Raw genomic sequence first — 56362 nt, 5'->3', positions numbered from 1 at the left:
GGCCTAGCAACGCAAGGCGGCGGACTCCGGCCTTGCAGGTGTTCGGCTTCTGACCCGGGCTCGTTCGTCGCGATAGTGACATAACGCCGTTGTTTATCGTGCCTGCGCTTTTTAGGAGCGAGGAGGAGCCGATCGATGAAAGCTGAAGACGCCGCGGATATGATGGATCAGGAGCAGGTGAACGACCGCTTCAAGCAGCGCGCGGCGGTCGGCATCGCCATTCTGGCGATGCTGCTCGCCATCACCGCGCTTGGCGGAGCCAATGCCGGCAAGGAGGCGACCAACAACAACATCTATGCCGCGAACCACTATGCCTTCTACCAGGCCAAGACCATTCGCCAGACCGACTATAACCTCGCGGCCGACGCGATCGAACTGGCGTTCCTGCAGGACGAAAGCCTCAATGCCGAGGCCAGGACGGCCCTGAAGGCAAAAGCGGAGGCCTATCGCAAGACGGCAGCACGCTACGAGTCCGAGCCCGAGACGCAGGAGGGCAAGAAGGAACTGATGGCGCAGGCCAAGGACTACGAGAGCAAGCGCGACCATGCACTGAAGCAGGATCCCTACTTCGACTATGCCGAAGCTCTCCTGCAGATCGCCATCGTGCTGATCTCGGTCTCGATTGTCGCGACGCTGCCGTGGCTTGCGATCGTCGGCGGCATTGTCGGTGCTGCGGGTGGCCTGCTGATGGTCAACGGCTTCACACTGGCGGTCCAGATACCGTTTCTGGCCGCGTAGAGGTCCGCACGCGGTTGCGGTGCAAGTGCTGCTGGCGCGCTGGATATTCGTGAGGAGCCTACGCGCACGCGGTGATGCCTGATGAGGATGAAGGCAGATGATCGAGCTGGTGTCGCGGCCGAAGAAGCCTGGCTAGGGCGTGTCCTCATACTTCAGATTAGCAACGCAGAGCGGAAGTCTCCGCCTTCAGGTGTTCGGCGGCTTGTGGATCCAAAACGGACGTTCCCATGGATCGGCGCGTACGCTTCGCTAGGCTTTGGCTTTTGGACGTTCGGCGCGCGCCCAGACCTTGAGCTCGAGCGCGTCGGACACCGCCTTGATCAGGAGCGCGCGGCCCTCGCGCACCGCTTGCGAGTGAGTTCGGTCCAAATTCTCGCAGAGTGCCCAGGTTACGAATTGCCCCTTGATCGGTCCCCAACTGATTGCATCCCCCAAGCCATGCTCAAAGACCGAAGAGGCTGGCACGACGGCATATCCGACTCCGCGGCGTGCAAGGTCGAGGCAAAGGCTCAGCGTGTCGGTCTCGACGGCCAATCGAAACTGCATACCTTTGCGTTCCAGGGCGTGCTCGATCTGGATCCGCGCCACATTCGGACGTCCCGGAAGCACCAGCCGCAAGCCGTCAAGCCTAGAAAGTGCGACCGGTTTTTCGGGGTGTAGTGCATCCTCTCTTCGACCGACCAGCACCATCGGTTCGCGCACCAGCGGCGTCTTGCGGTAGCTGGCGGTAGGCGAGGGGTCGTACGGCACGATGGCAATGTCGAGCAGGCGCGCGGACATGTACTCGCGCAAGATATTGCTGATACCTTCGTAGACACGGAGCGTGATACCGGGGTGCCGCCCCGCAAGCTTCTCCACGAAGGGGGATGTCACCACCTGTTGCCATGCGGGCGGCGTGCCGATGGCAAGTTGGCCCGAGGCTTTTTCGCCGACCTGCTCTTTAAGGAGAGTAAGCTGGCGCAACAGAGGACGGGCGCGATCAGAGAGCATCTTGCCAGCCTCCGTGAGGTCGACGCCGCCCGGAGTGCGGATGAACAGCTTGTTGCCCATCTGGTGTTCGAGGAGCGCAATGTGCCGCGACAACGCCGGCTGCGACAGATGCACGCTCGCAGCTGCCTTGTTGATGCTGCCGAGTTCAGCCACGCGCAGGAACAATTCCAGCAGGCGTACTTCAACAGTCATCACGACCTCGAGGGTTATACAGCCAGTGAATAACAATCATAGTCAATTGGCATTATAAGGATAACTCATACTGCTCCTAGAGTCCTGACGTCACGTGCCAACGAAGGGCGGCATTTGAGGAAACTGAAAATCGGCCGTTCGAGCCGAACTTCAGCAAGGGGAGGCGCATAATGCTTACGCGCGCAGGAGCGATTTCAACGGCACTGATGCTCGCAATTGCCATGACGGTGCCGGGCAGGGCGAAGGCGCAGGAATTTCCGTCGCGACCGCTATCCATCCTGGTGATCTATCCTGCCGGTGGCCCCGCCGATCTGATGGCTCGTGCGCTGGCGGAAGTATTGCGAGAGCGCCTCGGCCAGCCAGTAATCGTCGAAAACAAGCCGGGTGCCGGCGGTCAGATCGCGGGCACCGCCCTGATCCGCGCGCCGGCGGACGGACACACGCTTCTCATCGGTGACACCGCTTCGCTCGGAATCAACAAGGCCGTCTATGCGAATTTCAGCTACGACCCGCTGACAGATCTGGAGCCGGTTGCTCCACTGATGTTGATGCCGATGCTGCTTTATGTGCCAAAATCCAGCCCGTTCAATTCAACCGCCGATCTTGTTGCCGCAGCAAAGTCCAAGGCGCTGAATTATGCTTCGCAAGGCAACGGCAGCCTAGGCCACCTGCTCGGGGAAATGCTCAAGGCGGACGCGGCCATCCAGCTGGTTCATGTCCCCTACAGAGGTTCAGCGCCAGCGATGCAAGACCTGATAGGTTCGCAAGTCGACCTGCTGTTCGACGGTTTGGGACCCGGGCTGCCTAACGTCAGTGCGAACAGTATCAAGGCGCTCTTCGTTGCGGGGCCTCAGCGCTTGCGGCAATTACCGAACGTACCCACTGCAGACGAGGTCAGGCTGCCCAATGTCGTGATGTCTTTGTGGCTCGGGGTTGTGGTACGGGCGGGTACACCCGAGCCAGTTGTTCAGCGGCTCAGCGAAGAGGTCGGCTATGCGATGCGGCAGCCGCAGGTCACCAAGCGATTTCTCGATCTCGGCTTTCAGATCCTCAACATGACGCGCGCGGAATTCCGCGAATTCGTCAAGAACGAAGCCGGCAAGTCAACCGCGTTGGTGAAAGCCCGCGGCATCTCCGCCGAGTAAGTCCATGACCCTTAATCTTGCCACCCGCACTGTCACCAGGGCGCGAGAACGAATGACCCTGGACGCGGAAGTCTGCGTCGTCGGAGGCGGTGCCGCAGGAATCATGGCGGCCCTGACGGCAGCCAGCCTAGGCCGCAAGACCGTTCTGCTCGACGCCATGCCGACGATCGGCGGCCAGCTTGTCGGGACGTTGCTCGGCACGATATGCGGCCTCTATTCCAACGGCCCGCGGCCATACCGCGTTACGTTCGGCGCGGTCGACGATATGCTGAACGAACTGCATCGCGCCGGCGCAATCCACGCCCGCCGTGCGCTGGACACGATCGTTCTACAGTACGACGAGATGCTATGCGGTCGCTGGAGCGAACGGGCACTCTCGCGTGCAAATGTGAACCTGGTGCTGGGTGCCGTCCTGCGCTCGGCCCGTGTTGAAAGTCGTCGCATTGTCGAGCTTGATGTGTCGACGCGATGGGGCGATTTGGCCGTCCGCGCGGATGGATTTGTCGACGCCTCGGGCGATGCTGCCATTGCATGGCACGCCGGATTACCTGTGCGCGAACCCCATCAACCCCAATGGGGCACGCAGATGATCTTGCTAGAGGGCTTCGCGGAAGATGCGATCCCCGATTTCGACGGATTCCATGTCGCAGAGGTTCTGAAGAACAAGAAGGCCGAATACGGTCTGAGCCGCGAGGATGGATTCATCTTCGCATTTCCCGGCCGCGGCGTGGCGACCGTCAACATGACGCACATGCCCAATCCGACCGAGCCAATCGCGGCCACGCGCGCTACGCTCGAGGGCAGGGACCAAGCCGACAAGGTGCTGGAATTTTTGCGGCGGGAGTTTCCGAGGTCGATGGGCCAGGTCCGTATCCGGGCCTACGGTTTGCCCGGAATCAGGCAAACCCGCTGGTTCGTCGGCGCGCACCAACTCACCATCGATGAAGTCCGCACCGGCCATCGCCCCGCCGATGCCGTAGCGCGCTGCTCATGGCCGGTCGAGGCGCATGACAGCGCCGAGACAGTGCATTGGGAAACTTTCGAGGATCGCAACCACATGCACTATGTGCCGTTGCGCAGCCTCGTGCATCGGGATAGCGACAACTTGATCGCGGCAGGCCGATGTATAGATGGCGACGTCGCGGCTCTGGCCTCGGTCCGTGTCATGGGACCCTGCTTTGCGATGGGGCAGGCAGCTGCCCACGCTCTGGATATTTCCGGCGGCAAGTCCCTACACGACGTCGATTCGAGCCGGCTCGCAAATCGCCTGCGCGACAATCTCGACGGCGCGAAGATCGATCGGTGGTGCGATGGTGTCTGACCCTGGCATGCGCTTCGCTCCACCCGCGGAGGTTACGAAACATACCCTTGTTGATGCTGCGTCATACGACGTCGACATCTACAGCGATGAGGTGATCGCCGAGCCCTACGGCCATTATCAGGCCATTCGCGATGCAGGCCCGGCGGTATGGCTGCCCAGGAACGGACTGTGGGCAGTCGGCCGCTTTGCCGATGTACGCTCGGTGTTGATGAATCACACGAAGTTCTCCTCAGCCCGCGGGGTCGCCGCCAATGAATTGATCAATTCCTCTTCGATCGGCAACACGATCACCAGTGATCCACCCGAACACACCAAAATGCGACGAATCATACGCGCGCCGTTGACGGCGCCAGCGCTAAAGGATGTTGCCCCGCGGATCGAGGCCGAAGCCGATGCGCTGGTCGCGCGTCTGGTGAAGCGGGGGAGTTTCGATGCGATAGAAGACTGTGCTCGACATTTACCGGTGTCGATCGTGTCCGATCTGGTGGGGCTGCCCGAGGATGGACGTGCGAACATGCTGCGCTGGGCGGCTGCGACGTTCGATGCGCTTGGTGCCATGAATTCGCGCGGCACGGCGGCCTTGCCGCAGATACAGGAGCTTCACGCTTATTGTCGCGATCCTTCCACCATCGCCCGTCTTAGACCCGACGGCTGGGCGGCCGCGATCTGGAAGGCTGCAAAAGGCGGGGAAATTTCGATGGAGAAATGCCCGGCGATGATGCGTGATTATATCAGCCCGAGCCTGGACACCACGATCTTCGCCACGGGCAGCCTGATCTGGTTCTTCGGCGAGAATCCCGACCAGTGGGACTTGGTGCGACGGGATCCGTCGCTGATCTCCGCAGCCATCAACGAAGCCGTAAGGCTGGAGTCTCCGATTCGGGGCTTCACCCGGGTCGTGGCGGAAGACACGGTTTTGGACGGAGTGAGACTCTCCGCCGGATCGCGAATCCTTGTGCTTTACGCGTCAGCAAATCGCGACGAGCGAAAGTGGGAGGAACCAGAGAAATTCAACGTGAGACGGGATGTCCGTGATCACCTCGGTTTCGGAATCGGAGCGCATGTTTGCGCCGGGATGCATCTAGCGCGCCTGGAGATCACTGCGTTGATGACGGCTTTCGCACGCCGGGTATCCCGCTTTGAACTGGGGATGCCAACCAGGGCCGTCAACAACGTGCTGCGGGGGTTCACGAGCCTGCCGGTGACGGTTCGATAAGGCGATGAAGTCCACGCCCTAGCCGGCCAGCATCGCTTGGGACAATTCGATCACCCCATTCATTGCCGGCATCAGCTTCGTAAACCGGCTTTGCATCGGAAATCGGGTGGCACTGTTCGCCCCGTCGCCCTAGGTCAGCGGGCTCGGCCAAGGGATGTAAGACCTCATGCCCCCAAGCGACCACAGGATCGACGCGCGCGACTGGTCGCTCCTCGCGGTGCTCTCGATCCTCTGGGGCGGCTCGTTCTTCTTCAACGGCGCGGCTCTGCGGGAATTGCCGCCGCTAACGCTGGTGTTCCTGCGTGTCGCGCTTGGCGCGGCCATTCTCGTTCTGTTGCTCCGCATGCAGGGGATCGGCTTCCCCAAGGGCGCGGCGGGCTGGGCGCCGTTCATCGCGATCGGGCTGCTCAACAACGTCATCCCGTTCTCGCTCATCGCGATCGGCCAGACTTTCATTCCGAGTGGGCTGGCCTCGATTCTGAACGCGACCACGCCGATGTTCACGGTGGTGGTGATGATTGCGGCGGGCCAGGAGGGCTTCCAGGTTCGCCGCACGGCCGGGGTGGCGCTCGGCCTTGCCGGCGTGATCCTTCTGCGCGGATGGGGTTTTGAGACGAGGCCGGGGCAGGGGCTCGGCATCCTGCTCTGCCTCGGCGGCGCACTGAGCTACGGCTTTGCGGCGCTGGCGGCGCGGCGCTTGCCGAAGGACGCAGTGCCGCTCGGGACCGCCACGTTCCAACTGATGGCATCGACCGTCATGATGGCGGTCGTCGCTGGCGTGGTGGAGCGGCCTTGGCAGCTACCGATGCCGCGCCTCACGACCTGGCTCGCCGTGCTCGGCCTCGCCGCGCTTTCGACGGCGCTCGCCTACATCGTCTTCTTTCAGATCGTGCGGCGCTCGGGTGCGAGCAACGTGATGCTGGTGACGCTGCTCATTCCCGTAACCGCCATCCTGTTGGGATGGCTGCTGCTGGATGAGCCGATCTCCGCGCGCGAGATCGCGGGCGCAATCGTCATCGGCAGCGCGCTGCTGGTGATCGACGGGCGTGCACTCGGCTCACTGCGCAGGCTCTCGGCCGCCGGTCGCTCCTCTGGCTCTCGGGAAACCCGGCGCTGCGAAACTGAAAGGGGCGGGCCTAACCCGCGCTGAGCCGTACGCCGGCGCGCAAGAACTTCTGCGGATCCACCGCTTCGCCTTCGATGCGGGTCTCATAGTGCAGGTGCGGACCGGTGGAGCGGCCGGTCGAGCCGACGAGGCCGATGACCTGGCCGATCTTCACGACTTCGCCGACCCTGACGTTGATCTCGGAGAGATGGCCGTAGCGGGTCGAAAGCCCGTTGCCGTGGTCGACCTCGACCATGCGGCCGTAGCCGCCGGACCAGCCGGCGGAAACCACCTTGCCGTAGGCGGTGACGCGGACGGGATCACCGCTGGCGGCGCGGAAATCGAGGCCGGTGTGCATCGCGGGCCGACCCAGGAAAGGATCGCTGCGCACACCGAAGCCGGACGTGAACTCGACCTCGCCGATGACGGGCTTGCGATACGGCACCAGCGCCAGCGTGCGGTTGAGACGGTCCATCTCGGCGCGCGTGGTGTGGATGCGGTGAAGCTGCTTCTCGAACGGTCCGGCATTCGCCGTCAGCTTGACGGGGACGAACGGTCCGCCCATCGCGCTGCGCGGCACCGCGGCTTCGAGATGGGCAAGGTTCAGGCCGAGATCGCTGACCACGCTGCGCATCCGGCGCATGCGCGAATCCATGCTTTCCTCGGCCGCGTTGAGCGCCGCCATCTGGCGACGCTCAACCTGATCAAGCGAGGCCGTGAGCCGTACCAGCACGTTGTCGAACCCCTGGTTCTTGGCGAACTGTCTGGTCGGCGCCGCCAATACGTTCGGCGCGCGCGATTCGAGGCGCGCTTCGCGATCCGGCGGCGCCACGAAGATCACGGTGTCGCTGATCGGCGACGGTTTTGGCGTGGTCGGGCTTGCATCGCTCCGCTGCGGGGCGGTGCGGGGAATCGAGCCGGTCACGTCGGGCATGGCGCCAAGCGCCGTGGCCCGGGACTCCAGCGCCGTCTGGCGCTTCATGATCTGGTCGAGCTTCTGGTCGAACTGTTCCTGGTCGAGCAATTGACGGCTGGTGGTGCGATCGATCTTGGCGCGCAGCTCGGCGATGCGGTCCTCATAGGCGTATTGCATCTCGGCCTGGCGGGCGATCAGCCGGGTCAGGACGTCGTCACGGAACGCGAAATAGGTGGCGGTGGCGGCCGACCACAGTCCGAGCAGCACTACGGTGCCGACCACGATCCAGAACACCACGGGCCCGAAGCGGACCTGCTTGCCGGCATGCACGATGGTGTAGGCATCGTCGGTGGCGGGCAGGGGAATCGCGGTCACCGCCGCCGGGGCACCCAGGGGGCGCCGGAAAGCCCGTCCGTGGTCGTGAGGATGATGTTGGGGGTACTGCGAGTATTGGGCAGAACTTTTCGACATCGGCACTCCCGCGCCGGTCGGATGGGTTCCTTGCGGCTCAATTGCCGCCGCAATCTGGGCCGCGCATGGTTAATTTTCCGCAAATGGGAGCGCGCGAATTTAAAGGATTGGTTAAAGGCTCCTTGCCGCCTCCAGCACTTCGTCGGCATGGCCATCGACCCGGACATTGCGCCAGATCCGCGCTATCTTACCGTCGGTCCCAACCAGGATCGTGGTGCGAAGAATCCCAAGGAAGCTCTTGCCATACATGGACTTTTCGCCCCAGGCCCCATACGCCTCCAGCATCTCATGCGTCTCGTCCGAGATGAGGGGCACGCCGAGCTTGTGCTTGTCGCGGAACTTCTCCTGGGCCTTTAACGGATCGGCGGAGATGCCGAGCACGGCGGTGCCGGCGGCAACGAAGGCGCCCGCGAGGCGCGTGAAGTCGATCGCCTCCCGCGTGCAGCCGGGGGTGTCGGCGCGGGGGTAGAAGAACAGGACGAGCTTTCGGCCGGCATAGTCGGCCAGCGTGACCACGTCGCCGCCATCGCGCGGCAGGCGGAAGGCCGGGGCCTTTTGGCCCTCGGCCAAGCCGGACTTCAAGCCGGACTTCAAGCCCGACTTGACCGCAGCCGGAGAGGAGGCGGATTTGGAGGATTTTAACTGTTTCGATGGGGCCTTATGTGATCCTGCTTTTGCTATGGTCGCAGCTGATTTGCGTGCCGGTGTCCGCTGCGTTTTCGCGGATCTTGTTTGAGTCGATGCCCGCGTTTTTGCGGACTTCGTTGTAGCGGTCGGACTGCCGGAGGGCGTTTTGGACGATTTCTTTCGGGATTTCTTGGACATACGCCTTCCTTTCGACGCTTTCGACAGGTCAACCGAAGCGGTATTGCAGCTCTTGTCCGGCGAGCCGGAATCGTGCCCTCGGCTGGGCAAGTCTGGCGACGCCGGAGTATGGTTACAAGGAATTCCACGCACCACCCCACTGCTCGTTGAACGCGCTCCCGGGGCGAAATGACGAACAGCAGGAATATTCGAGGTATGGCGGCAGTGCCGGCGCAGGGAGCGTCACTTCCCGCGAACGGCTGCGGTCCCGGCGGCGCTCAATCCTATGACGGGCGCCTGTATCGAGAGGCAATGGCAAGGAATACGTCGCCCCAGGACTACAACCGGGATTTTGATCGGCGCGGCGGCCAATTCGAGCCGCAGGAGTGGGACGACGCCGACTGGGATCCGGATCAGGAAGCGGCTGCACGCAATCGCGCACGCCGGTTGCTGGCGCGTTCCGGCTCGGGCTTTCTTCGCTTCGGTGGTGGATTTGGCGCGCTGCGCCGCTGGACGGGTGGGGGACGCTGGCTGAAGCGCCTTGCGGTGGCCGTCGCCACCGTCATCGTCATTTTCATCGGCTGTTTCGGTGCGCTGTGGTGGCGGCTCGGTGCCGGTCCCATCAGTCTGGACATCGCAACCCCGTGGCTCGCAGCCGCGATCGAGGACAATATCGGCCACGGCAACACCGTTGAGGTCGGCGGCACTCAGATCGAGCGGGCGGGCCGGGTCCGCGTCGCCGTCCGCATCCGAGACATCATCGTTCGCGACCGCGATCACGCCGTCGTCGCCAGCGCGCCGAAGGCCGAGGTGAGGCTGTCGGGTGCGGCCCTCCTGATGGGGCACCTGCGTGCCGAGAGTCTCAACCTGGTCGATGCCGAGCTCGCCATCCGCATTGCGCCCGACGGCACCGTCACCGTGTCCGCCGGCGACACCGCAAAGCCGCTGGCGACCGGTGTCGCGTCCAAGAAGGACGCGGGCCTGCCGCCGACATTCCCGCGCAGCGGTGTCCCCCCGCCGCCCTTCGCGACCGCGCCTGCGAGCCCGGACGCCTCGCAGGCCGCGCCGCAGGCGACCGCGCAGAGCGGCATCCTTCAGGGCCTCGACTGGCTCGACAGCCTGAGCATGACGGGCCTCGACGGTCAGAACCTCAACGAGATCGGTCTGAAGAACGGCGTCCTGATCGTCGACGATCAGCAGCGCGGCAGCAAATGGTCGTTCGAGAACATCACGCTCAGCCTGCGCCGGCCGAGCCGCGGCGGCGTCGCGCTCAGCCTCGGCGAGCAGGGCGCGCGCCCGTGGATGCTGCGCGCCACGATCGGCCCGGCCGAGAACGGCGTGCGCTCGGTCGACATCAAGGCCGACAAGGTCTCGACCTCCAACATCCTGCTGGCGCTGCGGGTGAAGGACCTCACCTACACTGCCGACCTGCCGCTGACGGGCGAGCTCAAGGGCGAGCTCGGCCGCGACGGCGTGCCGACCTTCTTCCGCGGCAAGATCGCGGTCGGCGCCGGCAACATCATCGATACCGACACGCCCGACTACCCGATGGCAATCGACTCGGCCGAGATCAACGTCGAGTGGGATGCGAACCGGCGGGTGCTGGTCGCGCCGTTCAAGGTTCTCTCCGGCGCGAACCGCCTGACGCTGCTGGCCCATGTCGAGCCACCCAACGGCAACATCAACGACTGGCAGCTCGGCTTCAGCGGCGGTTCGATCCTGCTCGGCGGCATCGACAACGAGCCGCCGCTCGTCTTCAACCGCATCGCGATCGGCTTCCGCTTCGACACCGACCACAAGCGCATCCTGCTGACACAGGCCGACGTCTCCAACGGAGAGATCGGCGTCGCCGGCACCGGCGCCATCGACTATTCGGGCGAGCCGCGGCTCACCCTCGGTTTTGCGGGCACGCCGATGTCGGCCTCGGCCTTGAAGCGGATGTGGCCGACGCTGATCGTCCCCGAATTGCGTGAATGGGTGATCGAGCGGATCGAGCGCGGCACGCTCCAGCGCATCGAGATCGGCGTCAACTCGCCGACCAGGAACCTGCCGCGCAAGGGTCCGCCCATTCCGGACGACGGCCTGTCGGTCAACATCGTGGCGAGCGGCGTTGCGGTCCGGCCCGTGGACGGCATGCCGGTGGTGCGCGATGCCGATCTGAAGGCGCGCGTGACCGGTCGTACCGCGACTGTCAACATCGGGCAGGGCATTGCCGATACCCCCGCGGGCCGCAAGGTCACTATCTCCGACTTCGTCTTCGAGGTGCCGGACATGGCGCCCAAGCCGTCGCCGTCGCGGAGCAGGTTCCGTGTGGAGGGGCCGGTGCCCGCGGCCGCTGAAATGCTCGCCAATGATCGGCTGAGCGACCTGTCGGCGACCGTCGTCGATCCCAACACCAGCAAGGGAACGTTCTCGGCGAACATCCAGCTCGGCATGCCGGTCAAGGGCGAGCTGACCAAGTCCGACACCACCTATTCCGTCACCGCCGACCTCAACGGTTTTGCCGCCGACAAGCTGGTGATGAACCAGAGGCTGGAAGCCAACAACCTCAAGATATCCGCCAACAACCACGGCTATCAGGTCAGGGGTGACGTCAAGATCAACGGCCAGGCGGCCTCGCTCGATTATCGCAAGCCGGCCGAGGGCGACGCCGACGTCAGGTTGCAAGCGACGCTGGACGATGCCAGCCGCGCGCGGTTCGGCTTCGATCTCAGCCCCGCCGTCATCGGATCGTTGCCGATCAAGCTGTCGGGCAAGATCGCGAGCGGCGCGGATCAGACGACGAAGCTCGGCGTCGAGGCCGATCTGACCTCGGTCAGGCTCGACAACATCCTGCCTGGCTGGGTCAAGCTGCCGGGCAAGTCCGGCAAGGCCAGCTTCAAGGTGGTGCCGACGGCGCAATCGACGCGTTTCGAGGACATCGTCATCGAAGGCGGCGGCGCCTCGATCAAGGGCTCGCTCGAGCTCGACGCGAACAGCGATCTCGTGAACGCGAACTTCCCGACCTACGCGCCGTCCGACGGCGACAAGGCCTCGCTCAGGGTGGAGCGCAGCCAGGATGGTGTGCTGCGCGGCACCATGCGTGGCGACGTGTTCGACGGCCGCGGCTTCCTGAAGTCGGCGATCTCAGGCAATTCCAAGGACGACAAGAACAAGCTGAAGAACGTCGATTTCGACATTGACGTGAAGCTCGGTGCCGTCGCCGGCTTCAACGGCGAGGCCATGCGCAGCCTCGATGCCAAGATGTCGAAGCGCAATGGGGCCATCAAGGCGTTGACGCTGAGCGGGAAGATCGGCCGCGACACGCCTGTCGCGGCGGATCTGCGCGGCGGCCGCGCCCAGGGCAGCCGCGAGGTGATCTACCTGCAGACCAACGACGCCGGCGCGCTGCTGCGTTTCACCGACACCTACACCAAGGCGGTCGGCGGCCAGATGGTGGTGGCGATGGAGCCGCCGTCTTCCGAGCCGAACGCCGCGCGCGAGGGCCTGATCAATGTCCGCGACTTCACCGTGAAGGGCGAGGCGCAGCTCGAACGCGTTGCCGCCGGCGCGCCGAACGGGACCGGGAATGGCGTCTCCTTCAGCGCACTTCGCGCCGAGTTCACGCGGCAGAACGGGGCGCTCACGGTCCGTGACGGCGTGGTCAAGGGGCCGATGATCGGTGCCACCATCGAGGGCTCGATCGACTATCCCGGCAACCAGGTCTGCATGAGCGGCACCTTCGTGCCGATGTACGGCGTCAACAACATCTTCGGCCAGATCCCGCTGTTCGGCATCTTCCTCGGTGGCGGCAACAATGAGGGGTTGATCGGCGTGACCTACGAGGTCGTCGGCACGCCAGCCGCGCCCGTGATGCGCGTCAATCCGATCTCGGCGATGGCGCCGGGCCTGTTCCGCAAGATCTTCGAGTTCAACACCGGCAAGCAGAACTCGCCGTTCGAGGAATTCCCCTCGCATTCGAACGACGGCTCGACCGGATCGACGCGCCAGCTGTCGAGCGGTTGCACCCTCGCGCGGCGGTAGCGGCGATCTGCTTCTCTCCGACGTCATGGCCGGGCTTGTCCCGCCTGCGCGGCCGAAGCCGCTTCGGCGCGGCTAAGGCCCGGCCATCCACGCCTCACCACACGGCACCAAAAACGTGGATGCCCAGGACAAGCCCGGGCATGACGGTGATCACGTGGGAGTGTTATGTGCCGCTTACGCCGCGCGCACGCCCTTCAGGAACGTTCCGACTTCGCCGGAGAGCTGCTCGGCCTGCTTGGAGAGGTTGCTGGCTGCCGCGAGCACCATGCCGGCAGCGTTGCCGGTCTCGTTGGCTGCGGTGGAGACGCCGCCGATATTGGTGGTGACCTCCTTGGTCGCCTCCGCGGTCTGCGAGACGCTGCGGGCGATCTCGGCGGTGGCGGCGCCTTGCTCCTCGATGGCCGCGCCGATCGAGGTGGCGATGCGGCTGACCTCCTCGATGGTGGCGGTGATGCCGCCGATCGCATCGACAGCTTCCTTGGTGGCGCCCTGAATCTGGGCGATCTTGTCGCCGATCTCGCGGGTGGCTTCCGCGGTCTGGCTCGCCAGCGACTTCACCTCGGAGGCGACCACGGCAAAGCCGCGGCCGGCTTCGCCGGCGCGCGCAGCCTCGATGGTGGCGTTGAGCGCGAGCAGGTTGGTCTGCGCCGCGATGTTGGAGATCAGCTCGGCGACATGCTCGATCTGCTGGGCGCCGTCCGAGAGTGCGCGGACGATGGTGTCGGTGCGGCGGGCGCTGTCCACCGCACGTCCCGTGACCTCGGCGGATTGGGCGACCTGGCGGCTGATCTCGGTGATGGAGGAGGAGAGCTCCTCGGCGGCGGAGGCGACGGTCTGGACACGCTGGCTGGCCTCATTGGCGGCCGAGCCGACCAATGCGGCGCGGCGATTGGTGCCTTCGGCGGTCGACGACATCGACTTGGCCGTGGTCTCCAATTCACCGGAGCCGGAAGCCATCAGGCCGACGAGCTGGCCGACGGAGGCATCGAAGCGGTCGGCAAGGGCGATCAGGGCCTCGCGCTTCTCCTGCTCGCTGCGGGCCTTGGCCGCGACCTGCTCGGCCTCCAGCGTGCGGGCCGTGAGCGCGGTCTGCCTGAGGATTTCGAGCGTCTCGGCCATGCGGCCGATCTCATCGCCGCGGTCGGTCTCCTCGACCGGCTTGTCGATGGCGCCTTCGGAAATCGCCTGCATGCGGCTCTTCTGACGGTCGAGCGCGCCGAGCACGTCGCGCGCGATCAGCCAGGACAGCGCCGCCATCAGCAGCATCAGGCCGATGCCGATGGCGCCAAGCTCCAGCGTCAGGGCGCGCACGTCGGCGTCGATGTCGTCGACATATAGGCCGTAGCTGATGATCACGTTCCAGGGCGCGAACTTGCGCGCGAACACGGTCTTGCGGACCGGTTCGGTCTGGCCGGGACGGGGATAGAGATAGGAGGTGACGCCGCCCTGCGCAGTCTCGCTGCCGGCCTTGATGATGGCGTCGGCGATCAGCACGCCGTTGGAATCCTTGGTGCCGGTGATCTTGCCTTCGAGCTGCTGATTGGCGCCGTTCACGACCAGGGAGCCGTCCGGATTGTAAACCACCGGATAGCCCTGGTTGCCGTTGAAGTTCATGCGGCGGCCGCGCTGGTGGAACAGGCTCTTGGCCTCGGCCACCGTCAGCTTGCCGGCAGTCACTTCGTCTTGGAGCGCTTGGGCGTAGTTGTAGAGGAGCTCGACGGCGGTCCGCATCTGCTGGACGCGGTCCTCCATCATCCGGCTCTTGCTGAGCACGGCCGATACGCCGATGATGGCTGTGACCGTGAGAGCCGCAAGGCAGACCATGCTGGCAAGCTTGGTACGGATCTTCAGATGACTCAGCAGTTTCATCACAGCCCCTACGGAATGGTTGTTATTGCTCGCACCGGTAGCATGAAGTTCTTACCAATCATGAATGGAGGCATGCGGCGGCCTGCTGCGAGGACGGCGCAGGCGCGTGCGCAATCGTGCAGGCCAATCGCCTTGCCGATGGGCTCCAGTCCTTCCGGGAGAAGGGAATCGGTCTTGGGTTTTGGCAGCTAGACCGTCTGGACGGACCTGCAATGAATCGATTCGTTCATCGCATCATCATGTCTCTGCTGCTCGTCGCCGCCCTCGTTCTGATCTGGAACGTGCTGGGGACGCGCTGAGACGGCACCGGAGATCTGCCGGTGCCGTCGTCGTGCTTAGCGGATGAGATGTGCTTCAGCGGGCGCGGATGCGCGGCCGGTCCCGCGGCTATTTCTTGCCCATCGCTGCGTCGACGCTGACCGGGCCTCCGCCCGCCGCCGAGAGATACAGGCAGGCGAAGCAAAACAGGATCGCCAGGGTGCCGTTGTTCAGCAGCGGCAGGAACACCGGCGTCTCGCCCCTGAACATGTGGCCCATGAAATAGGCGAACGCCATTTCACCGGACAGGATGAAGGCCGACAGTCGCGAGAACAGGCCGATCATGAGCAGCCCGCCGAGCACCAGTTCGAGCGCGCCGGCCGCGCCGTAAAGCGACATCAGCTCGACCTTGGCGAACATCGGAACAGCCGGAAACTTGAACAGCTTGGCGACGCCGTACTGGAACAGCAACAGGCCGGTGATGAAGCGAAACAGGCTCAGGAGAACCGGTTGAAAGCGAGTGAGATAAGGAAAGTCCATTGGTTTGCCCTCCATCCAATGCTGGACCCAATGCTGCGACTTGGACCGCATTCGCTTCCGCCTCGCAAGCCACCCCGGATCAATTCAGCACTGACATTTTCGTCATGTCGGACAAAACACCGCAAGGCCCGCCGCCAGCGGCACGCGACCCTCCTTTTGGCGCATGTTCGCCTCGCGCTCGTCCGTAGGATTCCGGTGAAACCAGGGTGTGCAGGTTACGTCGGGGAGACCTACTCCCGCAAAGCAGGGACGACCAGGAACGGAATCATTCCGAGGATCACGCTCCCAAGTGCGAAGGCGAGCAGGAGATCGTAGCCGTGTGTGACATCGTGGATCAAGCCGCCGCTCCATGAGCCGAAGGCCGAGCCGAGGCCGCTGCCGATCGAGATCGTGCCGAAGATGGTGCCGACGCGTTTGCCGCGAAAGATCTTCATCGCGGTGGCGCTGATCAGCGGCCCGCGCGAGCCCATCATGCTGCCGAAGCAGACGACGAAACCGGTGAGCAGAATGACGTTCGGATAGTACTGCAGCAGCCAGAGTAGAACGATGCCGAGAATCGAGATCGCGTAGCTGAGCAGCACCGACGGCCGCCGTCCGATCAGGCCGTCGAGCGCGGAGACGCCGAGCATGCCGAACACCAGCACAATTCCGGAGAAGCCCCAGGCGGTCGCAGCCTGCAGCGGCGGAAAGCCGGCGTCGATCAGATAGGCCACGATCTGCGCCGCGATCGCATACATGCCGACCGCGGTGAAGAAGAAGGTCGAGAACAGCGCCCAGAATGCGTGGTGGCGCATCGCGCTCGCAAGCGTCCAGCCGCTGTCGACGAAGTCAGGATCGCTCTTCTTGGCGACGTGCGGCGAGCCGGCCGCGAACATGCGCCAGGGCAGCAGCAGCAGCGGCGCCAGCAGCCCGAGCGCTGCAAAGCCGAACAGCTGGTAGGTCTCGCGCCAGCCGAGATGATCGATCAGAAGCTGCGAGGCAGGCAGCAAAGCCAGCACGCCGCCGCCCATTGCCGAATAGACCACCGCCATGGCGGTCGGCAGCTTTGGTCCGAACCAGCGGCCGAGCAGGATCGAATTGGGCACATTGCCGATGAAGCCAACGCCGATGCCGACGCAGATTCCGATCGAGAGCTGGAATTGCCAGAGCGCGTGCGCATGGCTCGCGATCAGAAACGCCGAACCGAGCAGGAGCAAGCCGAGCGCATAAACGAGCCGTGGCCCGGAATGATCGAACAGGCGCCCGACCAAGGGTGCGGTCAGCCCGCTGACGAGCCAGGTGAGGGAGTAGATCGAGACGGCCTGGGCGCGGTCCCAGCCCAGGCTTTCCGAGATCGGCTTGAGGAAGACCGTGAAGCTCTCGCTCAAGCCCCGGCCAAGAACAGCCAGCGTGAAGCAGAGGCCGAGCACGACGAGTGCGGTGCGCACCGCGTCCGGCCGGGCGCTACCGATCCGTTCCTTGCCCGTTTCCGCTGTCGTTTCGGCTGTGGTTTCCCTGGGCCTGTCCTGTTTCATTGCCGTCAGGGAGCGCGCATCCGTGCGCCCTGACAAGCAGTGAAAAGCTCATACGCCTATGCAGGCCTGATGAGCACGTGCTTCTTCTTGCCGAAGGACAGCTTGATCACGCCTTCCGGCGTCAGGTGGCCGGCCGACAGCGCCATCTTCTCGTCGGTGACTGATACGTCGTTGACGCGCAGGCCGCCGCCTTTGATCTGGCGCCTGGCTTCGCCGTTGGATCCGACGAGGCCGGCCTTGACGAAGGCGTTGAGCACGCCGAGGCCGGCATCGAGCTCGCCGCGCGGAATTTCTACGGTCGGCAGGCTTTCGGCGAGCGCGCCTTCCTCGAAGGTGCGTCGCGCGGTCTCCGCGGCTTCGTTCGCGGCGTCGCGGCCGTGCAGCAGCGCGGTCGCTTCGGTTGCGAGCACCTTCTTGGCCTCGTTGATCTCCGAGCCGCCGAGCGCCTCGAGCTTCCTGATCTCGGCCACCGGCAGCGTCGTGAACAGTTTCAGGAACTTGCCGACGTCGGCGTCCTCGGTGTTGCGCCAGTATTGCCAGAAGTCGTAAGGGCTGAACTGGTCGGCGTTGAGCCACACCGCGCCTTGCGCGGTCTTGCCCATCTTGGCGCCCGAGGCGGTCGTCAGCAGCGGCGTCGTCAGCGCGAACAGCTGGTGGGTGCCCATGCGGCGGCCGAGATCGACGCCCATGATGATGTTGCCCCACTGGTCCGAGCCGCCCATCTGGAGGCGGCAGCCGGTGCGCTTGGCCAGCTCGACGAAGTCGTAGGCCTGGCAGACCATGTAATTGAACTCGATGAAGCTCATCTCCTGCTCGCGCTCGAGGCGCAGCCGCACGGAATCCATGGTCAGCATGCGGTTGACCGAAAAGTGCCGGCCGACGTCGCGCAGCATCTCGATCCAGTTCAGCTTGGTCAGCCATTCCGCATTGTCGAGCATGACCGCGTCGCTCTTGCCCTCGCCGTAGCGGAGCACCTTGGCGAACACGCCGCGGATCGATTCCTTGTTGGCCTCGATCTCGGCGATGGTGCGCATCGCGCGCGTCTCGTCCTTGCCGGAGGGATCGCCCACCATGGTGGTGCCGCCGCCCATCAGCGTGATCGGCTTGTTGCCGGACTGCTGCAGCCAGTGCAGCATCATCATGGTCAGGTAATTGCCGATGTGCAGCGAGCGGGCGGTGCAATCGTAGCCGACATAGGTGGTGGCCTCGCCCTTGGCGGCGAGCGCGTCCAACCCCTTGAAATCGGAGCACTGATGGATGAATCCACGTTCCTGCAGGGTGTTGAGGAAATCCGATTTAAATGCAGTCATCTGTCGGCGTGCCTGACAATTCTTGGTTTACCGTTTTGAGGGCAATTTAAGGGTCTTCCGCGGGAACCCGGTTGGCCGCCCGCCACTTGGCGCGTTGGCATTATAAGATGTGTCCCCCTGGCACAAGATCGGCATGCCAGGGCGGATTTCTTGAGGACGCTGGTCCATGATGTTGACGGCACTCGGTTTGATGAGCGGCACCTCGCTGGACGGGGTGGATGTCGCGCTGATCGAGACCGACGGAAAGCAGGTGAAGGCGTTCGGGCCGTCCGGTTACCGGCCCTACAGCCCGGCCGAGCGCAACCTGCTGCGCCAGGCCTTGAGCGAAGCCGTGCATCTGCAGCAACGCGACGCCCGCCCGGGCATTCTGGGCGATGCCGAGCGCGCAGTGACGCAGGCCCATGCCGAGGCGGTCGCCGCCTTCCTCGCCCAGAACCGGATGAGGGCGGAGGACGTCGACATTGTCGGCTTCCACGGCCAGACCGTGCTGCACCGGCCCGAGAGACGGCTGACGGTGCAGATCGGCGATGGGCCGGCGCTGGCAAGGACCATCCATATTCCGGTGATGTACGACTTCCGCGCCGCCGACGTCGAGGCCGGCGGGCAGGGCGCGCCGCTCGTGCCGGTCTACCACCGCGCGCTCGCCCATTCGCTGGAGCGCGAAGGGCCGATCGTCGTGGTCAATATCGGCGGCGTCTCCAACATCACCTATATCGACGGCAACGATGCGCTGATCGCCTGCGACACCGGCCCCGGCAACGCGTTGCTGGACGATTTCATGTACCGCACCATGAACCAGGCATTCGATGCCGAAGGCAAATTCGCTGCGCTCGGCAAGGTGGACGAGGCCTGGATCGCGCGGGCGCTGGAGCTGCCATTCTTCGCAAGTCCGCCGCCGAAATCGCTCGACCGCAACGATTTTGCGGCCCTCAGGCTCGGCGACGTGCTGCCTGCCGACGGCGCGGCGACGCTGACCGCCTTCACCGCGGCCGCGATCGCCCGAATCATTCCTCTTCTGCCGCGGCGGCCGCGGAGCTGGATCGTTTGCGGCGGCGGTGCCCGCAACCTCACCATGCTGCGGATGCTGCGGGAGCGGGTGGGCTCGGCCAGTGTCGAGGCGGCCGAAACGCTCGGCTGGGCCTCGGACGCGATCGAGGCGCAGGCCTTCGGCTTTCTCGCCGTCCGCGGCATGAAAGGCCTGCCACTGTCCTATCCGGCGACCACCGGCGTGCCGATGCCGATGACCGGCGGGGTGATCGCCAGGCCCTGAAGATGACTGCCTGAGGATCACGCTCGGTTGATGCGAATGCATTGATCTTGACGAGTGAATGCAGATGCATCTATATGGATGCAATTGCATCTAACAGCCGGGATCGTTGCCATGACATCTTCGCTTAATACGCCCGCTTCACTGAAACTGATCAGCCACAAGCTTTGTCCCTACGTGCAGCGCGCGGTGACCGCGCTGAAGGAGAAGGGCGTGCCGTTCGAGCGGATCGACATCGATCTCGGCAACAAGCCCGACTGGTTCTTGAAGCTCTCGCCGCTCGGCAAGGTGCCGGTGCTGGTGGTGACGACGGAGCAGGGCGAGGTTGCGCTGTTCGAGAGCAACGTGATTTGCGAATACATCGAGGAAACCCAAGGCGGCGCGAAGCTGCATCCGGTCGACGCGCTGAAGCGGGCCGAGCACCGCGCCTGGATGGAGTTCGGCTCGGCGATCCTCGGCGACCTCTGGGGCTTGGAAACCACGACCGATCCGGCGATCTTCGAGAGCAAGCGCCAGGCACTCGCGGCAAAATTCGCGCGGGTCGAGGCCGCGCTCGGCGCGGGCCCGTACTTCGCCGGCGAGGCCTTTAGTCTCGTCGACGCCGTGTTCGCGCCGATCTTCCGCTATTTCGACCTGTTCGACGAGCTGACCGAGCACGGCATCTTCCGTGACGTGCCGAAGGTCCGTGCCTGGCGCGCCGAACTCGCCAAACGGCAGAGCGTGCGCACGGCAGTGGGCACGGACTATCCGCAATTGCTGCGGGCCTTCCTCGTGCAGCACGACGCCCATCTGTTGAAGCTGGCGGCCTGAGGCCACGCCGATGTCACCGTCGATGGCTTGGCTGATGCTGGTGATCGCCGGCGCGCTCGATGTCGGCTGGGCGATCTCGATGAAATACGCGGAAGGCTACACGCGCGCAGGATGGAGCATCGTTTCGCTCGTGCTGCTCGCCGCCTTCGTGTTCCTGCTCGGGCGCGCCTTGAAGGTGCTCGAGGTCGGCGTCGCCTATTCGGTATGGACCGGCATTGGCGCGGCCGGCACCTTCCTGATGGGCGTGGTGCTGTTCGGTGAGACCTTGAGCGCGATGAAGCTTGCCGGCATCGCGCTCGTTTTGATGGGGATCGTCGCGCTCAAGCTGGCGTAGTCAGTTGCTGCGATCAGATGCACCCATCCGCGAGCAGCAGCCTGCTGGTCGTCGTCGCCTGACGCAGTTTGAACAGGGGTTGAATGTCAGGATCATCCAAGAAGGCCTGAGCCTTCTCGCGGTCCGCAAATTCGATGATGACGAGACGTTCGGGCGCCCAGTCGCCCTCAATCGTTGTCGGCTCGACGCCGCGGACGAGGTATCGCCCTGCGTGCTTGGCGATGAACGCCGAAACTTCAGCGATGTAAGTCTTGAATCCGGCGTAGTCGTTCACCGAGAGATCAAGAACCAGATACGCCTTCATCGCTCGCAATCTCCAGCGTGATGGGTCCGCAGCCATGCCGCGAACCCATCCACGTCGGAAGATATTACCGCACGTTGGCGAGGCGCATGTCCAGATAAGCCGTGATGGTTTCCATCAGCGGCTCGAGCTTGGAGTCGAAGAAGTGGTTGGCGCCGGGGATGATCTGCTGGTCGATCACGATGCCTTTCTGGGTCTTCAGCTTCTCGACCAGCGTGTTGACGTCCTTGGGCGGCACCACCGCATCCTTCTCGCCATGCACGATCAGGCCTGAGGACGGGCAGGGCGCGAGGAACGAGAAGTCGTAGAGGTTGGCCGGCGGCGCGATCGAGATGAAGCCCTCGACCTCGGGGCGGCGCATCAAGAGCTGCATGCCGATCCAGGCGCCGAAGGAGAAGCCGGCAACCCAGCAGGCGCGCGCCTCGGGATTGATGGTCTGCGCCCAATCGAGCGCGGCGGCCGCATCCGACAATTCGCCGGTGCCGTGGTCGAACGAGCCCTGGCTGCGGCCGACGCCGCGGAAATTGAAGCGCAACACCGAGAAGCCGCGATGCGCGAAGGCGTAGTAGCACTGGTACACGATCTGATGGTTCATCGTGCCGTGGAACTGCGGATGCGGATGCAGGATCATCGCGATCGGGGCGTTCTTCTGCTTGGCCGGGTGATAGCGGCCTTCGAGGCGGCCGGCAGGGCCGGTGAAAATGACTTCAGGCATCGATGATCTCTGATTTAAGTCCCTTGGAGGTGATCCCTGCGCAATCGTCCGATTGTGGCTCTCGTAGCGTTGCAGCCGACGAGAGCACGGATGAAGGGTGGAGAGGCGCGCCCTCGGATGATGCGCGAGTGGCGCGCAGGTGAACTGACGCGCGCTTCTAACACAAGGCCAGGGTCAAAAAGCAAGCTTCTTCGACATCTCTCAATCAGCTCAACAGCTTAGTCAGTCATTGCATTGTCATCTCTGGCTCGCCTGCGCGACCTGGACCTGCCTGAATCAACCGAAGCACGGCAAGAGCCGGCCGTCCTGCCGAAGGGCGATATCCAACTCATTGAAATCACGATTGTTTAGGGGGCGCCTGGGGCGATTCCCGCCGGCGCGGTTCGGCTCCCGAGCGAGGCGACCGCCGGCCGGTAGCGCCGGCTGCCGCCGAGCGTCTGGCCGTTGTCGAAGGCGAGCTCGAAATCCCCTGATGGCTTGAGGTCCACGCCGCGCACCCGGTCGAGGTTGGCAAGCTTGGTCCGGTGGACGCGAACGATGGAAAAGCGCGCCAGCTCGCTTTCCGCCGCCGCCAGTGTGCCCCGTATGAGGTGCTGGGTGCCGTCGGCGAGGCTGTATTCGATGTAGTTGCCGGCTGACGCGACCCAGAGGATATCGCGCGGCACCACGCGAATGCGGCTGGTGCCGTCGCGCAGCCAGATCAGATCGGGGGACGATGGCTGCTGCGGGGTGGGCGGCGCCGACGATGCGACTGCCGCGCTCTTCAGCTCACGCCGGCTTTCGAGCAGCCAGATCGTGGCGGCGATCAGGGCAAAGGCCACGGCGTCTTTGCGGAATTCGTACAGGACCGTCGCGAGGGAGAAACGGAAATCGTAGGCGCCGCCGGCGAGCCAGAGCGCGAGCTTCCGCACCCAGACCATGCCGGTGATGTGAAGGGTGGAGAAGCCGAGCAGGGCGATCGCCCCGATGGCCGCCTGGGCGGCGAGGCCGGCTGTCCGGCGCATGCGGCGGACTGCCAAGACCAGGATCGGCAGCAACAGCAGGATGACGGCGATGCTCGACATCTCCCAGAACAGCCGCCGGCCGATGTCGTAGCTGTCGCCGCGCCAGGCCGCGTCCTGGGCGAACGAAAACGCATTGACTACTCCGATCACGAGCGCGACGGCCGCGATCGCTGCGAACATCATCCGGTCGCCGCCGCTGATCCCGAAAGACCCGCGACTCGTCCCAGCTGCCGGCGGCTCATCCCCTCGTGTCCGATTCTGATCCCAAACCGGCTCGACGCGCGCCGCAGGCGGAGCATTTTCGGTGTCAGCCATTTTCGATGTCAGCCCTGGCCCCAAAACCGCGTTTGTCGTCCCGTCAAGGAGCAGAAGACCATGACAACACCACAGCAATCCCAAAGCTCTGAAAGGCGTATCGACCTGGATTGGGTGCGGATTTTAGCCTTCGCGCTGCTCATCTTCTACCACGTCGGCATGCTCTACGTGTCCTGGGGATTTCACATCAAGAGCGCGCACCGGCTGACGTGGCTGGAACCGGTGATGCTCTTCCTCAACCCATGGCGGCTGTCGCTGCTGTTCCTGGTGTCAGGGGTTGCCACCCGCTTCATGCTCGGCAAGTCCAGCCTCGCCTCGCTTGCTGGCGCGCGATCGGCGCGGCTCCTGATCCCGCTGATCTTCGGCATGCTCGTGATCGTGCCGCCTCAGGCCTATCTCCAGATCGTCGAAAGCCTCGGCTACCCCGCGGGCTTCTTCGATTTCTACGCCAGGCACTACTTTGCCTTCGGCGCGCAGTTCTGTCCGAAGCCGTGCATGGTGTTGCCGACCTGGAACCATCTCTGGTTCGTGGTCTATCTGTGGGTCTACACCATGGCGTTGATCGGCGTGCTCGCGTTATGGCCGGCCGGAGCTGACTGGCTTGGCCGAAAGCTGGCTCGGGTGCTCACCGGCCCATGGCTCCTGATCGCGCCCTGCCTGCTGTATGCGGCCTGGCGCCTGGTGCTGTTCCCGGCTTTCCCGTCGACACACGCGCTGTTCGGGGACTGGTACAACCACGCGGACCACGCCACGGCCTTCCTGATCGGTTTCCTGCTGGCCAAGCAGGAGGGGATCTGGCGCGAACTGGAGCGCCTGCGCTGGGCGGCCCTGCTGGCGGCCGCCGCCTGCTTCGCTGGCTTCATCCTGGTACGCGCCGGCCTGTTTGCGCCGTCGCCCATGCTGAAGTGGTTCGCCGCCTCGGCCTATGGCTGTTATCAATGGCTCGCGATCGCCGTCGTGCTGGGCTTTGCGCGGCGCACCTTCACAGCCGACAGCCCGGCGCGGCGCTATCTCACCGACGCGATCTTCCCGTACTACATCGTGCATCAGACCGCGATCATCGTGATCGCGCATCAATTGCATGACAGCGGTCTGTCGGCTGGGATCGAAGCGTCCATTGTCATCGCCGGGACCGCGCTCACATGTGTGGCGACCTATGAGATCGTCCGGCGCGTTGCCTGGCTGCGGCCGCTGTTCGGATTGCGGGCGGTGCCGCGAAGCGTTGCAAGGATGGAGCAGCATCAACCGGCCTGACGAGCGCGCGCCCTCCGATTGGCCGGACGACAAAAGGTGCTAAGAGGGCCAGATGCCGAACCGTGTCTATCTCGACTGGAATGCGACCACGCCGCTGCGCCCCGAGGCGCGGGCGGCGATGGTCGCGGCCTTCGACCTGGTCGGCAATCCATCCTCGGTCCATGCCGAGGGGCGGGAGGCGCGGCGTTTGGTCGAAGAAGCCCGCGCGAGGGTTGCGGCCGCGGTCGGGGCGCAGCCGCGCAACGTCGTCTTCACCTCCGCTGGAACCGAGGCCAATGCGCTGGCGCTCTCGCCGGGTTTGCGGGGCCCGTCCGGAGGACCTGTCGAGCGGCTGTTGGTCTCGGCGGTCGAGCACGCCTCGGTGCTATCAGGCGGCCGGTTCCCGGCGGACAAGATCGGCCTGATCCAGGTCACGCGCTCCGGCGTGGTCGACCTCGATCATCTGAAGGCGCTGCTGAAGGGCGGCCCGCCGGCCTTGGTCTCGATCATGGCCGCCAACAACGAGACCGGCGCCCTTCAGCCCGTCACGGAGGCTGCAACCATCGTCCACGAGGCCGGCGGCCTGCTGCATGTCGACGCGATCCAGGCGATGGGCAAAATCCCGTTCGATATCAATTCGGTAGGCGCAGACCTTGCGACCTTTTCTGCGCACAAGATCGGCGGGCCCAAGGGGGTCGGCGCCCTGGCGATGACTGAGGGGATAGGCGGGCTGGAGCCGGTGCTGCGGGGCGGGGGGCAAGAGCAGAGCCGCCGGGCTGGAACCGAGAACATTGTCGGGATCGCCGCCTTTGGCGCGGCGGTGAAGGCTGCGCTTCAGGCTCTGCCGGAGGATGTGAAGCGTATGGCAAGTCTCAGAGATCGCATGGAAAATGGCCTTCGTGATATTCCCAGGGCGACTGTCTTTGCGAAAGACGTGGCACGGTTGCCGAATACCGTGCTTTTCACGGCGCCGGGTTTGAAGGCCGAAACCGCCGTGATCGGCTTCGATCTGGAGGGCATCGCGGTCTCTTCCGGCTCCGCCTGTTCCTCGGGAAAGGTCCAGCCTTCTCACGTCCTGTCGGCGATGGGCTATGATCCCGCGGTGGCCCAGGGAGCGGTGCGTCTCAGTCTGGGCTGGTCCACGGAACCGGATGACATCAATAGGGCGTTAGAGGCTTGGCGAAAGCTTGGTAATACCCTACTTAAGGGTTGAGCGATGAAACACGGCTTGAACGGTTCTAAGCCCGTGCTTTCCGCAGAGAAATATCGTAATACTCGTCCGAGTTTGATCCACCGCGGTCCTTGAAACCGCGAGCGGAGGATGGAATGCCAGCCGTACAAGAGACGGTCGAGCGCGTGAAGCGCATCGACGTCGACCAATATCGTTATGGGTTTGAGACCCTGATCGAGTCCGACAAGGCCCCCAAGGGTTTGTCGGAAGAGACCGTCAAGTTCATCTCCGAGAAGAAGAACGAGCCCGCCTGGATGCTGCAGTGGCGGCTGGAGGCCTATCGGCGCTGGCTGACCATGCAGGAGCCGACTTGGGCCCGCGTCGACTATCCCAAGATCGACTTCCAGGACCTCTATTATTATGCGGCGCCGAAGCCGAAGAAGACGGTCTCGTCACTGGATGAGATCGATCCGGAGATCCTGAAGACCTACGAGAAGCTCGGCATTCCCTTGCGGGAAGTCGCGATGCTCGAAGGCGTCGAGCCGAAGCCCGGCGAAGAGGATCCCGCCCGCCGCAAGATCGCGGTCGATGCCGTGTTCGATTCGGTCTCGGTTGCGACCACGTTCAAGGCCGAGCTGAAGAAGGCCGGCGTGATCTTCATGCCGATCTCGGAAGCCATCCGCGAGCATCCTGAATTGGTGCAGAAATATCTGGGCTCGGTGGTTCCGACCTCGGACAATTTCTATGCCACGCTGAACTCGGCGGTGTTCTCCGACGGCTCGTTCGTCTACGTGCCGCCGGGCGTGCGCTGCCCGATGGAGCTGTCGACCTATTTCCGCATCAACGAGCGCAACACCGGCCAGTTCGAGCGCACGCTGATCATCGCCGACAAGGGCTCCTACGTTTCCTATCTCGAAGGCTGCACCGCGCCGCAGCGCGACGAAAACCAGCTGCATGCCGCCGTGGTCGAGCTCGTCGCCCTCGACGACGCCGAGATCAAATATTCGACGGTGCAGAACTGGTATCCCGGCAATTCCGAAGGGAAGGGCGGCATCTACAATTTCGTCACCAAGCGTGGCGACTGCCGGGGCGCCAACTCGAAGATTTCCTGGACCCAGGTCGAGACGGGATCTGCGATCACCTGGAAGTATCCGAGCTGCATTCTGCGCGGCGACAATTCGCGCGGCGAGTTCTATTCGATCGCGATCTCGAACGGCTTCCAGCAGGTTGATAGCGGCACCAAGATGATCCATCTCGGCAAGAACACGTCGAGCCGGATCATCTCCAAGGGCATCGCCGCCGGCAAGTCGCAGAACACCTATCGCGGTCTCGTCACCGCGCATCGCAAGGCGACGGGCGCGCGCAACTTTACCGCCTGCGACTCGCTGCTGATCGGCGACAAATGCGGCGCGCACACCGTGCCGTACATCGAGGCGAAGAACTCGTCCGCGACGTTCGAGCACGAGGCGACGACCTCGAAGATCTCCGAGGACGTGCTGTTCTACTGCATCCAGCGCGGGCTCAGCCAGGAAGAAGCGGTCGGCCTCGTCGTCAACGGCTTCGTCAAGGACGTGCTGCAGCAGCTGCCGATGGAATTCGCGGTGGAAGCGCAGAAGCTGATCTCGATCTCGCTGGAAGGATCGGTCGGCTAGCTCGGACCTCATCCTGAGGAGGCCGCGCACGCGGCCGTCTCGAAGGATGGATACCGGAAAGATTGGTGGCCTCAATCCTTCGAGAAGCGCCTGCGGCGCTCCTCAGGATGAGGGGATAGATGGAAAAACATTATGGCTTTGCTTGAAGTGAAAGACCTCAAGGTTCGTGTCGAGGAGCGTGAGATCCTCCACGGGCTGACGCTGACCGTGAACGAGGGCGAGGTGCACGCGATCATGGGGCCGAACGGCTCCGGCAAGTCGACGCTCTCGCATGTCATCGCCGGCAAGCCCGGCTACGAGGTCACCGACGGCCAGATCCTGTTCAGGGGCGAGGACCTGCTGGAGATGGATCCCGACGAGCGCGCCGCCAAGGGCGTGTTCCTGGCGTTCCAGTATCCGGTCGAGATTCCCGGCGTCACCACCATGAATTTCCTGCGCACCGCTCTCAATGCGCAGCGCAAGGCGCGCGGCGAGAGCGAGCTGATGGTGCCTGATTTCCTCAAGAAGGTCCGCGAAGTCTCGAAGTCGCTGAACATCCCGCAGGACATGCTCAAGCGCGGCGTCAATGTCGGCTTCTCCGGCGGCGAGAAGAAGCGCAACGAGGTGCTGCAGATGGCGCTGTTCGAGCCGAGCCTGTGCATCCTCGACGAGATGGATTCCGGCCTCGACATCGACGCGCTGCGCATCGCGGCCGACGGCGTCAACGCACTGCGCTCGCCGGGGCGCGCGATGGTCGTCATCACCCACTATCAGCGGCTGCTGAACTACATCGTGCCCGATTTCGTGCACGTGATGTCCAGGGGCCGCGTCGTGAAGAGCGGCGGCAAGGAACTGGCGCTGGAGCTGGAAGCCTCCGGCTATGCCCAGTTCGAGGATGCCGCGTAAGGAATTCTTAAGATGAACGTTGCTGTGGCAAAGACCGGGAGCGGCCGCGCGGTGAGCGATCTCTTCGCCAGCGCCGAAGGCCGCCTGCCGGGTTCGCCTGATGTGGCAGCAGTGCGCCGCGAGGCATTCGAGACCTATGAGCGTCTCGGTCTGCCGCACCGCCGGATCGAGGAATGGAAATACACCGACCTGCGCGCGCTGGTCGGCGAGGTGCTGCCGCTGGCCGCCGTGCCCGATGCGACCGCGCTGAAGCGCGCCGCGGACGCGGTCAAGGCGCATGCAATCGCGGGCGCCTACAAGCTGGTGCTGGTCGATGGCGTGTTCGCGGCCGAGCTTTCAGACGTGAAGGCGCTTGCGTCCGAGGTCAGCTTCAAGACTCTGCGCGAGACGCTGGATAAGGATGCCGGTCTCCTCAAGACCGCGTCCACCGATGCCGTGATCGCGGTCAACGCGGCGCTGGCGACCGACGGCGTGGTGCTGTCGATCGCGGATGGAACGCAGCTCTCTGCGCCGGTCCAGATCATCCATGTTGCGACCGCCGCATCGGCCTCGGCTTTCACCCGCTCGCAGGTGGCGATCGGGAAGGGCGCCCGCGCCACCATCATCGAGAGCTTCGTCGCCGCCGGCGCTGCGGCCTACCAGGTCAACGACGCCGTCATCGTCTCGGTCGGCGACGACGCCGACGTCGCGCATATCCGCCTGATGGACGATGCGGCCGATGCGGTGAACATCACCTCGCAGTTCGTCACCGTCGGCGCCAACACCAAGCTGAACGTCTTCAACATGACCAGCGGCGCTGCGGTCAGCCGCCTGCAGGGCTTCATTACGCTGGCGGGCGAGGGCAGCGAGCTCTCGGTCAACGGCGTCAACCTCCTGAAGAAGACCGAGCATGGCGACACCACACTGGTGGTCGACCATGCCGTGCCGAACTGCGTCAGCCGCGAGATCTTCCGCGCGGTGATCGACGACCGCGCCCATTCGGTGTTCCAGGGCCGCATCATTGTCCGTCCCGACGCGCAGAAGACCGACGGCAAGATGATGACGCGCGCGCTGCTGCTCTCGGACGAGGCCGAGGCCGACAACAAGCCCGAGCTCGAGATTTTTGCCGACGACGTCTCCTGCGGCCACGGCGCCACCGCCGGCGCGCTCGACGACAGCCTGCTGTTCTACCTGAAGGCCCGTGGCCTGCCGGAGAAGCAGGCCCAGGCGCTGCTGATCCAGGCCTTTGTCGGCGAGGCGATCGAGCAGATCGCCGATGATACTTTGCGCGAGCACGTGATCGGCATCGCCGAGCGCTGGCTGGAGCGGCGGTCATGAGCACGCATCCGGCGGTCAAGAACGGCGCCTATGACGTTGCGCGCGTGCGCCAGGATTTTCCGGCGCTCGCCATGCAGGTCTACGGCAAGCCGCTCGTCTATCTCGACAACGCCGCCTCGGCGCAAAAGCCGAGCGCTGTGCTCGACCGGATGACGCAGGCCTATACGTCCGAATACGCCAACGTGCATCGCGGCCTGCACTACCTCGCCAATGCGGCGACGGAGGCCTATGAGGGCGCGCGGGCAAAAGTTGCGCAGTTCGTCAACGCCCGTCGGACAGAGGAAATCATCTTCACCCGCAACGTCACCGAGGCGATCAACCTCGTGGCGTCGTCCTGGGGCGAGCCGAACATCAAGCAAGGCGACGAGATCGTCCTCTCGATTATGGAGCACCATTCCAACATCGTGCCCTGGCATTTCCTCAGGGAACGCCATGGCGCAGTGATTAAGTGGGCGCCCGTTGATGATGAGGGCAATTTCCTGATCGACGAGTTCGAGAAGCTGCTCACGCCGAAGACCAAGCTTGTCGCCATCACCCAGATGTCGAACGCGCTCGGAACGTTCGTTCCGATCAAGGAGGTGGTGCGGCTGGCCCATGATCGCGGCATTCCGGTACTGGTCGACGGTGCGCAAGGCGCGGTGCATCTGCCCGTCGACGTGCAGGATCTCGACTGCGATTTCTACGCGTTCACCGGCCACAAGATCTACGGCCCGACCGGCATCGGCGCGCTCTATGCCAAGCATGAGCACCTCGTCGCGATGCGGCCCTTCAACGGCGGCGGCGAGATGATCCGCGAGGTTGCGAAGGACTGGGTCACCTATGGCGATCCGCCGCACAAGTTCGAAGCCGGCACCCCGCCCATCGTCGAGGCGGTCGGCCTTGGCGCTGCCATCGACTACGTCAACTCGATCGGCAAGGAACGCATCGCCGCCTACGAGGCCGACCTCACCGCCTACGCCCAGGAGCGCCTGCGCGAGATCAACTCGCTGCGGCTGATCGGCACGGCGCGGGGCAAGGGCCCCGTGATTTCCTTCGAGCTCAAGGGCGCGCACGCCCACGATGTCGCCACCGTGATCGACCGCCAGGGCATCGCGGTGCGCGCCGGCACCCATTGCGTCATGCCGCTTTTAGAGCGGTTCAACGTGACGGCGACATGCCGGGCCTCGTTCGGCATGTATAATACGCGGGAAGAAGTCGATCATCTGGCACAGGCGCTGCTGAAGGCGCGGGATTTGTTTGCATGAGTGACACGGCCGAAATCAAAGCCAATCCGATGGAGACCCATTCGGCGTTGCCGCCGGAGGAGACCGAGCGGCTGACCCGCGAGATCATCGCCGGGCTCAAGACCGTGTTCGACCCGGAAATCCCCGCCGACATCTACGAGCTCGGCCTGATCTACAAGGTCGAGATCAAGGACGACCGCTCCGTCGACGTGCAGATGACACTGACAACGCCGAACTGTCCGGCCGCCGGCGAGCTGCCGACCATGGTCGAGAACGCGGTGGCGAGCGTGCCCGGTGTCGGCGTGGTCGACGTCAAGGTCGTCTGGGAGCCGCCGTGGTCGCCGGAACGCATGAGCGACGAGGCCCGCCTCGTGCTGAACATGTGGTGACGGTCTCGGCCCGCATTGAATTCGCTCCGCAACGGACCACATAGACAACATGACCCAGATTTCGTCAGGCTCGACACCAGCATCCACTCCGAAGCCGCGGCGGCCGCGCCCGCAGGTGATGCGGCTGACGGACGCCGCTGCCCAGCGCATCACCGAGCTGACCCAGCGTGCGGACTCGGAAATCGTGGGCTTGCGCGTCGGCGTGAAGAACGGCGGCTGCGCGGGCCAGTCCTACACGGTCGAATACGCCCACGACATCCGCCCGACCGACGAGGTCGTCGAGGACAAGGGCGTCAAGATCCTGGTCGATCCCAAGGCCGTGCTGTTCCTGCTCGGCACCGAGATGGACTACAAGGCCGACAAGATGCAGGCCCAGTTCGTCTTCAACAATCCCAACCAGGTCTCCGCCTGCGGTTGCGGCGAATCGGTCGAGCTGCGGCCGGCAAAGATCGACGGGTAATTTCGGCCTACGCTCTGCTCTCTTGTCCCGGACGCGCTGCAGCGCGCTTGCGCTGCTGCGCAGAGCCGGGATCCACGCTATACTTTCCGTCGCAGAGGGCTGGGCCCCGGCTCTGCAGCGCACCGTTACACGCTGCGCTGCGTCCGGGGCACGAGAGAGCGTCAGCATGGACCGCGAATTCCTGATCGACCTGTTCGTTGATTTCGGCCCGGTCACCATCCGGAAAATGTTCTCCGGCTACGGCATCTCCGCCGACGGCGTCAATTTCGCGCTGTCACTGCGCGCCGGCCTGTTCTTTCGCGCCGACGAGACGACCATTCCCGACTTCGAAGCCGAAGGCTCAAAGCCGTTCCAGTATTCGACCCGCGCCAAGACCGTGGTTGTGAATTCCTACTGGGAGCTGCCGGCGCGTCTGTTCGACGATTCCCAGGAGCTTGCGCAATGGGCGAGGGCGGCGCTCACTGCCGCGCAGCGCGCCAAGGTGAAGAAACGACCGAAGGCGAAGAAGGCGGCGAGGAAGAAGCCCGTTGCAAAGAAGCGGGCGGCCAAGAAAACGGCGCGTAAGGCGGGTCGCCGTAGCTCATAACGCGACGGCGGAAGCTCGCCCGTTGTTGAGGCCAAGTTCTCGCTCCCTTGTCACCGTCATTCCGGGGCGCGGCATAGCCGCGAGCCCGGAATCCATAACCACCGTCGTGAGTATGGATTCCGGGCTCGCACCAAGAGGTGCGCCCCGGAATGACGGCGGTAGATGAATTTGGCGCTACGCCACCCGGCTGTGGCTCTCGATCGCGAATTCCGGATCGGCTTCGCAGATCACGCGGTTGCGGCCGTTGCGCTTGGCGGCGTAGAGGCAGGCGTCGGCGCGCTCGATCAGCGCGTCGGTGTCGTCGCCCTCCCTGAGCATGGAGACGCCCACGGAGATGGTGACGCGGCCGAGGATTTCGCCGGTCGATTTCTTCTTCAATTCCTTGGCCATCACGGCGCGGCGAATGTGATCGGCCACCGTCAGTGCCTGGCGCATCGCGGTGTTGGGGAGAACGACCGCGAATTCCTCGCCGCCGTAGCGCGCGGTGATGTCCTGGCCCTTGATGGTCTGCTTCAGCGAAAGGCCGACGAGCCGCAGCACCTGGTCGCCGGTGAGATGGCCGTAGGAATCGTTGAACGACTTGAAGTGATCGATGTCGAACAGCAGCAGCGACAGCGGCTCGCCCGAGGCGAGCGCGCTCTGCACCGCCATGCCGATCATGCGGTCGAAATATTTGCGATTTCCCAGGCCCGTGAGCGGATCGGTCAGGCTTTCGGCGCGGATCGCCTCCAGGCTCTGCTGAAGATTGCTGATCTCGTTCTTCGACAGCGTCAGCCGGTCTTCCAGCGCCTTGTTGGTCTCGCGCATCTCGCTGGTGGAGCGCAGCAGCGCCTCGACGATCGCTTTGACCTGGTCGCGGTTCTCGGCCGACGACAGTTTCTCGGTCGCATCCGACAGACTGGTATCGTAGGCCCCGGTCATGCCGAGCGCCTCGCCCAACACCTTCACCACGTCGTCGATCTCGCCGACGACGCGCGCGCCGACCTTGTCGATGCGGTCGGTAGTCTTGATGTGGGAGAGATAGGTCTCGTAGATCTGCTCGAGATCGGCCTCGGTCAGCTTGCCGCTGCGCGCCAGCGTCTCATTGATGATCTTATTGAGCGGTGCGTTGTAGCCGGTGGCGTAGACGTACCAGATCTCGTAATTGCGGGGAATGGCCGTCTGTCGAAGCGATCGGATCTGACCGAGCGCCACCTCGGCGAACGCCAGCGTGCGTTCGTGTTCGTCGAGTACCTTGATCACTGAACATCCCCACAGCGGCCGACGCGCCATCGACCGCAGCAATCCTTAAATTATGTTCGTAGGCTAACGGACGATCGTGAACGCCCCGTAAATATACGTTCACGGGGCATCCAAAAAATTGCAGTTCGAGGATTTTCAACCGAAATCTGGCGCGCCAGCGCGCTTCAGGCGCCGGCGGGGGAGCGCACCGGCCGCAGAAGAAACGCCGGCAGATGCGAGTGATCGCCCGGCTCGCTGTCGATCTCGCGCTGGCGGCGCGGCTCGGGACGGCCGATCGAGGGCACATGCGACGAATTCGCTTGCGGGCGCGCACCATTGCGCGGCTCGGATGATTGCCTGGCTTCGCGCGGAGGCCGTGCCTCGCGTGCCGGCCTCGCCTCGGGAGCCGCCCGTGCCTCGCCACGCGCCTCGCGCGGCTCGTGGCTGCGTTCGCGGTCATGACCGCGCCGCTCGCCGCGCTGCGGCTTGCCGCGTCCGCCGCGTGAACGCTCGCGGCCGCGCTGCTCGCGCGGACGCTCGCCTTGTTCGCCCGCTTCGGCGTGGACGTCATAGTCGCCTTCGGCGCGCGGAATGCTCTGGCCGATCAGCTTCTCGATTGCCGCCATCGACTTCTGGTCGAGCGGTGTCACGATCGAGATCGCGGTGCCGGTTCGGCCGGCGCGGCCGGTGCGGCCGATGCGGTGGACGTAATCGTCGGCGTGGTGGGGAACGTCGAAATTGAAGACGTGGCTGACCTCGGGAATGTCAAGACCGCGGGCGGCGACGTCGGAGGCGACGAGGAGGGGCAGCTCACCCTTGCGGAACTGGTCGAGCGCGGCCATGCGGGCCGGCTGGTCCATGTCGCCGTGCAGGGCGCCGACGCTGAAGCCGTGCTTCTGCAGCGATTTGTGAACGATCGCGACCTCGCGCTTGCGATTGCAGAAGATGATCGCGTTCTTGAGGTCCTTAGCCTCGCGTAGCAAACGGCGGAGCAATTCGCGCTTCTCGTGCGCCTCGCGGCCGGCGGGCACCTGGGCTTGCGTCACGGTGACGGCGGTCGTGGCGGGCCTGGAGACCTCGACCTTCTGCGGATTGTGCAGGAAGGCTTCGGTGATGCGCCGGATTTCCGGCGGCATGGTCGCGGTGAAGAACAGGGTCTGCCGCGTGAAGGGGACGAGCTTGCAGATGCGCTCGATGTCGGGGATGAAGCCCATGTCCAGCATGCGGTCGGCTTCGTCGATGACGAGCAGTTCGACGCCGGTGAGCAACAGGCCGCCGCGCTCGGTATGGTCGAGCAGCCGGCCGGGGGTGGCGATCAGCACGTCGACACCGCGCATCAGCTTGGCATCCTGGTCGCCGAAGGAGACGCCGCCGATCAGGAGGGCGACGTTGAGCTTCTGGCCGGCGCCGTAGCGGTCGAAGTTTTCCTTCACCTGGGCCGCGAGCTCGCGGGTTGGCTCGAGGATCAGCGTGCGCGGCATGCGCGCCCGGGCGCGGCCCTTTTCGAGGATGGTGAGCATCGGCAGCACGAAGGCCGCGGTCTTGCCGGTGCCGGTCTGGGCGATGCCGAGCACGTCCTTGCGTGCGAGGACGTGGGGGATCGCCTGTTCCTGAATGGGGGTGGGGGTGGTGTAACCGGTGGCCGCCACTGCGGCGAGGACTTTTTCGGACAGTCCGAGATCTGAAAAGGACATTGAGCCTCTGGTCGAAACCGCCGTTCGGAATCGAGGGTAATAAGGCTGTCGCGTTCCACCCCGAAACGGCGCGCTCTCGAAGAAGCTGGGGGTGCTGACTCACGCGGACAAAGCGCAAGGCTCAGGAATCGCTCTTCGATCTGAGCCGCGTCGACCCGGAACATAGGCGGGAATTGGCCAAAGTCAATGGAGCGGGCGCGGGAAGAGCCTAAAAAGCCTGAGGTTTTTGCCCAAATCACGGGCGCGGCTGGGGTTTTCCCCCGAGCCCCTCCGCCTAGCCGCAACCGCCAAGACAGCAGCTAAGGCCCGTCCGAGCCTTTTGCCCGGAAATCACCTGGGGCCATGCCATAAGCGGCGTTGAACACCCGGTAATAGGTCGCCAGGCTCTCGAAGCCGCACGACGACGCGATGTCGGCGATCAGCCGTTCCGGCGCCTCGCGCAGCAGGCGGCGGCTCTGTTTCAGGCGCTCGTCGGTCACCGTCTGGGAAAAGCTCTTCTCCGCCATCTCGAACAGCATGTGCAGGTGACGAACGGAGACGCCGAGCAGGTCGGCCACCATGGCCGGCGCAAGATTGGGGTCCTGAAGGTGGCGCGCGATCAGCCGCCGGGCTTGCGAGAGGCGGGCGGTCCGCAGTGCCTCCTGTCCTCGCCGGCTTCCGGGCCGCACGATGCCGCGCTCGATCAGCGCCAGGTGCGCCAACGCCTGGACCAACGAGGTCTGGACGGCAGAGGCCGTATCGTCCGCGGCGATTTCGCCGAGATCGGCGAAGCAGGCCGCGAGCAGGGGCGCCAGGGCCAGATCGTTGAAGGTCCGGGGCGCCAGCTCGCGCATGCGCTTGTCCTGTACCGGGATGTGGCTCACGGGGATCTTGAGGATCCGCAGGTGGAAGCCCCCGGTGCCCAGCGGGGCGGTGCGGTACGGCAGGTCGGTATGGCTGGTGGCGAAGCTGCCATTGGCAATGGCAAAGTCGCTTGCGCGCATGCCGCCGAACCAGCCGCCGCTGCCGAGCTGCTGATAGACGCAGATCGCCTCACCCGGGGCATAGGCGATGTCCGACGCGCTGCGCTCGACCGCGTAGGGCGAGGCCTTCAGCTCGACGAGGCCGGCGCCGCCCAGCTTACGCAGCGAGAATTCGCCGAAGAAGTCCGCGCGCCGTTCGCGCGCGAGCTCGGCGGTGACGCCGAACAACCCCTTGGCGCGCACCTCGCGCCAATAGTCGAAGCGATCCTTCGGGTCGACCTCGTCCGTACACCAGTGCAACACGGCAGCCCCTCGCTTCCGGCGAAATTGTCCAAAGGAAACAGATTCCAGCGGAATCGGCCATAGTCGGATCGTACAATCGGAGCCCCGGGGTCCTTGAACCGTCGTCAGGTCTGGGCCGACTATCACACAGCGGCAGGGGGTCCCATGAACTGCCGTTCGAAGATCGGCGGCAGGGCCGGTTCTGCAACGGGAAATTTTGCGATGACGCGTCGGCTTTTCAGAATTCTGGCGGCCCTTGGCCTCGCGGCGGGCCTGAGCGGATTCGCAGTGCCCGCCTGTGCCGAGAAGCGCGTCGCGCTGGTCGTCGGCAACAACGATTACAGGAACGTGCCGAAGCTGCTCAAGGCGGTCAACGACGCCCGCACCATGGGCGACACGCTGAGGCAGCTCGGCTTCTCGGTGATGGTCGCCGAGAACCAGAGCCGGCAGCAATTCTCCGAGACGCTGCTCGCCTTCGACAAGGCCATCGAGCCCGGCGACACCGCGTTCTTCTTCTATGCCGGCCACGGCTTCGAGATCGCGGGCCAGAACTATCTGCTGCCGACCGACGTGCCGGCAGCGACCGAAGGGCAGGAGGAGCTGGTGCGTGACGCCTCGATCCTGGCCGACCGCATCGTCGAGCGGCTGCAGAACAAGAAGGCGCGGACCTCGATCCTGGTGTTCGACGCCTGCCGCAACAATCCGTTCGAGCGCAAGGGCACCCGTGCGGTCGCCGGCGCCGGCGGTCTCGCACCGATGACCCAGCTGCCCGAGGGCGTGTTCTCGGTGTTCTCCGCGGGTCCCCGCCAGACCGCGCTCGATCGGCTCTCCAATGACGACGCCAATCCAAACTCAGTGTTTACGCGCACCTTCGCCAAGGAGCTGCTCAAGCCCGGCGAGAATCTGGTGCAGGTGGCGCAGCGTACCCGCCGTGCCGTCAGCGAGCTCGCCGACACCGTGAAGCACAGGCAGGTGCCGGTCTATTTCGACCAGATGGTCGACGATGTTTTCCTCAGCGGCCTCGCCAAGGACACCGCCGCGCGTTCGGACGATCCGCCGCCCACGAAGCTTGCGGCTCTGCCGCCGGTGTCGGTGCCGCAGATGCCCAAGGAGGAGACCCTCAACGCGCCGATTGCGAGCTTCTCGCGTCACAATGGCGGCTGGAGCGTGACCTTCTCTTTCGCCGATCCGACGCTCGGCATTTCCTGGCGCATGGCCGGCGCGGGCGATTTCCGCGAGACCGGCTTCATCGACACACTCGATCCACGCACCCGCAAGCGGATGCCGAACCCGTCGATCGAGCTGCCGCCGGATGCGCAGGCCGGGACCATCGAGGTCCGTTATGTCGATCAGTCCGGCGACATGCAGGGCCCGTTCCCGATCAGGTTCGATCCCGAGGCCGCGCTGATCCGCGACCAGCGCAAGATCCTCGACATGACCTCGACGAGCTGGCTGTCGTTCCGCGAGTTCAACGGACTGCTCGTCTACTACACGCATCTCGTCTCCTACCGCTGCGCCATTCGCGAGGTGCGCATCGGCGTCGACACCGCCGTGCCCAACCAGGTGCTGAAGATGCCGCCCTGCGACATGCGCGACCCCAGCGCGGTCAGCGCCGGCATGCCGCTCTACATGAAGCTCGCGCCAAGCACGAAATCCGTCTCGGTGGAGCTGACCTATCGCGACGGCAGCGTGTCGGAGATCAAGAGCTTTCGCAGCGCGAACCGGAGCAATAATTGAGGGCGTTCCTGGCGGCGGCTCGGTCCTTCTGTGGTGGCTCTGATCGAGCAAACAGCTCCGGAATCTCGAGACCGCTCATTGACAGATCGATACAACTTGAGGGAGCATCTGGCGTTTCATTCATATTTTTGGAGATTGCCTAGATGACTACGATCAACATGGACTCGTCCGTCAGTCAGACGATCACCCGGGCAGTGATGAACGGAGGAGTTCTGATCTGCACCAAGGCCAGCGACAAGGATGTCTACTCTCATTCGATATGGGCGACTGAGAGCAATATTCGGCAATTCACGATGCATGAAGGCGACAGTATCGTTGTTCCACCCAGCTCGACCCTCACCATCTGGATCTTCCGAAAGCAGCCCGGACAATCGAACTGGAAGATGGATTTTGAACTGAAAGAAAAGGCCGCCTGAGGCTCTTCACGCCGCGTGACCGCTCTCGCGGCTTTGCGAGAGTGGTCACCTCGAGCAGGTTCCTTTCGCTCACCGTTGCTTGGATGCCGGTAAGAACGCGAGCGTGGTTGCGCGCCAGATTCCACTAGATCAAATGCCCCTCTGCCGAAACTGAGGCGAGCGAGTCCGTCCGCCCCTCGGAGCAGGAACAACTCCTCGGTGTCCTGGATTGTCCACCAAACAGGGAGACGATCCATGATCCGCAAGTCCATCCTCATCGCTTTCGCATGCGCCGCGCTTTCGACGCGACCGCTCTTGCTCAGGGAGGCGGTGGCGGAGGAGGCGGGGGTGGTGCGGGTGGTGGTGGCAGTGCCGGGGCTGCGGCCGGGACGGGAACTGGCAGCGCGGGATCTGCGGCCAGCTCGGGTGCCGGAATCGGCACCTCGTCCAGCAGTGCCAATTCCGGGCCGTCGGCTCCCTCTGGGATGGGAACGCAGGGCACCACCACAGGCGCCAACATCAACACCAATAACAGCCCGACCAATCCCAACGTTCAGGCGCCGACTGCCGCCGGCAAGTCGCCCACGGCAGCTCAGGCCGAGCGAAACATGGGTGCCGGGCGCGCTCCGAATGGGGTGCCGATCGGCAGTCCGGGGTCCGGGACGAGCAGCGAGGATCAGAAATAGTCGAACGCGATTGTCACGGAAGGCTCGCACGAAACGGGCCTTTCATTTGACGCCGGTCTGCTGCTCCCAACCGGCATTGATCCACCTGCGCCCTGCATAATTAGGACTGTCTTTGACCTGAATCGCGCTAGTATCGGCGGACATCTCTTCATCGATACTCACCTCGCGGATCTCGTCTGCAGTGACACCCGACCAACAACCTGCGAGGACCATGAAGGTCCGCTGCTGCATCGTCGGCGGGGGACCTGCCGGCATGATGCTCGGCTACCTCCTGGGACGCGCCGGCATTGACGTCGTGGTGCTGGAGAAGCATGCGGATTTCTTCCGCGACTTCCGCGGCGATACCGTGCATCCCTCGACGCTTGAAGTGATGGATGAGCTCGGCCTGATCGACGGCTTCCTGAAGCTGCCGCACCAGCGCTTGCAAAAGATGGACGGCCTGTTCGGCGGCACGCCGGTGCGCATTGCCGATCTCAGCCGGCTCCATACCAAATACCCCTTCATCGCCTTCATGCCGCAATGGGACTTCTTGAATTTTCTGCGCGAGGCGGGCAGGCGCTTCGCCTCGCTCGAGGTGATGATGAGCACGGAGGCGACCGATCTGATCCGCCGCGGCGAGACGATCGCCGGCGTGCGGGCGAAGACGCCTGAGGGCATCATCGACATCGAGGCCGATCTCACCATCGCCTGCGACGGCCGGCATTCGACGGTGCGCGAGCGCGCCGGCCTTAGCGTCGACGAGATCGGCGCGCCCATGGACGTGCTGTGGTTTCGCGCCGGCCGCAGACCCGAAGAGACCGAGAACGTGTTCGCGCGGGTCGAGCCCGGCAAGATGATGATCACCTTCGACCGCGGCGATTATTGGCAGTGCGCCTATGTCATCGCCAAGGGACAGTACGATGCGGTGAAGGCGAGGGGACTTTCGGCGCTGCTCGACGACGTCGTGCGCATGGCGCCGATCCTCCGCTCCGGCATCGCCGAGGTGAAGAGCTTCGACGACGTCAAGCTGCTCACCGTCGCGATCAACCGTCTGACGCGCTGGACGCAGCCAGGCCTGTTGTGCATCGGCGATGCCGCCCATGCGATGTCGCCAATCGGCGGCGTCGGCGTCAATCTCGCCGTGCAGGATGCGGTTGCAACCGCGAACCTCCTGGCGGACAAGCTGCAGCATGGCTGCCCGTCCGAGCACGAGCTCGATGCCATCAGGCGCCGTCGCGAGTTCCCTGTGAAGATGACACAGCGAATGCAGATGGTCGTGCAGAACAACATCATCAGCGGCGCCTTGCAGGGCGGCGATCGGCCGCTGAAGGTGCCGCTGGTCGTGCGCCTCATCACCGCGCTGCCATGGCTGCAGGGCATCCCGGCGCGCCTGCTTGCGCTCGGCGTGCGGCCCGAGCACGTGCATTCGCGCGCCGCACCGCAATCCTAGCGTAGGACTTCGGTAGGGATAACGCGGCGTGAATTCGCGCGCGATGCGTTGCACGCTTGCAACATCGCCATCGGATTCACGGCGTGATGCTGGCCCAACCGCCACGTTAACCGTGTTGATTTCAATTTTAGTAAGAGCCGTCTGTGACCGTGCGTCCATCAAGGACACGGGGTGTACCATGCGTAATAAGTTGATTGCCGCCTTCGCCTGCACGACGGCTCTGGTTTCGACCGGTGCGGCCTCCGCCGCCGATCTCGGTGCGCGCTACACGAAGGCGCCCGCTTATGTCGAGCCGCTGTTCAACTGGACCGGCTTCTATGTCGGCGGCCATATCGGTGGCGCATGGACCAACCAGCAGTTCATCAACAACGGCACCGGCGCGGCGTTCGGCGATCTGCTGCCGGGAGAGGGCTATCGCCAGCGCAACGCGGGCGTCATGGGCGGCGCGCAGATCGGCTACAATTGGCAGGCCAACAATTACGTGTTCGGCGTGGAAGGCACGATTTCGGGTCTCGACAACAAGGGCTCGTTCACGAACACCGCGTTTGGCGCCGCGGACGACGTGTTCTCCTGGCGTACCAACGTGCTCGCGACCGTGGTCGGCCGCGCCGGCTTCGCCGTGCAGAACAACCTGTTCTATTTCAAGGGCGGCTATGCTGGCGCGAACAACCGCCTCTCGGTCACCGACACCGTCGGTGTGGCGACGGGCTCGGGCGGACAAACCCATTGGGCCAACGGCTGGACCGTCGGCGCCGGCTGGGAATACGGCGTCACCCGCAATTGGATCGTCGGCCTCGAATACAACTACGCGGCCTTCACCAGCCAGACCTATCAGCTCGGCGGCACCTCCGGAAACTACACCTTCGATGCCAAGCCGCGCGACATCCAATGGGCCGTGGTGCGCGCGAGCTACAAGTTCGACGCCCCCACCATCGCCCGCTACTGAGCACGTCGACGCAACGCGACCAACGATCAAGAAAAGCACTGTCTCAATTCAAAAGCCCCGGCGTCGTCCGGGGCTTCTTTTTTGCGTTGTTGGATGGCGGGCAGGCTGGCTTCAGGCCATCACCGAGAATCCGCCGTCGACCGGGATCGCGGTGCCGGTGACGAAATTCGACGCGGGCGATGCCAGGAACACGGCGATGCCGGCGAAGTCGTCGATGTCGCCCCAGCGCCCCGCAGGCGTGCGCGCCAGCACGCGTTCGTGCAGCCCCGAGACCTGCTGCCGCGCGCCGCGGGTGAGATCGGTGTCGATCCAGCCCGGCAGGATGGCGTTGACCTGGATGTTGTCGGGCGCCCAGGCATTGGCGCAGGCGCGGGTGTACTGCACGATGCCGCCCTTGCTGGCCGCATAGGCGGTCGCGAAGCTCGCGCCGAAGATCGACATCATCGAGCCGATGTTGATCACCTTGCCGTTGCCGGACGCCTTCAGCGCCGGATAGGCCAGCTTCGAGCACACGAAGGCGCTGGTGAGATTGGTGTCGATCACCTTGTTCCACTCGTCGAGCTCGAGCTCGTGCGGCGGCTTGCGGATGCTCATGCCGGCATTGTTGACGAGGATGTCGATGCGGCCGAGCTCCTTGACGACACGGTCGATCATGGCTGCAACCGCCGCCTTGTCGGTCACGTCGGTGGCGACGGCGATCGCCTTCACGCCGCGCTGCCTGAGATCGGCCACGGCGGTGGCGGACTTGCTCTCGTTGCGTCCGACCACGGCGATGTCGGCGCCGGCATCGGCGAGGCCGCGCGCCATGCCGAGCCCGATGCCGCCATTGCCTCCCGTGACGATCGCGACCTTGCCGCGGAGATCGAACCGGCTGGATGTCATGCTTGGATTCCCTGGTTTCTTCTATTGGTTGCTCTGCCAGATCAGCACCAGCCCGAACCCGGCCATGGCTGCGCCATAGCCGGCCCAGTGCAGCTGGTTGACCATGAAGCTTGATCGCGGCCACGGAACCGTGCCCGTGCCCTGTCCGATCCAGAGCAGACCGAGGGCGGTTGCAAACAGGCCTGCCACCAGCAGAAATCTGCGCATGCCTTCCTCCCATCGGTCCGCTTCTGTCGCGCTCCACGGCATCAACGACTGCCGCAGCCACGAAAACTTGGCGCCAGACTAGCCGTAGCTCTGGTACGGACACAATGGGCCGTGGCCGCAAGGACGCTAGAGCCCAAAACGAAAAAGCCCCGGCGATGCCGGGGCTTTGACGCTTGATCGTGAGATCGGATCAGTACTTCGCGACGACCGGACCGGTCCAGTTGAAGCGGTAGACCAGCGAGGTGCTGATGGTCTGGTTCCAATGGGTGGTGCGGATGCTGTTGGCGAGCGGAACGTTGCCGACGTCGGTCAGCTCCGTGTTGGTCTTGCCGCTGTAGAAGGCCGAACGATACTCGGTCTTCATGAACCAGCCAGGCGAGGTGATGCCGAAGAAGTTCAGGCTGTTCTCGACGCCGCCGCCGACGAACCAGCCGTGACGATCGTAACCGTCGAGGTGGATACCAGCGGGCGTGCCGGCGAGGTTGGTGAAGTTGGTGCGGCCGAAATGCGCGCCCGAGTAACCGCCGTTCACGTAGGAGAGAACGTTCGGTGCGACCAGCCAGCCGAGGCGAACACCAGCAGCCCACGAGGTTTCCAGCTTCTGGCTGCCCGTGAGGCCAAAGATAGGATCCTGGATGGTGCCCTTGATGCTGCCGAACTGACCGTCAGCGAACACACCGGCAACCCAGGTGCCGCTGAACTGCCAGTCGTAACCGGCGCCGACGGTGCCGAACCAACCCGAGCCGCCCTGACGCTGATTGATCGTCAGCGGAACCGCGCCCACCGTGGTCTGCACATGCTGGTCGGTGTTGGAGAGACCGCCGCCGCCGCCGCCGAAGACGTAGAAGCCGGTCCAGTTGGCGACGGGCGCGGGCATCGGAGCCTTCGCATAGGGACGAGCGCCCAAGTCGGCAGCCGAGGCCGAACCGGTCATCGCCGCGATCGCGGTCAAAGCGAGCAATGTCTTCTTCATTTTAAATCCCCAAACCTTGTCGGCGCGAGCGCACTGAAGTCCGTGTCATCTGATGCCTGAACTATAGACGGTTCTTGCCGAAATGCTGTTGCCGGACAGGCACAGTCGCCGGAAAACGCCGGTGCGCGGGTATTTTGCGGCGGCGTCTCCTAGATCTAGAAAAATTGTTATATTTCAATGGCTTGAGCAAATTTTGACGACTCGATCTTGAGTAAGGTTTCGTTAGCAAATTCGGTTTTGTCCGAGACGGAGGCAATCCTGCTCCCGGCCGCAGCATCCGCTGAGTCGCTGGCCGAGTCGCCGCGAGACGCATCCCCGGAAGCAACGAAGATCCCGGCAGCACACAAAGCAAACTGGTCCGAAACAACGGCCGTTGCCCCAAAGACACAGCCCCGGCTTTGGGCCCGGGCTGTGTTGGCGTGCAGCCGGTTTGGTTGCCGCCTCAAACGTCCAGCAGCTCGTCGCTGGCAAACTCGGCCTTGTCCGAGATGAAGGCAAAGCGCGCCTCGGCCTTGGTGCCCATCAGCCGCTCGACCGAATCCGCCGTGGTGTCGCGGTCGTCGGCCAGCAGCACCACCTTGAGCAGCGTCCGCTTGGCCGGGTCCATGGTGGTCTCCTTGAGCTGCGCAGGCATCATCTCGCCGAGCCCCTTGAAGCGGTTCACCTCGACCTTGGCGTTGGCGTTGAACGCGCTCTTGAGTAGCGCCTCCTTGTGGGCGTCGTCGCGGGCGTAGACCGACTTGGATCCGTGGGTCAGCTTGTAGAGTGGCGGCACCGCGAGGAAGAGGTGGCCTTCGTCGATCAGCCGCGGCATCTGGCGGTAGAAGAAGGTGATCAGGAGCGAGGCGATGTGGGCGCCGTCGACGTCGGCGTCGGTCATGATGATGATGCGCTGGTAGCGCAGATCCTCCTCGCGATATTGCGCGAGGGTGCCGCAGCCGATCGCCTGCACGAGGTCGGAGAGCTGCGCATTCGCCGTCAGCTTGTCCTTGCCGGCGGAAGCGACGTTGAGGATCTTGCCGCGCAGCGGCAACACGGCCTGGGTCTTGCGGTCGCGCGCCTGCTTGGCGCTGCCGCCGGCCGAGTCGCCCTCGACGATGAACAGCTCCGAGCCCTCGGTGCCGGCATCGGTGCAGTCGGCGAGCTTGCCGGGCAGGCGCAGCTTCTTGCCGGCGGTCTTGCGCGCGGTCTCCTTCTCCTGCCGCCGCCGCAGCCGCTCCTCGGCGCGGTCGATGACGAAGTCGAGCAGCCGGTTGGCCATGTTCGGATTGCCCGACAGCCAATGGTCGAACGGGTCCTTCATCGCCTGCTCGACGATGCGCTGCGCTTCGGCGGTGGCGAGGCGATCCTTGGTCTGGCCCTGGAATTCGGGCTCGCGCACGAACACTGACAGCATGACGGCGGCGCCCACCATCACGTCTTCAGAGGTGACGGAGGCGGCGCGCTTGCCCTGGCCGACGCGCTCGGCGTGATCCTTCAAGCCGCGCAGCAGCGCGCTGCGCAGGCCGGATTCGTGGGTGCCGCCGTCGGGCGTCGGCACGGTGTTGGTGTAGGAGGAGAGGAAGCCGTCGGCATCCGCGGTCCAGGCCACCGCCCATTCGCAGGCGCCGTGCGCGCCGTTGCGTCCCGACTTGCCGGAGAAGATGTCCGGATGCACCAGCGTGTCGGCGTGGATCGCGGCAGCGAGATAGTCCTTGAGGCCGCCCGGGAAGTGGAACGTCGCTTCCGCCGGCACGTCCTCGACGCCTTTGAGCAGCTCGGGCGCGCAGTTCCAGCGGATCTCGACGCCGCCGAACAGGTAGGCCTTCGAGCGCGTCATCTTGAACAGGCGCTGCGGCTTGAACGCGGCCTTCTGCCCGAAAATGTCGGTGTCGGGCTTGAAGCGCACGCGCGTGCCGCGGCGGTTGTTGACCTTGCCGAGGTCCTCGAGCTTGCCCTTGGGATGGCCGCGCTCGAAGGTCATGCGATAGAGCTTCTGGCTGCGCGCGACCTCGACCTCGAGACGCGAGGAGAGGGCGTTCACCACGGAGATGCCGACGCCGTGCAGACCGCCCGAGGTCTCGTAGACCTTGCTGTCGAACTTGCCGCCCGAATGCAGCGTGCACATGATGACTTCGAGCGCCGACTTCTTCGGGAATTTCGGATGCGGATCGATCGGGATGCCGCGGCCGTTGTCGGTGACGGTCAGGAAACCGTCCGCACTCAGCTCGACTCCGATGAAGGTCGCGTGCCCGGCCAGCGCCTCGTCCATCGAGTTGTCGATGACTTCGGCGAACAGATGATGCAGCGCCTTCTCGTCGGTGCCGCCGATATACATGCCAGGCCGGCGCCGCACCGGTTCCAGCCCTTCGAGCACCTCGATGTCGGCTGCCGTGTAATCGGCTTCCCCGCCACTGCGCGGCGCCGCCTTGACGGCGGTGCGGGGCTTCGGCTCGTCACCGCCGAAGAAATCGTCTTTTGCTTTTGGCTTCAACTGCTTGGACATATATCTTGATGCGTTTTGAGGGCCGCGGAAGCGGCGAATCGGTTAAGCCGACTATGCCACTTCTGACTTGGAAAGGTTACCGTAGGGCGGACTGGGCGCTGTGGGTTGGGAGCGAATCCGGGCGATTTTACGCCGCAGCCTCGCCATTTCCCGGCAATTTGACGTGCCGGCTTGGTGATGTCTGGGTTTTGTGACTTGATGTCACACAAGTCCTTGGCTTACCAGTCCTTTTCATCGAGCAGCACCTTGAGACGGGGCGGGAAGGCTATTTTGGATGGAGCAGTTTGCGCACGCCCTCACTGAATTCGTGCGCGTTCACCAGGTTTGGGCGGCGCCAATCGTGTTCCTGCTCGCCTTCGGAGAGTCGCTCGCCTTCATCTCCCTGCTGGTCCCGGCCTGGGGCGCGCTGGTGGCGATCGGTGCGCTGATCGGGGTCACCGGCATCAACTTCTTTCCGGTCTGGATCGCCGGGGCCCTCGGCGCGGCGCTGGGCGACTGGGTCTCCTACTGGTTCGGCTACCGCTACAAGGAGAAGGTCGCCGAGATGTGGCCGCTCTCGCGCTATCCGGGACTGCTCCCCAGAGGCGAGGCTTTCGTGCGCCGCTGGGGCATCCCCAGCATCTTCATCGGCCGTTTCTTCGGGCCCTTGCGCGCCTCCGTGCCGCTCGCGGCCGGCATCTTCGAGATGCCCTATTGGAGCTTCCAGGCGGCCAATTTCGTCTCGGCGCTGATCTGGTCGGCCGTGCTCCTGCTGTTCGGCGATGTGCTCGCCAAGATCATGGAATGGATCTGGCGAGTGATCTGACCGGGCAACCGCGGCCGCCCGGTCAGGGCGTCAGCGAAGCCTACAGCGATGCGTTCCAGATCGCGGGGATCCAGCGATAACCGGAGCCGTCCTTTTCCTTCTCGACCCGGACGAGACCGGGGAAGGCGGCGTGGAAGGCCTGGATCGGCATCTTCTCGGCAATCGCCATGTCGTAGAGCTTGCGGCGCGTCTGCTGGGCCAGCGGCTTGTCGACGTCGGATGCGATGTTCCATTCGGGATGCTTCACGAACAGGAACGCTGCGCCGGCGGTGATATCCACCTGCACCAGCACCTTCTCGGCGCCGGAGGCGACGATGAAGGAATTGTGGCCCGGCGTGTGGCCGGGGCTCGCCACCGAGGTGATACCGGGCGCGACTTCCTTGCCGGCCTCGTATTGCGTGACCTTGCGGCCCAGGGCATCGAACACGCGGCGGATGTTCTTGAAATTGTTCTCGAGGATCGGATTGCCCATCCCCTTGCTCATCTCGCCGTCATCCATCCAGAACTTCCATTCCACCGCCGGAACCATGATCTCGGCATTGGGGAAGGCGGGCTTGTTCTCGGCCGCCAGCAGGCCGTTGATGTGGTCGCCATGGAAATGGGAGATGATGACGGTATCGACCGCCGCGCGGTCGATACCGGCGGCGGCGAGATTGTTTTGGAATTGGCCGACCTTGCCCTTCGACTGCGTGAACTGGTCGGGACCGAGCCCGGTATCGATGACGACGAGCTTCGGTCCGGTGTTGACCACCACCGGGTTGAAGGTGTGGGTGACCTTGTCGGCCGGCAGGTGGTGCTCGGCGAACACTTTGTTGATGTCATCCTTGCTGGCGCCGGCGGCGTAATTGTCGGTCAGATTGACGGTCGCAACGCCGTCGCAGACCACCGTGACCTGGTGGGTGCCGACATTGTAGCGATAGAAGCTCGCATTCTGCTTCTCGGCCAGCGGCGCGGCGGCGCCCGCGGGCGAAATCTTCACGAAAGGCAGGAGCGCCGATGCGGCGGCGCCTGCTAGCGTTGCGCGACGAGTAATCTCGGTCATGGTGATGTCCTGAGGCTGGGTGCGAACGGCTCGGGGCCGGCGAAGAGGTTGTGTCCCGCCGGTCGTTCTCGAAAACCCCTACTTTTAGTAGAAATTCCACGGCGGTCCGATGACATCTGTGCGCATCCTGCCGTCCCACTGAACCGATTTACTCTTGACCATGGAACCAGCTGGCATTATAGCCGCGCGCCATGATCAACGCCGCGACCATTCTGTTCGCCCGTCGCCGCCGCCGCAGCTTAGCGGTTTGGGCGGTCGATCGCGTTTGAGATCATCGTCTTTGCCGCTGGACCCGATCCGCGGCATCCTCTCTCCTGTCAGCGCGATCTGATCCGGCGGCCCCCCGAGGAGGCCCAGCAGGAGACCACGATGTACACGCCACCCTTTTTCAAGCAGGACCGCGCCACGAGCCTGAAATTTGCCGAGGAGCGCGGCTTCGGCACGATGTGCGCCTTCGATGGCAAGCGGCCGATCGCCTCGCCGTTGCCGTTCTATTTGACCCATGCCGCGGACGGCACGCCGCAGGCCGCCTTTCATCTCGCCCGTCACAATCCGCTGCTAAAGCTGGCGGGCGGCGAGGCGTCGTGGCTGCTCGCGGTCAACGGCCCGGATGCCTATGTATCGCCGGACTGGTACGTCTCGCCGGATCAGGTTCCGACCTGGCTCTACCAGTCGGTCCATCTGAGCGGGCCGGTTCGGCTGTTGTCGGATGAAGAGCTGGCGGTGCAGCTCGAGACGCTTAGCGCCAAGTTCGAGAGCTGGCTGTTGCCGAAAAAGCCGTGGACGTCCGCCAAGATGACGGCGGGTCGGCTGGAGACGATGAAGAAAGGGATCGTTGGGCTGGTCATGACCGTTGAGGAGGTCGAAGGCAGCTTCAAGCTGAACCAGCACAAGTCGGATGCCGATTATGCAGCGATCGCGAATGCGCTTGACGGCGGCGATGCCGATGCCAAGCGGATCTCACAATTGATGCGGCAGGCAAGGCCGCAGATTTTCGCAGACGACACGAACATGCTCGAAGGGAGCGCATCATGAGCCTCGCTGACACCACCAAAGCTCCGGCCACCAGCGCGGCCAAGAAGCCGGCCACCGTCTTCGTCGACGGCGGCTCCGGCACCACCGGGCTCGGCATCAACGAGCGGCTGAAGCTCCAAAGCGACGTCGCGGTGAAGACCATTGCCGACGACAAGCGCAAGGATCCCGCGGCCAAGAAGGCGCTGATGGAGGAGGTGGATCTTGTCATCCTCTGCCTTCCCGACGATGCCGCCAAGGAAACCGTTGCCCTGGTCGACGGCATGGGGGCTCACGCGCCGAAGGTGCTGGATGCCTCGACCGCCTACCGGGTCGCGCCGGACTGGGCTTACGGCTTTGCGGAGCTGACGCCTGACCAGGCCGGCAAGATCAAGGCCGCGAAGAAGGTTTCCAATCCCGGCTGCTATCCGACCGGCGCGATCGCGCTGCTGCGGCCGATCGTCGATGCCGGCCTGCTGCCGCCTGATTATCCCGTCACCGTCAACGCGGTGAGCGGCTATTCCGGCGGTGGCAAGTCGATGATCGCAAGCTTCGAGGATGGTAGCGCGCCGTCCTTCGAGCTCTACGGCCTCGGCTTCGAGCACAAGCATCTGCCGGAGATGCAGCTCTATTCGAACCTGACACGGCGGCCGATCTTCATTCCCTCGGTCGGCAATTATCGCCAGGGCATGCTGGTCTCGGTGCCGCTCCAGCTCGACACGTTGCCGGGCAAGCCTGGCGGCGCCGACCTGCAGGCCGCGATGGCAAAGCGTTACGCCGGCTCGAAATACGTCAAGGTGATGCCGCTGCAGAACGAGGCGAGCAAGGGCGGCCGGCTCGAGCCGGAGGCGCTCAACGAGACCAACATGCTCGAGCTCTACGTCTTCGCCAGCGACAAATATCACCAGGCGCTATTGGTCGCCCGGCTCGACAATCTCGGCAAGGGGGCATCCGGCGCAGCCGTGCAGAACATGCGGCTGATGCTCGGCCTGCCGGAGGAGTGAGGCAGGCACTGCTCGTGCCCCGGACGCAGCGCAGCACTTCTTCAGTGATGCGCTGCAGAGCCGGGGCCCATCTATGCTTCGCTTGTTGCGTTCTGGGTCCCGGCTCTACGGCACGTCACCAATGTGCCGCGCCTTGTCCGGGACACGAGACTAAACCACCCTGAAGATCGCCAGCACCAGCACGGCCTGGGCGAAGAAGCCGACGGTGAAGGCGAGGGTGCGGAACACCGGAATTCCGAGCGCATAGACGATGATGTGCGCGACGCGCGACCAGAAATAGACCGCGCAGGCAAGCACCGTCCATTTCGTGGAATAGTCGATCGCGTTCAGGATCAGCACCAGCGGGGCGAAGATGACGAGGTTCTCGACCGCGTTGTCATGGGCGAACATCAGCCGGTTTGCCCACTCCGCCTGCGGCTTGTCGCCGCGCGCGGGGTTGGCCATGGCACCGCTCAAACCGCGAACCTGGCAGCGGTTGATGATGTAGGGAACCCACAGAACTCCCGTCAGGATCACCGTCAGTGTCAGCCAGAACAATTCGCGTGTCATAGTGCCGGTCCCCTGTGTCGTCGTGGATTGAGGAGAGAGCATGATCCGGAAAAGTGAGTAGCGATTTTCCGAAAAGATCATGCTCAAACAATTATCCTATACGAAAGCGCGCCGGATTCCGCTACGCGCGAACTCTGACATAGCTGCCGGGCGCGTCCTCGATCGGCGGGAATGCGTCGCTGCCGACCGCGCGCGCCGGGACTTCCTCGGGATCGAGCTCGCCGAGCCACTCCCGCCAGTCCGGCCACCACGAGCCCTTGTGCTCCACGGCGCCCTTCATCCACTGCGCGACGCTGACGTTCTTGATGTTGTCGTTGGTCCAATACTGATACTTGTTCGCGGCAGGCGGATTGACCACGCCCGCGATGTGGCCCGAGCCGGACAGCACGTATTTCACCGGGCCGCCGAAGAATTGCGAGCCGTAGAGCACCGATTCCGCGGGCGCGATGTGATCCTCGCGGGTGGCGAGATTGTAGACCGGCACCTTCACCTTGGAGAGATCGAGCAGGGTGTTGTCGAGCGCCATCGTGCCGGTGGAGAGCCGGTTCTCCAGGTAGCAATTGCGCAGGTAATAGGAATGGTTGGCCTGGGTCATCCGTGTCGCATCGGAGTTCCAATGCAATAGGTCGAATGCGCTCGGCTGCTGGCCCTTCAGATAGTTGCTGACCACGTAGGACCAGATCAGGTCGTTGGACCGCAGCATGTTGAAGGCCATGGCCATCTTCGAGCCTTCGAGCACGCCGACCGTTTTCATGTCCTGCTCGAGTGCCGCGATCTGCTCCTCGTCGACGAACACGAGCAGATCACCGGCATGGGTGAAGTCGACCTGGGCCGCGAAGAACGTCGCGGACGACACGCGCTGGCGGCGCTTCTCGGCGAGCCAGGCCAGCGTGGTGGCGAGCATCGTGCCGCCGACGCAATAGCCGGCGGTATGCACCTTCATCTCGCCGGTGATCTTCTCGATCACGTCCATCGCCGTGAGCGGGCCTTCCTTCATGTAGTCTTCCCAGCCCTTGTTGCCGAGCCGCTTGTCGGGATTGACCCATGAGATCACGAAGACGGTGATGCCCTGGTCGACGCACCATTTGATGTAGGATTTCTCCGGCTTGAGATCGAGGATGTAGAACTTGTTGATCCAGGGCGGCACGATCAGGAGCGGGGTGCGCAGCACCTTCTCCGTCGTCGGGGAATACTGGATCAGCTGCATCATCTCGTTCTGGTAGATCACCTTGCCCGGCGTCGTCGCCATGTTGACGCCGACGACGAGATTGTCCGGGTTGGACTGGCGGATCTTCAGCATGCCCTTGCCGGCGGCGATGTCCTCGGCCAGCATCTTCAGGCCGCGCGCGAGGTTCTCGCCGCTGGACGCCACCGTCTCGCGCAGCACTTCGGGGTTGGTCAGCACGAAGTTCGACGGCGAGAGCGCGTTGGTGACCTGCTGGACGTAGAACTCGGCCTTGCGGCGCGTGTGCGGATCGAGCCCTTCGGCGTCGCGCACCAGCTCCTGCGCCCATTTGGTCGTGAGCAGATAGAGCTGCATGACGAAGTCGAAGAACTGGTTCGACTTCCATTCCGGATCGGCAAAGCGCTTGTCGCGCGGCGAGGGCGCGATCGCGGGCTCGGCGTCCTGACCGGCCATGCGACGCACCGCCGAGCCCCACAGGTCGAGATAGTCCTTGGCAAGCTTGGTCTGGAGATCGGACGAGCGGGACGTGTCCGACAGCCAATATTCGGCGACCGACGTGAACGTCTTGACGACCTCGGCAAGCTCGGCCGGCGGACGGTCCTGCACCTCGCCGCTCTCGCGCGGCTTGAGGTAGGCGGCGAGCGCCTTGCCGCCGCTCTCCATCGCCCGCGCGACGTTCATCGCAAAGGCTTCGGCATCGAACTTCGTCTCGGGTTTCGGCGTATCGGTCGTGGCCATACTCATGAGCAGAACAGTAACGATTCATTCCGTATTCGTCACCGCGAAGCTCGCAGGTTTGACGTTAAACACTCTCGAAGATGTGTTGCACTGCGACAAATCTTCTTGGTTCCGTCACAATCGGGCCGCACGGCTCGGTTTGTTGGGCATCGGCTGTTTTCTCGCTCGCACCATTTGGGCAGCAATGGTTTGAGCTTGGGCACGGTCTTGGGTAAGCTTGCCCGGGGCCGTGCTTTGGGACGAGTAGGGGATTTCCCAAGTGTTGGCGTTATGGGACCTGCAAAAGACGCTGCCGATCTGCGGCGCGGTGCTGATGGCGGCGCTCGCCCTGGGCGGGTGTTCGAGTCAACTCGCGGATCTGGCGCCCGCGGATGCGCCGCCGCGGGCCAGGGAGCCCGGGACTTATCTGCCGGTGCATGATCTGCCGCCGGATCGCGATCAGGCGATCATCCCGCTGGAGCAGCGCGCCAAGATCGAGGCCGAGCTTGCCGCCGCGCGCGATCGCCAGGCCGCCGCCGCCAAGGACGCCAAATAGGCCCGTGGCCGCGAGACCGGCAAGGTAATCGCTGGCGCCTCCGCTTTGCCGTGCTAAAAGACCTCGGTTCAGCCTGGAGTCAGGGCGAACGACTTCAATCTTCGTTGCCGACGATTGCTCTAAGTATTTGATTTTGAGTAATTTTCGCAATGAAGCCTGAGTGCTTTCGTGCCGGCCCTCGCGGCCTGTCGATTCTGTCCTGACCGGTTGCCCGGAGCCCAGAGAGCCATGGAAGAATTTTACCGCATTCGCCGCCTTCCGCCTTACGTGTTCGAGCAGGTCAACCGGGCCAAGGCGGCTGCGCGCAATGCCGGCGCCGACATCATCGACCTCGGCATGGGCAATCCGGACCTGCCGGCGCCGGCGCATGTGCTGGAGAAGCTGAAGGAGACGCTCGGCAAGCCGCGCACCGACCGCTACTCGGCCTCGCGCGGCATCCCCGGGCTGCGCCGGGCCCAGGCCGCCTATTACGCCCGCCGCTTCGGCGTGAAGCTGAACCCCGACACCCAGGTCGTGGCGACGCTGGGTTCGAAGGAGGGTTTCGCCAATGTGGCGCAGGCCATCACCGCGCCGGGCGACGTCATCCTCTGTCCGAACCCGAGCTACCCGATTCACGCCTTCGGTTTCTTGATGGCGGGCGGCGTCATCCGCTCGGTGCCGTCGGAGCCGACGCCGCAATTCTTCGAGACGGCTGAGCGGGCGATCGTGCATTCGATCCCCAAGCCGCTCGCGCTCGTCGTCTGCTATCCCTCGAACCCGACTGCCTATGTCGCAAGCCTGGACTTCTACAAGGACCTCGTCGCCTTCGCGAAGAAGCACGAGATCCTGATCCTGTCCGATCTCGCCTATGCCGAGGTCTATTTCGACGAGAGCAACCCGCCGCCCTCGGTGCTGCAGGTGCCGGGCGCGATGGACTGCACCGTCGAGTTCACCTCGATGTCGAAGACCTATTCGATGGCCGGCTGGCGCATGGGCTTTGCGGTTGGCAATGAGCGCGTGATCGCCGCGCTCGCCCGTGTCAAATCCTACCTCGATTACGGCGCCTTCACGCCAGTCCAGGTCGCGGCGACCGCGGCGCTGAACGGTCCGGACGATTGCATCAAGGAGATGCGCGACACCTACCGCAAGCGCCGCGACGCGCTGGTTGAATCGTTCGGCCGCGCGGGGTGGGAAATCCCGCCGCCGGAGGCCTCGATGTTCGCCTGGGTGCCGCTGCCGGAAGCCTTCCGCAGCGTCGGCAGCATGCAGTTCGCGACCCTGTTGGTGGAGAAATCCGGCGTTGCGGTCTCGCCCGGCGTCGGCTTCGGCGAGCATGGTGAAGGATATGTCCGCATCGCCATGGTGGAAAACGAGCAACGGATCAGGCAGGCCGCGCGCGGCGTCCGCCGCTTCCTTGAAAGCGGCATCGAAACGTTGCACAACGTGGTTCCTCTCGCCAATCGGCGGTAATTCTCTTCTGCAGGTTTTCTGAAGTATCATGGTCGCACCGCTGAAAGTGGGCATAGCGGGGCTCGGCACCGTGGGTGCCGAGGTTATCCGTTTGATCGAAACACAGGCGCGCGTGCTCGCAGGGCGCAGCGGCCGGGGCATCCGCGTGGTTGCGGTCACCGCGCGTTCGAAGGCGAAGAAGCGCGGCATCGACCTGCGCGGCTTCGATTGGGCGAAGGACCCGATCGCGCTCGCCACGCATCCGGAGGTCGATTGCTTCGTCGAGCTGATGGGCGGCGCCGGCGATCCCGCGCTGTCGGCGGTGGACGCCGCGCTCGGCGCCGGCAAGTCGGTCGTCACAGCCAACAAGGCGCTGCTCGCCAAGCACGGCCTCAAGCTGGCCAAGGCGGCTGAAAAGCACGGCGGTGCGCTGAATTTCGAGGCAGCGGTCGGCGCCGCGATCCCCGTCATCAAGACGTTACGTGAAGGCCTTGCCGGAACCGGCATCAACCGCGTCTACGGCATCCTCAACGGCACCTGCAATTACATCCTGACCCGGATGGAGCAGGAGGGCCTGTCCTTCGCCGAATGCCTCAAGGATGCGCAGCGGCTCGGCTATGCCGAGGCCAATCCGTCCTTCGACGTCGATGGCCACGATACCGCGCAAAAGCTCGCCATTCTCGCCAGCCTCGCTTTCGGCACGAAAGTTGCTCAAAGTGCGGTGTATGTCGAAGGCATCTCCTCCATCGCGCCGGAAGATCTTCGCGCCGCCGACGATCTCGGTTATCGGCTCAAACTGCTCGGTGTTGCCGTGCGCACCGCCAAGGGCATCGAGCAGCGCGTGCATCCGACCATGGTGCCGAAATCCTCCTCGATCGCGCAGGTGATGGGTGTCACCAATGCGGTCACGATCGATGGCGAAGGCATTCCGCCGATCACGCTGGTCGGCCCCGGCGCGGGCGGTGCTGCGACCGCATCCGCCGTCGTCGCCGACATCGCCGACGTCGCGCGCGGCATCCGCGCCAATCCGTTCGGCCGGCCGATCGGGCAGCTGCGCGACACCAAGAAGGCGCCGATGGAGCGCCACGAGGGCGGCTATTACATTCGCCTGCTCGCGCGCGATTTCCCCGGCACTGCGGCCGCGATCGCGACGCGGCTTGCCGAGCAGAAGATCTCGATCGAGTCGATCGTGCAGCGTCATCCCAATGGCGGCGCTGCGCCCACTGACGGCAAGGCGGTCCCCGTGCCCGTCATCCTGATCACCTATGCCACACACGAGGATGCCGTGCGCCGTGCGCTCGCCGCCGTGCAGAAGGACAAGGTGATCAGCGGACGGCCGCAGGTGATCCGGATCGAGAAGAACTAGAGCATGACCTCGGACCCGGAGGGCCGCGCAGCGCAAAGTGTTGAGCGTTTTTCCGGAAAGGTCATGCTCAAGCCATAAGGCGGTCGTTCGGTCGAACGAACCGTGGGCGTTGTGAGTTAGCGCGGGCAGGAATCCCGCCCAGAAACGTTTCGAAGGAGTAAGCCGATGTCGACCCATATTGAAGTCCCCCCGCACGCCTTGCTCGAGCGAATTCTCACGCTGGAGATCGTGCGGGTGACGGAGCGGGCGGCGGTGTCGTCGGCGCGGTTGCGCGGCCACGGCAACGAGAAGGCGGCCGACCAGGCCGCCGTCGACGCCATGCGGCGCGAGCTCAACAAGCTGCCGATCCAGGGCACCATCGTGATCGGCGAGGGCGAGCGCGACGAGGCGCCGATGCTCTATATCGGCGAGCAGGTCGGCCTCAAGGCGGGTCCCGAGGTCGATATCGCGGTCGACCCGCTCGAAGGCACCACGCTGTGCGCCAAGAACATGCCGGGCTCGATCGCCACCATGGCGATGGCCGACGGCGGCACGCTGCTGCACGCCCCCGACGTCTACATGCAGAAGCTCGCGATCGGCCCCGGCTACGACAGGGGTGTCGTCGATCTCGATGCCTCGCCGGCCGACAATGTCCGCCGCCTCGCCAAGGCCAAGGGCGTGAAGCCTGAGGGCATCACCGTTCTCGTGCTCGACCGTCCGCGCCATGCCGACATCATATCGAGCGT

The 56362-nt window shown here is 64.3% G+C and carries 49 protein-coding genes (1 of these 49 only partly in view); 29 read left to right on the top strand and 20 right to left on the bottom strand.

All coding sequences use genetic code 11. From position 1 onward, the window contains the following. Positions 1-135: 135 nt before the first annotated feature. Positions 136-738 carry a DUF4337 domain-containing protein gene (locus ABIA45_RS10165; protein ID WP_271546715.1) on the top strand — a complete coding sequence of 201 codons (603 nt, stop codon included), beginning with the start codon at positions 136-138 and terminating at the stop codon, positions 736-738. 249 nt (positions 739-987) lie between these two features. Here ABIA45_RS10165 and ABIA45_RS10160 read toward each other — a convergent pair whose 3' ends face one another. Beyond that, positions 988-1920 carry a LysR family transcriptional regulator gene (locus ABIA45_RS10160; protein ID WP_404651907.1) on the bottom strand — a complete coding sequence of 311 codons (933 nt, stop codon included), beginning with the start codon at positions 1918-1920 and terminating at the stop codon, positions 988-990. Positions 1921-2090: 170 nt separating this feature from the next. On the opposite strand from ABIA45_RS10160, the gene ABIA45_RS10155 reads away from it, so the two are divergent. From ABIA45_RS10155 to ABIA45_RS10140, 4 genes are all read left to right on the top strand, one after another. Next, positions 2091-3065 (top strand): Bug family tripartite tricarboxylate transporter substrate binding protein, encoded by a 975-nt coding sequence (locus ABIA45_RS10155; RefSeq protein ID WP_404651906.1) that lies wholly within the window; start codon positions 2091-2093, stop codon positions 3063-3065. A 52-nt stretch (positions 3066-3117) separates the two neighbouring features. Then, a complete protein-coding gene (locus ABIA45_RS10150) occupies positions 3118-4386 on the top strand; it encodes an FAD-dependent oxidoreductase (protein WP_404651904.1) in 1269 nt (422 codons plus the stop codon). A gap of 7 nt (positions 4387-4393) precedes the next feature. Next, a complete protein-coding gene (locus ABIA45_RS10145; protein WP_370129652.1) occupies positions 4394-5602 on the top strand; it encodes a cytochrome P450 in 1209 nt (402 codons plus the stop codon). 166 nt (positions 5603-5768) lie between these two features. Further along, the gene (locus ABIA45_RS10140) at positions 5769-6752 is read left to right on the top strand and encodes a DMT family transporter (RefSeq protein WP_404541339.1); all 984 of its coding nucleotides are present in this window, start codon (positions 5769-5771) and stop codon (positions 6750-6752) included. On the opposite strand, the gene ABIA45_RS10135 is transcribed toward ABIA45_RS10140, so the two are convergent. Both ABIA45_RS10135 and ABIA45_RS10130 read right to left on the bottom strand, forming a co-directional pair. After that, positions 6739-8094 (bottom strand): peptidoglycan DD-metalloendopeptidase family protein, encoded by a 1356-nt coding sequence (locus ABIA45_RS10135; protein ID WP_404541337.1) that lies wholly within the window; start codon positions 8092-8094, stop codon positions 6739-6741. The two genes, ABIA45_RS10140 and ABIA45_RS10135, sit on opposite strands and share 14 nt — an antisense overlap. A 111-nt stretch (positions 8095-8205) precedes the next feature. After that, positions 8206-8919: a peroxiredoxin gene (locus ABIA45_RS10130; RefSeq protein WP_404655645.1), complete on the bottom strand. Its 714-nt coding sequence runs from the start codon at positions 8917-8919 to the stop codon at positions 8206-8208. 195 nt (positions 8920-9114) lie between these two features. Between ABIA45_RS10130 and ABIA45_RS10125 the strand changes: the two genes are divergently transcribed. Further along, positions 9115-12921, top strand: coding sequence for a DUF3971 domain-containing protein (locus ABIA45_RS10125; protein WP_404651903.1), 3807 nt, complete (start codon positions 9115-9117; stop codon positions 12919-12921). A gap of 174 nt (positions 12922-13095) precedes the next feature. Here the strand turns inward: ABIA45_RS10125 and ABIA45_RS10120 are convergent, their stop codons facing one another. The 4 genes from ABIA45_RS10120 to tyrS form a co-directional block, all read right to left on the bottom strand. After that, entirely contained in the window at positions 13096-14790 is a 1695-nt protein-coding gene (locus tag ABIA45_RS10120) for a methyl-accepting chemotaxis protein (protein ID WP_404541333.1), read from the bottom strand. A gap of 387 nt (positions 14791-15177) precedes the next feature. Further along, positions 15178-15588, bottom strand: coding sequence for a DoxX family protein (locus ABIA45_RS10115; protein WP_271546697.1), 411 nt, complete (start codon positions 15586-15588; stop codon positions 15178-15180). Between the two features lie 230 nt (positions 15589-15818). Beyond that, positions 15819-17102 carry an MFS transporter gene (locus tag ABIA45_RS10110; protein WP_404651902.1) on the bottom strand — a complete coding sequence of 428 codons (1284 nt, stop codon included), beginning with the start codon at positions 17100-17102 and terminating at the stop codon, positions 15819-15821. A gap of 56 nt (positions 17103-17158) precedes the next feature. Continuing rightward, the gene (gene tyrS / locus ABIA45_RS10105; protein WP_404651901.1) at positions 17159-18412 is read right to left on the bottom strand and encodes a tyrosine--tRNA ligase; all 1254 of its coding nucleotides are present in this window, start codon (positions 18410-18412) and stop codon (positions 17159-17161) included. 166 nt (positions 18413-18578) lie between these two features. Between tyrS and ABIA45_RS10100 the strand changes: the two genes are divergently transcribed. From ABIA45_RS10100 to ABIA45_RS10090, 3 genes are all read left to right on the top strand, one after another. Further along, positions 18579-19682 (top strand): anhydro-N-acetylmuramic acid kinase, encoded by a 1104-nt coding sequence (locus tag ABIA45_RS10100; protein WP_404651900.1) that lies wholly within the window; start codon positions 18579-18581, stop codon positions 19680-19682. A gap of 111 nt (positions 19683-19793) precedes the next feature. Continuing rightward, positions 19794-20489 carry a glutathione S-transferase family protein gene (locus ABIA45_RS10095; protein ID WP_404651899.1) on the top strand — a complete coding sequence of 232 codons (696 nt, stop codon included), beginning with the start codon at positions 19794-19796 and terminating at the stop codon, positions 20487-20489. A 10-nt stretch (positions 20490-20499) separates the two neighbouring features. Further along, positions 20500-20823 carry a multidrug efflux SMR transporter gene (locus ABIA45_RS10090; RefSeq protein ID WP_275499148.1) on the top strand — a complete coding sequence of 108 codons (324 nt, stop codon included), beginning with the start codon at positions 20500-20502 and terminating at the stop codon, positions 20821-20823. A gap of 13 nt (positions 20824-20836) precedes the next feature. On the opposite strand, the gene ABIA45_RS10085 is transcribed toward ABIA45_RS10090, so the two are convergent. From ABIA45_RS10085 to ABIA45_RS10075, 3 genes are all read right to left on the bottom strand, one after another. Further along, complete coding sequence (locus tag ABIA45_RS10085) at positions 20837-21127, bottom strand: DUF1330 domain-containing protein (RefSeq protein ID WP_404541325.1); 291 nt, start codon at positions 21125-21127, stop codon at positions 20837-20839. A gap of 64 nt (positions 21128-21191) precedes the next feature. Then, positions 21192-21839 carry an alpha/beta hydrolase gene (locus ABIA45_RS10080; protein WP_025036034.1) on the bottom strand — a complete coding sequence of 216 codons (648 nt, stop codon included), beginning with the start codon at positions 21837-21839 and terminating at the stop codon, positions 21192-21194. Positions 21840-22186: 347 nt separating this feature from the next. Continuing rightward, positions 22187-23026: a LytTR family DNA-binding domain-containing protein gene (locus ABIA45_RS10075; protein WP_404651897.1), complete on the bottom strand. Its 840-nt coding sequence runs from the start codon at positions 23024-23026 to the stop codon at positions 22187-22189. A 192-nt stretch (positions 23027-23218) separates the two neighbouring features. Between ABIA45_RS10075 and ABIA45_RS10070 the strand changes: the two genes are divergently transcribed. From ABIA45_RS10070 to ABIA45_RS10030, 9 genes are all read left to right on the top strand, one after another. Further along, positions 23219-24412, top strand: coding sequence for an acyltransferase family protein (locus ABIA45_RS10070; protein ID WP_404651896.1), 1194 nt, complete (start codon positions 23219-23221; stop codon positions 24410-24412). A 52-nt stretch (positions 24413-24464) separates the two neighbouring features. Then, complete coding sequence (locus ABIA45_RS10065) at positions 24465-25604, top strand: cysteine desulfurase family protein (RefSeq protein WP_404651894.1); 1140 nt, start codon at positions 24465-24467, stop codon at positions 25602-25604. Between the two features lie 113 nt (positions 25605-25717). After that, the gene (gene sufB / locus ABIA45_RS10060) at positions 25718-27214 is read left to right on the top strand and encodes a Fe-S cluster assembly protein SufB (protein ID WP_275499138.1); all 1497 of its coding nucleotides are present in this window, start codon (positions 25718-25720) and stop codon (positions 27212-27214) included. A 132-nt stretch (positions 27215-27346) separates the two neighbouring features. Further along, entirely contained in the window at positions 27347-28099 is a 753-nt protein-coding gene (gene sufC, locus ABIA45_RS10055) for a Fe-S cluster assembly ATPase SufC (RefSeq protein WP_157285890.1), read from the top strand. 12 nt (positions 28100-28111) lie between these two features. Continuing rightward, positions 28112-29416, top strand: coding sequence for a Fe-S cluster assembly protein SufD (gene sufD, locus ABIA45_RS10050; RefSeq protein WP_271546680.1), 1305 nt, complete (start codon positions 28112-28114; stop codon positions 29414-29416). Beyond that, positions 29413-30660 (top strand): cysteine desulfurase, encoded by a 1248-nt coding sequence (locus ABIA45_RS10045; protein ID WP_157285888.1) that lies wholly within the window; start codon positions 29413-29415, stop codon positions 30658-30660. The genes sufD and ABIA45_RS10045 overlap by 4 nt, the downstream gene beginning before the upstream one ends. Continuing rightward, complete coding sequence (locus tag ABIA45_RS10040) at positions 30657-31028, top strand: SUF system Fe-S cluster assembly protein (protein ID WP_018641712.1); 372 nt, start codon at positions 30657-30659, stop codon at positions 31026-31028. The genes ABIA45_RS10045 and ABIA45_RS10040 overlap by 4 nt, the downstream gene beginning before the upstream one ends. Before the next feature lie 49 nt (positions 31029-31077). Next, positions 31078-31488, top strand: a complete 411-nt coding sequence (locus tag ABIA45_RS10035) for an iron-sulfur cluster assembly accessory protein (RefSeq protein ID WP_074447904.1) — start codon at positions 31078-31080, stop codon at positions 31486-31488. Between the two features lie 166 nt (positions 31489-31654). Next, positions 31655-32074: a TfoX/Sxy family protein gene (locus ABIA45_RS10030; protein ID WP_271546675.1), complete on the top strand. Its 420-nt coding sequence runs from the start codon at positions 31655-31657 to the stop codon at positions 32072-32074. Positions 32075-32248: 174 nt separating this feature from the next. On the opposite strand, the gene ABIA45_RS10025 is transcribed toward ABIA45_RS10030, so the two are convergent. The 3 genes from ABIA45_RS10025 to ABIA45_RS10015 form a co-directional block, all read right to left on the bottom strand. Next, positions 32249-33316 carry a GGDEF domain-containing protein gene (locus ABIA45_RS10025; RefSeq protein WP_271546673.1) on the bottom strand — a complete coding sequence of 356 codons (1068 nt, stop codon included), beginning with the start codon at positions 33314-33316 and terminating at the stop codon, positions 32249-32251. Between the two features lie 164 nt (positions 33317-33480). Continuing rightward, positions 33481-34989 carry a DEAD/DEAH box helicase gene (locus ABIA45_RS10020; RefSeq protein WP_036022928.1) on the bottom strand — a complete coding sequence of 503 codons (1509 nt, stop codon included), beginning with the start codon at positions 34987-34989 and terminating at the stop codon, positions 33481-33483. A gap of 299 nt (positions 34990-35288) precedes the next feature. Then, positions 35289-36254: a helix-turn-helix domain-containing protein gene (locus ABIA45_RS10015; RefSeq protein WP_271546670.1), complete on the bottom strand. Its 966-nt coding sequence runs from the start codon at positions 36252-36254 to the stop codon at positions 35289-35291. 201 nt (positions 36255-36455) lie between these two features. Between ABIA45_RS10015 and ABIA45_RS10010 the strand changes: the two genes are divergently transcribed. From ABIA45_RS10010 to ABIA45_RS09995, 4 genes are all read left to right on the top strand, one after another. Beyond that, complete coding sequence (locus tag ABIA45_RS10010) at positions 36456-37970, top strand: caspase domain-containing protein (protein ID WP_404651893.1); 1515 nt, start codon at positions 36456-36458, stop codon at positions 37968-37970. A gap of 143 nt (positions 37971-38113) precedes the next feature. Then, positions 38114-38386: a hypothetical protein gene (locus tag ABIA45_RS10005; RefSeq protein ID WP_404651892.1), complete on the top strand. Its 273-nt coding sequence runs from the start codon at positions 38114-38116 to the stop codon at positions 38384-38386. An 876-nt stretch (positions 38387-39262) separates the two neighbouring features. Next, positions 39263-40480, top strand: a complete 1218-nt coding sequence (locus tag ABIA45_RS10000; RefSeq protein WP_404651890.1) for an FAD-dependent oxidoreductase — start codon at positions 39263-39265, stop codon at positions 40478-40480. 178 nt (positions 40481-40658) lie between these two features. Next, the gene (locus ABIA45_RS09995; RefSeq protein WP_404651888.1) at positions 40659-41426 is read left to right on the top strand and encodes an outer membrane protein; all 768 of its coding nucleotides are present in this window, start codon (positions 40659-40661) and stop codon (positions 41424-41426) included. A 111-nt stretch (positions 41427-41537) separates the two neighbouring features. Here the strand turns inward: ABIA45_RS09995 and ABIA45_RS09990 are convergent, their stop codons facing one another. From ABIA45_RS09990 to parE, 4 genes are all read right to left on the bottom strand, one after another. After that, on the bottom strand, positions 41538-42308 hold the full coding sequence (locus tag ABIA45_RS09990; RefSeq protein ID WP_275499120.1) for an SDR family NAD(P)-dependent oxidoreductase: 771 nt from the start codon (positions 42306-42308) through the stop codon (positions 41538-41540). Positions 42309-42329: 21 nt separating this feature from the next. Further along, the gene (locus tag ABIA45_RS09985) at positions 42330-42515 is read right to left on the bottom strand and encodes a hypothetical protein (RefSeq protein WP_036000069.1); all 186 of its coding nucleotides are present in this window, start codon (positions 42513-42515) and stop codon (positions 42330-42332) included. 190 nt (positions 42516-42705) lie between these two features. Beyond that, the gene (locus tag ABIA45_RS09980) at positions 42706-43488 is read right to left on the bottom strand and encodes an outer membrane protein (protein WP_157285880.1); all 783 of its coding nucleotides are present in this window, start codon (positions 43486-43488) and stop codon (positions 42706-42708) included. A 442-nt stretch (positions 43489-43930) separates the two neighbouring features. Continuing rightward, positions 43931-45973, bottom strand: a complete 2043-nt coding sequence (gene parE, locus ABIA45_RS09975; protein ID WP_275499119.1) for a DNA topoisomerase IV subunit B — start codon at positions 45971-45973, stop codon at positions 43931-43933. A gap of 274 nt (positions 45974-46247) precedes the next feature. Between parE and ABIA45_RS09970 the strand changes: the two genes are divergently transcribed. Beyond that, complete coding sequence (locus ABIA45_RS09970; protein WP_157285878.1) at positions 46248-46778, top strand: DedA family protein; 531 nt, start codon at positions 46248-46250, stop codon at positions 46776-46778. 40 nt (positions 46779-46818) lie between these two features. On the opposite strand, the gene ABIA45_RS09965 is transcribed toward ABIA45_RS09970, so the two are convergent. Beyond that, positions 46819-47820 carry an MBL fold metallo-hydrolase gene (locus tag ABIA45_RS09965; RefSeq protein ID WP_157285877.1) on the bottom strand — a complete coding sequence of 334 codons (1002 nt, stop codon included), beginning with the start codon at positions 47818-47820 and terminating at the stop codon, positions 46819-46821. Positions 47821-48189: 369 nt separating this feature from the next. Here ABIA45_RS09965 and ABIA45_RS09960 point away from each other — a divergent pair, with 369 nt between their 5' ends. Continuing rightward, entirely contained in the window at positions 48190-48855 is a 666-nt protein-coding gene (locus tag ABIA45_RS09960; RefSeq protein ID WP_404651886.1) for an FMN-binding negative transcriptional regulator, read from the top strand. Next, positions 48852-49835, top strand: coding sequence for an N-acetyl-gamma-glutamyl-phosphate reductase (gene argC, locus ABIA45_RS09955; protein WP_036022938.1), 984 nt, complete (start codon positions 48852-48854; stop codon positions 49833-49835). The genes ABIA45_RS09960 and argC overlap by 4 nt, the downstream gene beginning before the upstream one ends. Before the next feature lie 150 nt (positions 49836-49985). Here the strand turns inward: argC and ABIA45_RS09950 are convergent, their stop codons facing one another. Both ABIA45_RS09950 and ABIA45_RS09945 read right to left on the bottom strand, forming a co-directional pair. Continuing rightward, positions 49986-50384 (bottom strand): MAPEG family protein, encoded by a 399-nt coding sequence (locus ABIA45_RS09950; RefSeq protein WP_271546649.1) that lies wholly within the window; start codon positions 50382-50384, stop codon positions 49986-49988. A gap of 121 nt (positions 50385-50505) precedes the next feature. Next, entirely contained in the window at positions 50506-52314 is a 1809-nt protein-coding gene (locus ABIA45_RS09945) for a PHA/PHB synthase family protein (RefSeq protein WP_404541297.1), read from the bottom strand. Between the two features lie 253 nt (positions 52315-52567). Between ABIA45_RS09945 and ABIA45_RS09940 the strand changes: the two genes are divergently transcribed. The 4 genes from ABIA45_RS09940 to glpX form a co-directional block, all read left to right on the top strand. Beyond that, positions 52568-52843 carry a hypothetical protein gene (locus ABIA45_RS09940; RefSeq protein WP_271546644.1) on the top strand — a complete coding sequence of 92 codons (276 nt, stop codon included), beginning with the start codon at positions 52568-52570 and terminating at the stop codon, positions 52841-52843. Positions 52844-53071: 228 nt separating this feature from the next. Continuing rightward, positions 53072-54292: an LL-diaminopimelate aminotransferase gene (locus tag ABIA45_RS09935; protein WP_271546642.1), complete on the top strand. Its 1221-nt coding sequence runs from the start codon at positions 53072-53074 to the stop codon at positions 54290-54292. A 28-nt stretch (positions 54293-54320) separates the two neighbouring features. Further along, positions 54321-55637, top strand: coding sequence for a homoserine dehydrogenase (locus tag ABIA45_RS09930; protein WP_157285872.1), 1317 nt, complete (start codon positions 54321-54323; stop codon positions 55635-55637). 165 nt (positions 55638-55802) lie between these two features. After that, positions 55803-56362, top strand: partial view of a class II fructose-bisphosphatase gene (glpX, locus tag ABIA45_RS09925; RefSeq protein WP_157285871.1) — the 5' portion only. The gene runs 442 nt beyond the window's last position; the window shows 560 of its 1002 coding nt (coding positions 1-560); its start codon is at positions 55803-55805; the stop codon falls past the right edge of the window.

The organism is Bradyrhizobium sp. USDA 336 (assembly GCF_044908355.1).
Lineage (GTDB): Bacteria > Pseudomonadota > Alphaproteobacteria > Rhizobiales > Xanthobacteraceae > Bradyrhizobium > Bradyrhizobium yuanmingense.
Note: the sequence above shows the minus strand (reverse complement) of the source record. Positions and strands in the feature narration are given on the sequence as shown.

What these genes read in the sequence shown, in the direction of transcription:
- ABIA45_RS10165 (WP_271546715.1), top strand. Translation starts at nt 136, where the DNA reads ATGAAAGCTGAAGACGCCGCGGATATGATGGATCAGGAGCAGGTGAAC.
- ABIA45_RS10160 (WP_404651907.1), bottom strand. Translation starts at nt 1,920, where the DNA reads ATGACTGTTGAAGTACGCCTGCTGGAATTGTTCCTGCGCGTGGCTGAA.
- ABIA45_RS10155 (WP_404651906.1), top strand. Translation starts at nt 2,091, where the DNA reads ATGCTTACGCGCGCAGGAGCGATTTCAACGGCACTGATGCTCGCAATT.
- ABIA45_RS10150 (WP_404651904.1), top strand. Translation starts at nt 3,118, where the DNA reads ATGACCCTGGACGCGGAAGTCTGCGTCGTCGGAGGCGGTGCCGCAGGA.
- ABIA45_RS10145 (WP_370129652.1), top strand. Translation starts at nt 4,394, where the DNA reads ATGCGCTTCGCTCCACCCGCGGAGGTTACGAAACATACCCTTGTTGAT.
- ABIA45_RS10140 (WP_404541339.1), top strand. Translation starts at nt 5,769, where the DNA reads ATGCCCCCAAGCGACCACAGGATCGACGCGCGCGACTGGTCGCTCCTC.
- ABIA45_RS10135 (WP_404541337.1), bottom strand. Translation starts at nt 8,094, where the DNA reads ATGTCGAAAAGTTCTGCCCAATACTCGCAGTACCCCCAACATCATCCT.
- ABIA45_RS10130 (WP_404655645.1), bottom strand. Translation starts at nt 8,919, where the DNA reads ATGTCCAAGAAATCCCGAAAGAAATCGTCCAAAACGCCCTCCGGCAGT.
- ABIA45_RS10125 (WP_404651903.1), top strand. Translation starts at nt 9,115, where the DNA reads ATGGCGGCAGTGCCGGCGCAGGGAGCGTCACTTCCCGCGAACGGCTGC.
- ABIA45_RS10120 (WP_404541333.1), bottom strand. Translation starts at nt 14,790, where the DNA reads ATGAAACTGCTGAGTCATCTGAAGATCCGTACCAAGCTTGCCAGCATG.
- ABIA45_RS10115 (WP_271546697.1), bottom strand. Translation starts at nt 15,588, where the DNA reads ATGGACTTTCCTTATCTCACTCGCTTTCAACCGGTTCTCCTGAGCCTG.
- ABIA45_RS10110 (WP_404651902.1), bottom strand. Translation starts at nt 17,102, where the DNA reads ATGAAACAGGACAGGCCCAGGGAAACCACAGCCGAAACGACAGCGGAA.
- tyrS (WP_404651901.1), bottom strand. Translation starts at nt 18,412, where the DNA reads ATGACTGCATTTAAATCGGATTTCCTCAACACCCTGCAGGAACGTGGA.
- ABIA45_RS10100 (WP_404651900.1), top strand. Translation starts at nt 18,579, where the DNA reads ATGATGTTGACGGCACTCGGTTTGATGAGCGGCACCTCGCTGGACGGG.
- ABIA45_RS10095 (WP_404651899.1), top strand. Translation starts at nt 19,794, where the DNA reads ATGACATCTTCGCTTAATACGCCCGCTTCACTGAAACTGATCAGCCAC.
- ABIA45_RS10090 (WP_275499148.1), top strand. Translation starts at nt 20,500, where the DNA reads ATGTCACCGTCGATGGCTTGGCTGATGCTGGTGATCGCCGGCGCGCTC.
- ABIA45_RS10085 (WP_404541325.1), bottom strand. Translation starts at nt 21,127, where the DNA reads ATGAAGGCGTATCTGGTTCTTGATCTCTCGGTGAACGACTACGCCGGA.
- ABIA45_RS10080 (WP_025036034.1), bottom strand. Translation starts at nt 21,839, where the DNA reads ATGCCTGAAGTCATTTTCACCGGCCCTGCCGGCCGCCTCGAAGGCCGC.
- ABIA45_RS10075 (WP_404651897.1), bottom strand. Translation starts at nt 23,026, where the DNA reads ATGATGTTCGCAGCGATCGCGGCCGTCGCGCTCGTGATCGGAGTAGTC.
- ABIA45_RS10070 (WP_404651896.1), top strand. Translation starts at nt 23,219, where the DNA reads ATGACAACACCACAGCAATCCCAAAGCTCTGAAAGGCGTATCGACCTG.
- ABIA45_RS10065 (WP_404651894.1), top strand. Translation starts at nt 24,465, where the DNA reads ATGCCGAACCGTGTCTATCTCGACTGGAATGCGACCACGCCGCTGCGC.
- sufB (WP_275499138.1), top strand. Translation starts at nt 25,718, where the DNA reads ATGCCAGCCGTACAAGAGACGGTCGAGCGCGTGAAGCGCATCGACGTC.
- sufC (WP_157285890.1), top strand. Translation starts at nt 27,347, where the DNA reads ATGGCTTTGCTTGAAGTGAAAGACCTCAAGGTTCGTGTCGAGGAGCGT.
- sufD (WP_271546680.1), top strand. Translation starts at nt 28,112, where the DNA reads ATGAACGTTGCTGTGGCAAAGACCGGGAGCGGCCGCGCGGTGAGCGAT.
- ABIA45_RS10045 (WP_157285888.1), top strand. Translation starts at nt 29,413, where the DNA reads ATGAGCACGCATCCGGCGGTCAAGAACGGCGCCTATGACGTTGCGCGC.
- ABIA45_RS10040 (WP_018641712.1), top strand. Translation starts at nt 30,657, where the DNA reads ATGAGTGACACGGCCGAAATCAAAGCCAATCCGATGGAGACCCATTCG.
- ABIA45_RS10035 (WP_074447904.1), top strand. Translation starts at nt 31,078, where the DNA reads ATGACCCAGATTTCGTCAGGCTCGACACCAGCATCCACTCCGAAGCCG.
- ABIA45_RS10030 (WP_271546675.1), top strand. Translation starts at nt 31,655, where the DNA reads ATGGACCGCGAATTCCTGATCGACCTGTTCGTTGATTTCGGCCCGGTC.
- ABIA45_RS10020 (WP_036022928.1), bottom strand. Translation starts at nt 34,989, where the DNA reads ATGTCCTTTTCAGATCTCGGACTGTCCGAAAAAGTCCTCGCCGCAGTG.
- ABIA45_RS10010 (WP_404651893.1), top strand. Translation starts at nt 36,456, where the DNA reads ATGACGCGTCGGCTTTTCAGAATTCTGGCGGCCCTTGGCCTCGCGGCG.
- ABIA45_RS10005 (WP_404651892.1), top strand. Translation starts at nt 38,114, where the DNA reads ATGACTACGATCAACATGGACTCGTCCGTCAGTCAGACGATCACCCGG.
- ABIA45_RS10000 (WP_404651890.1), top strand. Translation starts at nt 39,263, where the DNA reads ATGAAGGTCCGCTGCTGCATCGTCGGCGGGGGACCTGCCGGCATGATG.
- ABIA45_RS09995 (WP_404651888.1), top strand. Translation starts at nt 40,659, where the DNA reads ATGCGTAATAAGTTGATTGCCGCCTTCGCCTGCACGACGGCTCTGGTT.
- ABIA45_RS09990 (WP_275499120.1), bottom strand. Translation starts at nt 42,308, where the DNA reads ATGACATCCAGCCGGTTCGATCTCCGCGGCAAGGTCGCGATCGTCACG.
- ABIA45_RS09985 (WP_036000069.1), bottom strand. Translation starts at nt 42,515, where the DNA reads ATGCGCAGATTTCTGCTGGTGGCAGGCCTGTTTGCAACCGCCCTCGGT.
- ABIA45_RS09980 (WP_157285880.1), bottom strand. Translation starts at nt 43,488, where the DNA reads ATGAAGAAGACATTGCTCGCTTTGACCGCGATCGCGGCGATGACCGGT.
- parE (WP_275499119.1), bottom strand. Translation starts at nt 45,973, where the DNA reads ATGTCCAAGCAGTTGAAGCCAAAAGCAAAAGACGATTTCTTCGGCGGT.
- ABIA45_RS09970 (WP_157285878.1), top strand. Translation starts at nt 46,248, where the DNA reads ATGGAGCAGTTTGCGCACGCCCTCACTGAATTCGTGCGCGTTCACCAG.
- ABIA45_RS09965 (WP_157285877.1), bottom strand. Translation starts at nt 47,820, where the DNA reads ATGACCGAGATTACTCGTCGCGCAACGCTAGCAGGCGCCGCCGCATCG.
- ABIA45_RS09960 (WP_404651886.1), top strand. Translation starts at nt 48,190, where the DNA reads ATGTACACGCCACCCTTTTTCAAGCAGGACCGCGCCACGAGCCTGAAA.
- argC (WP_036022938.1), top strand. Translation starts at nt 48,852, where the DNA reads ATGAGCCTCGCTGACACCACCAAAGCTCCGGCCACCAGCGCGGCCAAG.
- ABIA45_RS09950 (WP_271546649.1), bottom strand. Translation starts at nt 50,384, where the DNA reads ATGACACGCGAATTGTTCTGGCTGACACTGACGGTGATCCTGACGGGA.
- ABIA45_RS09945 (WP_404541297.1), bottom strand. Translation starts at nt 52,314, where the DNA reads ATGAGTATGGCCACGACCGATACGCCGAAACCCGAGACGAAGTTCGAT.
- ABIA45_RS09935 (WP_271546642.1), top strand. Translation starts at nt 53,072, where the DNA reads ATGGAAGAATTTTACCGCATTCGCCGCCTTCCGCCTTACGTGTTCGAG.
- ABIA45_RS09930 (WP_157285872.1), top strand. Translation starts at nt 54,321, where the DNA reads ATGGTCGCACCGCTGAAAGTGGGCATAGCGGGGCTCGGCACCGTGGGT.